Source organism: Halolactibacillus miurensis, from assembly GCF_900116255.1.
Classification (GTDB): domain Bacteria; phylum Bacillota; class Bacilli; order Bacillales; family Amphibacillaceae; genus Halolactibacillus; species Halolactibacillus miurensis.
Window position 1 is genome coordinate 1 of record NZ_FPAI01000025.1, and the last position, 40,766, is coordinate 40,766.

The following is a 40,766-nucleotide window of genomic DNA, read 5'->3' on the forward strand; positions in this document are numbered from 1 at the left end:
TTTATCTTCTTTAGGTGGTGCTTGATCTCGCGCATTAAAGTGCGTAGAATCAATCGCCACAGTGTCATCAACGATAAAACCTTCTTGAATGGCAGCTAGAACAATACGCTCTTGAATCTCTTCAAGACAATGAGAATCACTCAGCTTGGTAATTAAGCGTGAATATGAAGCTTCGGATGGGATATGATCAGACACAAGAAATCCACAGTTAATCTTGAAAGCTATATCTTCATTTAGGCGTTTGACCAAATCTTTAATTGTAGGAATACGCTCAACATATCTTATAAAAACAGAAATAATCATAGCAGCGTAGTTAAGCTCCTCCGGAGCTCCAAGACGTGATTTTTTACTTACCTCACGGTAAATGTGGTCAATATCAATGACCGAAATAATAGCGTCATATCGTTGGGTAGGTTCCATTGCATATAATTCATTAATGCTAAATAAACTCTCTTGTCGTATAATAGGCATAGGGAGTTCTCCTCCAGTCTTTTGGTTTAGTTTGGTTACTTACCATTATACAAGACTTGGGGAGGTACTTCCTTTTTTATGCTTCAAAACCATTGGGCCGCAAGGCCTCAGAATTATGAAATTCATTCACCTCTTGATTTTTTTAATAGACAAGACTATAATACAAATCATAATTAAAAAGTAAAAGTTTTGATGAGGACAATATTTTTGGTCGCTGTGTAACTAGAGAGGAAAACCATGTGCTGAAAGTTTTCTATACACACCCACAAAATTACCACCTCTGAACTCCACTTCTGAACGAGTGACTTAATTAGGAAGCTGGCGGGTACTCACCGTTACATGAGTTTGAATGAGCCAAACAGAGTTGTTTGGGAATGAGGGTGGAACCACGAGCATAACGCTTGTCCCTTTGCGGTAATCGCAAAGGGATAGGCGTTTTTATATTGGCCTTTGTGATTAACTGACTATTTTAAGGAGTGAAATATATGGCAGAACAAATCAAATTAATTTTTCCAGATGGAAACGAAAAACTTTTTGACCAAGGAACAACAGGTGAAGACGTTGCACAGTCCATTTCACCAGGCTTAAGAAAGCAAGCTGTCGCCATCAAGTTAGACGGTGACTTACTTGATTTACGTCGTCCATTGCCGCACGACGGTGAAATGGCGATTATCACGTCACGTGACGCTGAAGGGTTAGAAATCTTACGTCACTCAACAGCTCACCTTATGGCACAAGCAGTGAAACGCTTATTCGGCGATGAGGTTAAACTCGGTGTCGGACCAACGATTGAAGAAGGTTTTTACTATGATATCGATATGGCCCATCAATTAACTCCAGAAGACTTACCGAAAATTGAAAAAGAAATGCAACGCATTGTCGATGAAAATATTGAAATCCACCGCATTGAAGTGTCACGTCAAGAAGCGTATGATCGCTTTAAAGCGATTGGTGATGACTTAAAGCTTGAACTATTAGAAGCGATCCCGGCAGATGAGACAGTGACGATTTATGAACAAGGTGAATTCTTTGACCTTTGTCGCGGTGTCCACGTGCCACAAACAAGCAAATTAAAAGTCTTTAAATTATTAAGTATCTCAGGCGCTTACTGGCGTGGAGACAGCAACAATAAGATGCTCCAACGCATTTACGGGACAGCCTTCTTTAAGAAAGAAGACTTAAAGCATCATTTACATGTCCTTGAAGAGCGTAAAGAGCGTGACCACCGTAAACTTGGTAAAGAACTCGATCTCTTTACTGTGTCGCAAAAAGTGGGTCAAGGCCTGCCGCTATGGTTACCAAAAGGCGCAACCATTCGTCGTATGGTTGAACGTTATATTGTCGACTTAGAAGAACGTCTCGGTTATGATCACGTCTATACCCCTGTCTTAGGAAGTGTGGAGCTTTATAAAACAAGTGGTCACTGGGATCACTACAAAGATGATATGTTCCCGACACTTGAAATGGACAATGAAGATTTAGTCCTTCGTCCAATGAACTGTCCGCATCACATGATGGTATATAAAAACCAATTATACAGCTACCGTCACTTACCAGTACGTATCGCAGAACTTGGTATGATGCACCGTCATGAAATGTCTGGTGCCCTTGCAGGTCTGCAACGTGTGCGTGCGATGACACTGAATGATGCGCATATCTTTGCGTGTCCGGATCAATTGAAAGATGAATTTATTCGCGTGGTAGAACTGATCCAACACGTGTACCGTGACTTTGGCTTTGAAGATTATTCTTTCCGCCTATCTTATCGAGATAAAGATAACACAGAAAAATATGTGGATAACGATGAGATGTGGGAAAAAGCACAAGCGCTATTAAAAGAAACAATGGAAGATATGAACCTTGATTATGTTGAGGCTGAAGGTGAAGCGGCCTTCTACGGTCCTAAGCTTGATGTTCAAGTGAAAACGGCTTTAGGTAAAGAAGAGACGTTATCAACGGTGCAATTAGACTTCCACTTACCAGAACAATTCGATTTAACGTATGTTGGTGAAGACGGTAAAGATCACCGTCCTGTTGTTATTCACCGCGGAGTTGTCTCAACGATGGAACGCTTTGTGGCTTTCTTAATTGAGGAATATAAAGGTGCCTTCCCAACCTGGTTAGCACCTGTTCAAGCGCGCATTATTCCGGTATCAAATGATGTTCACCAGGATTATGTGAAAAAGTTAGAAGATCGTCTCAGATTAGAAGGTTTCCGCGTGGAACTCGATATGCGTGAAGAAAAACTTGGCTATAAAATTCGTGAGGCGCAAACAGAAAAGATTCCATTTGCGCTCGTTGTCGGTGATAAAGAAATGGAAGACAATGCGGTCAATGTCCGTCGTTACGGAGAACAAGATCAAGTGACTGTCTCGCAAGATGATTTTATTGCCTTAATGAAACAAGATATTGAGAAAAAATCACGTAAAGAATCATAATAACGTCTTTTAAATGACGTTCGTCTCTAACACTCTAACAAGTAGCGTTAACTTAAATCAAAGTTGACGCTACTTTTTTAATGCAGGAATCTTTAACCTGTGTGTCGAATTAAAAGAGTAAGGACAATTGAATAAACTACGGTTTGACATAAGGAGGACTATTTATGCAGTATCGCTATCTAGGTAAGAGTGGTTTACAAGTCAGTGAGTTGGCGCTCGGCAGCTGGTTGACGTATGGAAAAGCTGTCGGTAATGAAACGGCCGAGGCCTGTATTGACCGCGCCTATGAACACGGTATTAATTTTTTTGATACCGCCAACGCTTATGAACAAGGAGAGGCCGAACGGGTACTCGGAAAAGCGCTACAGAAGTACCAACGCTCTAGTTACGTCGTCGCAACGAAAGTATTTTTCCCAATGGGAGAAGGTGTTAATTACCGCGGGTTATCGCGTAAGCACATTATTGAACAGTGTGATCAAAGTTTGAAGCGTTTAGATCTTGACTATATTGATTTGTATCAATGTCACCGGCCAGACCCACATGTGCCCCTAGAGGAGACGATGATGGCCTTAGATGACTTAGTACGCGCAGGGAAAATACTCTATAAAGGAGTAAGTGAATTTTCGAGCATTGACTTAGAACGGGCGCAAACGATCAATCGGGATTACCGATTACATCCCCTCATTTCAAATCAACCGATTTATAACATGATTGAGCGCTATATCGAAGAAGATGTCATCGACACCTCTCATCGTAATGGCATCGGACAAATTGTCTTTTCACCACTTGCCCAAGGGGTACTAACGGGTAAATATAAACCGAACGAAGCACCACCAAAAGCTTCAAGAGCAGCCAATGATGAGACAAACTTTGTGATTAACAGTTATTTTGATGACCGTGTGTTACAAGCGGTGGAGTCACTTGGTAAAATTGCTGCGGCGAATGACTTTACGATGGCGCAGCTGGCGTTGCGCTGGATTCTTAGACAAGATAATGTTGCTTCAGCGATTATCGGTGCCAGCCGAACCGAACAAATTGATGAAAATGTCGAAGCGCTTCACAAACCGTTAACAGAGGATCTGCTTGTGGAAATTGATCGCATTCTAGAAACAATTAAAGATTTCCACCCGATGCGTTAGTAGGATAAATGCGTGTGTTTGCGACCTGTAACTGATAGGATGCTAATAAGTAGAGGGCAGTTTTAATACGACGCTTTCCATGACTGCCCCTTGTTGGCCCACATATTTAAATAAAAATACAGCGATTTTCGTTGACAAGGTAGTAAAGAGATGCTATGATAGGAAAAGTGAAATTGAATATGATCTTTAGACAAGTAGAGGCACCCGCTTCTCGCCTGATCGACACAATGATTGTAGTTGCCAGGTTATCACATTCTGAATTTTTGAAGATGACAGGATATGTGTGGGTGCTTACAAGTACCGACACTTTTTTTATTGTCTTTAATGGCTAAGTTTTTATACACTTGTCAATGACTATTGGAAGGTCAGGTTCTAACAAGAACCGGTCATAGTTCATGCCGCTTTTAAAAAATTTCGGAGGTGGATGATTATTAGCAAAGATATGAATGTCAATGAGAATATTCGCGCACGTGAAGTTCGTCTTATTGATTCTAATGGCGATCAACTAGGTGTTAAGTCTCGTAATGAGGCGCTTGATATTGCTGCAACACGTAATTTAGATTTAGTTCTTGTCGCACCAAATGTCAAGCCGCCAGTATGCCGTATCATGGATTACGGTAAATATCGTTTTGAGCAACAAAAGAAAGAGAAAGAAGCACGTAAGAAACAAAAAATCATTAACGTCAAAGAAATCCGTCTTAGCCCGGGTATTGAAGAACATGATTTTAACACAAAACTTCGTAATGCACGTAAGTTCTTGGAAAAGGGAGATAAAGTAAAAGTCTCGATCCGTTTCCGTGGCCGTGCGATTACACACAAAGACTTAGGTCGTAAAGTTCTTGAGCAAATGGCTGAAGAATGTAAAGATTTATCAACAGTTGAGCAAAAAGCTAAAATGGAAGGCCGTAGCATGTTCTTAATGCTTGCGCCAATCAATGAAAAATAAGCTTTAATTTATATGCTTTTAAGGAGGAACTACTCATGCCAAAAATGAAAACACATAAAGGCACTCAAAAACGTTTCAAAAGAACTGCTTCAGGAAAATTAAAGCGCGGAAGTGCATATATCAGTCACTTAGCTGCAAACAAATCAACGAAGCAAAAACGTAAGTTACGTAAAGGTGGCCTTGTGTCTGCAGGCGATCAAAAACGTATTGATCAAATGTTACCAAGATAACAAATTATTAGATTTCGGTAAGATATATAGGAGGGAATTATTATGGCACGTGTTAAAGGTGGAACAGTCACACGCAAGCGTCGTAAACGCATATTAAAATTAGCAAAAGGGTACTATGGTTCAAAACATGCCCTATTTAAAGTAGCAAAGCAACAAGTTTGGAAATCAGGTCAGTATGCATACCGTGACCGTAAGCAAAAGAAACGTGACTTCCGTAAATTATGGATTGCACGTATCAACGCTGCAGCACGTTTGAACGATCTTTCATACAGCCGTCTAATGCACGGTCTTAAATTAGCTGGTATCGAAGTTAACCGTAAAATGTTAGCAGAACTTGCTATTTCTGATGAAAAAGCTTTTGCACAGTTAACTGAGCAAGCTAAAGCAGCATTAAACAAATAATTAACACATGATCAAAGAGTTGTTTTCTTATATAGAAGACAGCTCTTTTCGTTATGCAACAAATGAATGCGGGGATAGTACAATGACACTATTTATCAGTTATCTTATATTAATTAATCTCATTGGCTTTGTTCAAATGGGAATAGATAAACGAAAAGCAATGAAAGATCAGTGGCGTCTACCAGAAAAACAATTGTGGCTTACTGCGATCCTTTTTGGTTCACCGGGTACTTATTTCGGGATGCAACTGTTCAGGCATAAAACAAAACATCGCTTATTCAAGTTTGGGTTACCAATTCTTTCGATGATTGAACTTCTCATCATTGTCTTTATATTTGCGTATTTCGATTGGACCTTTTAAAATGAATAAGACTACATATGAAGAAAGGACGTCAAAATGGAACTGACACAACTTTTTACACGTCAAAAAGAATTAGACGATTATATTGAACAAAAGCATGACTTAACGTCGCGTGATTTATTTGAAGAAAAGATTTTAGCATTATTTGTAGAAATTGGTGAATTAGCCAACGAAACGCGTTGCTTTAAATTTTGGAGTGTGAAAGAACCGAGTCCAAAACAAGTCATACTCGAAGAGTATGTTGATGGGATTCACTTTTTACTCTCACTCGGTTTAGTCAAAGGTTTAACACCTGAAAAAGCCGAACCGTTTGAACAAGAGACCACGACGACCGCACTCTTTAATCAAATGTACCGAGCGATTGATTACTTTAAAGATCAACAAGATGAAGAGACTTATTTGATTGTCTTTGAATTGTATTTAAAGTTAGCGCGTCAGCTTGGCTTTAGTGATGAGGACATCTTAACGGCTTATCATGAGAAAAATGATGTTAACTTTAAGCGTCAAGATAGTGATTATTAATCAGAATAAAAAAGAATGATGGATCTATCCATCAACTTTGGGAGGTCATGTAAATGGATGAAAAACTAATGATGTTGAAAGAACTAACAGAAGCAAAAGGGATTTCAGGTAATGAAAAAGAAGCGCGTGACGTTATGGACCGCTATATTCGTCCCTTTGCGACAGAAGTATCAACAGACCGCATCGGTAGCTTAATTGCGAAGAAAGTCGGGAAAGAAGGCGGACCGAAAGTGATGGTCGCCGGTCACTTAGATGAAATTGGCATGATGGTGACACGTATTGATGAAAAAGGTTTTGTCTACTTCCAAACGATTGGCGGTTGGTGGTCACAAGTGATGCTTGCTCAGCGTGTGACCATTATGACATCAAACGGGGATGTCACAGGCATTATTGGGTCAAAACCGCCGCATATTATGTCGGCTGATGCGCGGAAAAAACCGTATGATATTAAAGATATGTTTATTGATATCGGTGCGTCAAGTAAAGAAGAAGCTAAAGCGTTTGGGGTAAAGCCAGGTGACTCGGTCGTACCTTATTTTGAATTCCAACCGATGAAAAACAAAAAATTATTACTCGCTAAAGCATGGGATAACCGCGTCGGTTGTGCGATTGCGATTGAAGTATTAAAAGCATTAAAAGATACCGATCATCCAAATGTTGTTTACGGTGTTGGTACCGTTCAAGAAGAAGTTGGGTTGCGAGGCGCAAAGACAGCAGCCAATACGATTCAACCAGATATCGCCTTTGCGGTTGATACAGGTATCGCAGGAGATACACCAGGTATCTCAGCGAATGAAGCTGATAGTAAGATTGGTGAGGGTCCACAGATTATTATTTATGATGCCTCGATGATTTCACATAAAGGGGTGCGCGACTTAGTCGTTGAAACAGCAGATCAACACGACATTCCTTATCAATACGCCACGATTGCGATGGGCGGCACTGATAGTGGTTCGATTCATTTAACCGCTAACGGCGTACCAACGTTATCGATTGGTGTGGCGACGCGTTATATTCACTCACATGCGGCGATCATCCATCAAGATGATTTAGATAACGCGGTGAAATTAATTGTGGAAGTGATTAAACAATTAGATGAAGAGACAGTGAAGACAATCACGTTTGGTTAAAGAGTAAGACAACTAACATAGGCGTGTAAATGACGATCATCATATAAAAAGAAAAGGATGGCCAGCTGGCCATCCTTTTCTTTTTATATATATTTTTGTTGTTTATCATAAAGTATTTTAAAAGGGTAGCTACCCAAGTAAACGCGTCACTTTTTCGACATAACGGGTTGTTTCAGTAAATGGTGGCACACCGCCATATCGGTCAACATTACCTGGACCAGCATTGTAAGCGGCAAGGGCGAGGGTTTCATTGCCATCATATCGATGTAACATTTCTTTTAAATATTTTGTCCCACCCATCACGTTTTGATAAGGATCAAATCGGTCGGTCACCCCTAAACCTTCAGCCGTTTTCGGCATGAGTTGCATTAATCCAGCCGCCCCGGCATGACTCACAGCATCCGGATTAAAGTTTGATTCTGTTTGAATCACTGCCCGAATCAATTGTTCACTGACACCATATTTCGCACTGGCCTCACTAATAATGGTGTTCATGGACTCATCAGAGTAGTTAATCTTGATCGGTGATGGCATCATCCATTGTTCCATGGATGACTGATTTTCAACGAGATCACGGATGCGTGTATGATCAGACGTATCTATTTGACTGATGATACTAGAAAAGTCAAGAGTGGGTGGTTGAGTTGTGTCTGTTTGACTAAATTGACTGGTTGATTGTAATTTCATCATCGCTTGCATGAGTTGAATATCTATCTTGCTCACCCCTTAGGTGTATCTTAAATTGGACTGTTAATTTTTACATAGCTCATATACATTTTAGCGTGAGCGTGATAAAAAGTAAAGACTTTAACAAAGATAAAAGCCGGCCGTTTGGCCAGCTTATGCTTGAAGCGATGTTGAAAGTTCTTTGAGTAAAGCGTCCTTATGTTCTTGGGTTGACTGTTGCCAGTGAAGCTCGAATAAATATCCAAGGCCAGGTAAGAGTTGTTCCTCATTTGAGTTAATGGCGTCAGAAATGGTTTGTTCTAACTCTTGTGGGGTGACATTTTGTAATTTTTCTTTAAGTGCGACACGAATATTTAAGTTCATTATTGTACTCCTTTTTTGGTTGATAAATATAGTTTGACCAAAGTTAGCCAAGTTATGTATGATAGAGGAGATATTTTAAAATTGAACGAAGATAAAGGGTGACACGATGATTACATCAACAAAAAATGACACAATTAAACAATGGATGAAATTGCATAAGAAAAAATACCGCGAACAGACGGATCAATTTCTACTTGAAGGCGATCATCTCGTTGAAGAAGCACTCGGAAGTGACTGGGATATAGAACAATTGATTGTGCGTGAGGACAGACAATATGAGGCATGGATCGCAAATTATCCGAAAACAGTGGTCACAGATCAAGTCTTTAAAGCGCTCGCTGACACACCATCCCCACAAGGTATTATAGCGGTGGTGAACATAAGAACTTATCAAACCGATCAATTTAAAAAAATACTCGTGTTAGATAACGTGCAAGACCCTGGAAATGTAGGGACGATGATTCGCACAGCTGACGCTTTTAATTATGACGGCGTTATATTAGGGAAAGGGACAGTTGATCTATTTAACGATAAAGTGATTAGAGCAACCCAAGGATCACTCTTTCATTTACCAGTAGTAAAGGCCGATTTACAAACGCTGCTTCCTGACTTACAAGCTCGTGGCGTTCGTCTCATCGCATCGACCTTAGAAGAAGCCGTGCCACTTGAGGAAGTGACAGTTCCGGACAGTTGTGCAGTGATTGTCGGTAATGAGGGCAGTGGAGTTGCATCAGACATACAAGAACTAAGCGATCTGAAGGTGAAAATTTCAATTAATGGTCGTGCTGAATCCTTAAATGTCGGCGTGGCCGCTGGAATTTTATTGTATTATTTTCAGTGATAATGTTAAATGCCCTCATGATTTCTAGTTATTTTTTAGAAAAGTGTTAAAGAAAGGCTGAATTTTCATTTCAACCATTGCAAGCCCACGGTTTTTTCACTATACTAAAGAGTATATGTATGAAAATTAATCATGACGATATAAAAAGCGAAGAACGAGCCAAGTAAGTTTTACACGGCTTCATGATGAGGGATGTTTTGTCTAGACTGGAAGCAAAACACGTGAAGCGTAGAACTGAATTCACTCGGGAGCTGTTCATGGGACCTTTTTAAGCGATTAAAAAGTAAAATGATACCGGACAACACCGTTCGTTAACAAATAAAAGTGGGTAAAGTGTGAACTTTATCAACAAGGGTGGTACCGCGACTGATAGCCTCGTCCCTTTTTGGGAGGGGCTTTTTATATTGTCAAAAAAGGAAACGATGAAAGGGAGGATATAAAGATGCAAGACAAATTACAAGCATTAAGAGAAGAAGCACTCACAAAAATTAATGAAGCAGACGATTTAAAAGCACTTGAAGCTGTGCGTGTTGGCTATTTAGGGAAAAAAGGGCCCATCACAGAAGTATTACGAGGCATGGGGAAACTTTCCGCTGAGGAGCGTCCTGTTGTTGGTGAATTGGCTAACACAGTGAGAGCCGCCATTACCGAAGCGCTCGAAGCAAAGAAACAGGTATTTGAAGAGGAAGCACTCAATGAACAATTAAAAGCAGAAGCGATTGATGTGACGTTACCAGGTCGTCCTGTTACGCTTGGTGGTCCACATTTATTGACATCGATTGTGACAGAGATTGAAGACTTATTTATCGGGATGGGCTTTGAAGTAAAAGAAGGGCCTGAAGTTGAAACAGATTATTATAACTTTGAGGCACTGAATTTACCAAAAGATCATCCCGCACGTGACATGCAAGATTCTTTTTACGTAACAGAAGAATTATTGATGCGCACGCACACGTCACCTGTACAAGCGCGAACAATGGGGGAATATAAAGGCAATAAACCCGTAAAAATGATTTGTCCTGGGAAAGTGTACCGTCGTGATACCGATGATGCCACACACTCCCACCAGTTCACGCAAGTCGAAGGCCTTTATGTCGATAAGAATGTGCGCATGAGTGATTTAAAAGGTGTCCTCAATCAATTTGCGAAACAATTCTTCGGAGAAGAACGTGAGATTCGTTTGCGTCCAAGTTTCTTCCCGTTCACTGAACCATCGGTTGAGATGGATATTTCATGTAAAGTCTGTCACGGAAAAGGTTGTTCTGTATGTAAACAGACAGGCTGGATTGAAATCTTAGGTGGAGGCATGGTTCACCCAGACGTGCTAAAGATGGCAGGTTATGACCCTGAGATTTATAGTGGCTTTGCGTTTGGTATGGGACCAGAGCGGATTGCGATGTTGAAGTATGGCGTTGATGATATTCGTCACTTCTACACAAACGATCAACGATTCTTAGCGCAATATCATCAAGCATAATGAACGAGGAGGAAAAGCTGTGTTAGTATCATTAAATTGGTTAAAACAATATGTCGATTTAGGTAGGGAAACACCTGAATCACTCGCAGATAAGATTACAAAAACAGGTATTGAGGTAGAAGGTATTGAATATGTTTCAGAACAATTAGACCATGTTGTTGTTGGTTATGTTGAATCATGTCAGAAGCATCCTGATGCGGATAAATTAAATGTCACGAAGGTTAATGTCGGTGATGAGGTTCTCCAAATCGTCTGTGGTGCCCCCAACGTAGCAGAGGGACAACATGTGGTTGTTGCTAAAGTTGGTGCCGTTCTTCCAGGTAACTTTAAAATTAAACAAGCAAAACTACGCGGGGTAGAGTCTAACGGTATGATTTGTTCCTTGCAAGAACTTGGCATCAAGGAACAATATGTGCCAAAAGACTTAGCGGACGGTATTTTTGTCTTTACCGAGTCAGTCCAAGTAGGACGTGACGTGACAGAGTACTTAAATTTGGATGATGCGATTTTAGAATTAGGTTTAACACCTAACCGCTCAGATGCCCTAAGTATGCTTGGGGTTGCTTATGAAGTGGCAGCGATTTTAAATGAAGAAGTGATCCTGCCAGATGAGACGTATACGACGACAGATGAACAAGCGACCGAACGCGTTTCAGTAAAAGTTGAAGCGACAGATGATAACCCTTACTACGGGGCCTTTGTCGCAAAAAATGTGACGATTAAATCAGCGCCACTATGGATGCGTAATTACTTGATGGCAGCAGGCATTCGTCCAATTAATAATGTTGTTGATATCACAAATTATGTGCTACTTGAATATGGTCAACCTTTACATGCATTTGACTTGGATAAATTCGGATCAGATCAGATTGTTGTGAGACGTGCAGCAGACAATAAAACATTTGTCACACTTGATGAAGAAACCCGTACGTTAAGTGATCAGCACTTAGTCATCACGAACGGACAAGCACCGCAGGCTCTTGCGGGTGTGATGGGTGGTTTTGAATCAGAGGTGAGTGCGACGACAACAACGGTCTTACTTGAAGCGGCTTACTTTGATGGTAAACGTGTACGTCAAGCAGTGAAAGATCACGGCTTACGTAGTGAGTCAAGTACCCGGTTCGAAAAAGGCGTGGATCCTAATCGTGTCAAGCGTGCCGGATATCGTGCGCTACATTTACTTGAAAAATATGCCGACGCCAAAATCTGCGTAGGGGTAAGTGAATATGATGCGCTTGATTACAGTGAAAAAGATGTGGTCATCACGACAGAACGTATCAATGACCGTCTAGGTACGACCATCACAGATCAAGACATTGCGATCATTTTAGATAAATTACAATTTACTTATGATCAAGATAAGTCAACCTTCACGGTCCACGTACCGACACGTCGTCAAGACATTACCATCTTTGAAGATATGTTAGAAGAAGTCGCAAGAATTTATGGGTATGATCATTTAGATTATACGTTACCAGAAGGTGGCCAATTTGCTGGTAAATTAACCGAACGTCAAGCCTTAAAACGCTTTATTAAACAGGTGATGGAAGGGGCTGGTCTGTCTGAAGCCATTACTTATTCACTAACGACAACAGAACGGGCCACCACCCTTGTTGCACCTGATATTAAAACGCAAGCTGTTAGCCCGGTACGCTTAGCGATGCCGATGAGTGAAGAACACTCGACATTACGTTTAAGCTTATTACCCGAACTATTAGCTGTCGCGAGTTATAACCAAGCACGTAAAGAAAAAGATCTTGCCCTTTATGAAGTCGGAACCGTATTTGTTTCTGATGAAAAAGAAATCACGAAACAACCAAAAGAATTAAACCGCTTAGCGGGTATTCTAAACGGTCAATGGCTGACACACCCATTCCAACAAGAACATAAAGCGGTTGATTTCTATGTAGCCAAAGGGATTGTAGAAACATTGGTTGATCGCTTAGGCCTTGACGTTACCTTCCGTCAAGCGGAGATTGATGGTATGCATCCAGGTCGAACGGCAGAAGTGTATCACAACGATCAATCGATTGGGTTTATCGGTCAAGTCCACCCAACGCTAGCCAAGTCATATGATTTAAAAGCAGTGTATGTCTTTGATTTAGATTTAGAGTATCTGTATGACCATGTGGACCTTGAACCGAACTTTAATCACATTCCACGTTTTCCGTCAATGTCACGTGACATTGCCTTAGTCATGGATGAGATGGTGCCAAGTGGTGATGTGTTAGCGACGATTAAACAAGCGGCTGGTGAACACCTTTACAGCTTACATGTGTTTGATGTGTATCAAGGTGAGCATTTACCAGTTGGTAAGAAGTCACTCGCGTTTAACTTACGCTACTTAGACCCGTCTCGTACATTAACGGATGACGAAGTAGAAGCAAGTTACGAAAAAGTATTAGCCGCAGTCAAATCAACACACGGTGCTGTTTTACGCGCGTAAAAATAAAAGTTATTAAGAAAAAATAGCGGCTTATTTTCTTAAGTAAGCCGCTATTTTTTCTGTGTTTTTAAAGTGAGTTTTCGCAAAATGATTAAGGCTATCATAGCCTTGTTTTTTAACGAGATAACTGGCGGCTTGGTCAACCTTACTAGAAGCGCCTTTAGGTAACGTGAAGCCGGCTTTTTTACTTAGTTTATCCATCTCTTTCACAAAGCTGTAGCGTGCTAAAATCGACGCGCACGCCACACTGATCGCGTGGGATTCTGCTTTTGTGACAAAGTACGTACCGACAGGTAATGTTTTTCGTTCAGATTGTAAATGCTTGATGTAGACATTCGGTGTTGCAAATTGATCAATAATAATCCCGTCAGGTTTTATAGGCGTTATTTTTTTAAGCAATTTCGTGATGGCGGTATGATGCAACATCGTTTTCATCTTGCCTTGTGACCAGCCTTTTTTCTGCAGGCGATTATATTTTTCATTATGTAAAATCACAAGGGAATAGGGAATCTCTAATTGTAAAATCGTTTTGGCTAATGTCTGAATGGTCTCATCGTTCAAATTTTTAGAGTCTTTCACGCCGAGTTCTTTCAGCAAAGCAATCTGGTCTTTTGTAACATAACAACTACATACAGTCATCGGCCCGAAGTAATCACCTGTACCGGTCTCATCAGATCCAATCGTGTTTTGCCCATACAGTGACTCATCAGGCATGTAGTCGTGTTGATTGACTGTCTTTTTCGTTGAAGCTTGCGTCTTTGTTGACTGCCAGCGATCGGCTTCTAACTCAGGGTTCTGCCCTTGAAACATCACTTTTTTTGAGCGATAGGCGGTAATCGTGACACCGTTTTTCTTTGCTTGAAATACCGCATGCTGCGGTGTCTTCGTTTGATAAGGTTGATAGTCATTGGTCATGTCTTTTAGTGTATCATCAGATACGTGAAGGATAATATGTCCCATAAGCACTCCTCTTTCATTGGTATGGTGTCATTATATCAGAGAAAATAGGGATAGAATAGTTTCCTAAATCACACACTTCATGTTAAGATTAATATTAGGATTTTATTAAAGGGGGTATACAGGTGACCCAGGCGAAAAAAACACGTGCCAACGTCGATATATATGGTAAAAATTATACACTTGTCGGTGATGAAGACATTCATCATATGCGCATGGTCGCAAGTGTGGTTGATGATAAAATGCGTGAAATTTATCAAGCGAATAAAAGCTTAGATACAACACGGTTAGCTGTGTTAACAGCCGTGAATACAATGAATGATTACTTAAAGTTAAAAGAGGCTTATGATGCCCTTGAACAAAAATTGAATAAGAAAGAGGACTAAAACTAAAATGATGGATTTAATCTTAATGTTGTTACTGATTTTTGGTATTTTACGTGGAATGAAACGAGGTCTGATCGTCCAAGTCTTTCATTTCGTTAGCTTCTTTATAGCGTTTATCGTTGCTTCGCGTTTTTATAAATCGTTTGGGGACATGCTAGAGATGTATATTCCTTATCCGCCACTCGAAGGAGATACGTGGGCTTTCTTTGAAGCAACGTTTAACTTGGAGGCAGCTTATTACTATATGATTGCTTTTGTTGTCTTGTTTTTTGTGACGAAAATTATTTTATCAATTATCACGGCGATGCTTGACTTCGTTGCGGAACTCCCACTACTTAATATCGTGAATAAAGGACTTGGGGCCGTATTTGGCTTTTTCGAACAGTACTTAGTGTTGTTTATTATTGTTTTTGTTTTATCGTTGTTACCAGTAGAACAAATACAAGCCATCATTGCCGAATCAAATGTTGCTCGGTTTATGATTGAACAGACACCGATCTTTTCAAACCAGATCATGGATTTATGGTTTTAATGGATGAACATGACAGACCCTTGTATTTTGTGCAAGGGTCTTTCCTTACGAATAGGAGGAGATTGTGATGAAGAATACAGATGCGATTAATAAAAAAGATATTATTCATTTACTTGAGGAGATTGCGATTTACTTAGAGTTAAAGGGAGAAAATCCATTTAAGATTTCTGCTTATCGCAAAGCAGCCCAAGCACTTGAAACGGATACTCGAGCCCTAAGTGAGATTGATGACTGGTCATCGATTAAAGGGATTGGTAAAGGTACGCAAGGCGTGATCACGGAATACTTAACTAATGGTGAATCAGAAACACTTACCCTTTTAAAACAAGAAGTCCCAGAAGGTTTAATTCCGTTACTCGATATTCAAGGTCTTGGTGGTAAAAAGCTTGCCAAATTGTATCAAGAGCTTAAGATTGAGAATATAGCTGATTTACAGGCAGCATGTGAAACCCACAAGGTCGCTGACTTAAAAGGCTTTGGTAAAAAATCAGAAGAAAAAATCTTAGCGGGTTTGTTGAACTTAAACGCCCAACCAGAACGCTTACCCTTTGATGCGGTACGCGGGGTACGTCAAAACATTGAAACAGCCCTTGGGTCAATGGACGGTGTCAAACGGTTTAGTATCGCTGGCAGTATGCGCCGGATGCGTGAGACAGTGAAAGACTTAGATTTTATTATCGCAACGGAACAACCAGAGGTTGTTAAAGAACAGTTGCTAGAGTTAGCGGGTGTGAAAGAAGTGATCGCAAGTGGTGACACGAAGGTGTCCGTTGTGATTGAAGACAAATATGATGTGAGTGTTGATTTTCGTATGGTTGAGAATAAAGCTTTTGCGACGACATTGCATCACTTCACGGGTTCAAAGGATCATAACGTCATGATGCGTCAACTCGCCAAAGCGCGCGGGGAAAAAATCAGTGAATACGGTGTGGAAAATGTTGAAACAGGTGAGGTTGTAACCTTTGATTCAGAAAAAGCTTTCTTCCAACATTTCGACTTACATGAGATTCCGCCTGAGGTTCGAGAAGCGAAAGGCGAGATTGAGACTTATAAAAAAACTCATCCGTTAGTCACACTTGAAGATATAAAAGGCGACTTACACATGCACACGACTTGGAGTGATGGGGCCCAGTCGATTGAAGAAATGGCTAGATTTGCGAGTGACAAAGGTTACGAGTATATAGCGATCACTGATCACTCAAAATTCTTACGGGTAGCGAACGGTTTAAATGAAATCCGGTTAAGAGAGCAACGCGAAGAGATTGAACGCGTGAGAAAACGCTTTCCAGAACTCACGATTTTAGCCGGTGTTGAGATGGATATTTTACCGGACGGCACGCTTGACTTTGATGATGATTTTTTACAAGAACTTGATTATGTGATTGGGGCGATTCACTCATCATTTAGCCAAACAGAAGCAGAGATCATGACGCGTCTGTTTAACGCCATGGAGAATCCTTACGTAAAACATATTGCTCACCCAACGGGACGCCTGATCGGTAAGCGAGACGGGTATAAAGTAAATATGGAACAACTGATTCAAAAAGCGAAAGAGACACATACCATCTTAGAGCTCAATGCTAATCCAAAACGATTTGATTTAAATAGTGAATGGATTAACGTGTGTCAAGAACAAGGTGTGAAGATCACGATCAATACGGATGCTCATAGTAAAGAGACGCTTGAGTTTATGAAAGAAGGCGTCGGTGTCGCTAGACGTGGCTGGTTAACAAAAGAATCGATCGTCAATACGTGGTCATTAGAAGAACTACAAGCATACTGGAAGAAAAAACAAGAATAAGGTGATTCGATGAATGAAAGAATATATCGTGTATTAGAGTTTAATAAAATTATTGATCGATTAATAGACAAAGCAGATACATCACTTGGTAAAACACTTGCCAAGCAAACGAAGCCAAAGACAGACCTGGAGACGGTTTTAAACTTACAAGCAGAAACCGATCAAGCTGTCCAAGTATTGCGGCTGAATCAAACGCTACCCTTTGGCGGGATTAGTGATATTCGTCCGAGTGTAAAGCGGGCAGAAATCGGCGGGATTTTGAGTGCCGCTGAGTGTCTACAAGTGCAGAGTACTTTATATGGAACGAAAAATATTAAACGCTTCATGGATCAGATGGAAGAACCTGAGGCGCCGCTTATTCGTGCGTTAACGGAAGAACTTGAGCCGTTATCTCCGCTTGAGCGAGAAATTAAGTCATGTATTGATGAACATGGTCATGTGATGGATGCGGCATCAGATGCCTTACGTCAGATTCGTTCAAAAATTAGAACGAGTGAATCACGTATCAGAGAACGTTTAGAGGCGTTGACCCGAACAAAGTCGAATATGCTATCTGATGCGATTGTGACGATTCGTAATGACCGTTATGTGCTTCCTGTCAAGCAAGAATATCGTCAAGCCATCGGTGGGATTGTCCATGACCAATCAGCCTCAGGCCAAACATTATTTATGGAGCCACAAGCCGTGGTTGATGTGAATAATCAATTGTCAGAAGCAAAAGCAAAAGAACAAATCGAAATTGAGAAAATCTTAAAAGAATTGTCACTGAAAATCGCAGAAGAACACGTCGCTTTAAGACATAATATTGACGTGTTAAGTGCTTTAGATCTTATCTTTGCGCGTGGTAAATTATCACAAGCAATGCATGCGGCGATGCCAAAAATGAATGATCGTGGCTTTATCGAGATGAAACAAGCCCGTCATCCACTCTTAACGGATGAAGAAGTGGTCGCCAATGATATCACCTTAGGTGAAGATTATCATGCGATTGTCATTACCGGGCCGAACACCGGTGGTAAGACGGTCACATTAAAACTTGTCGGTTTACTCACCTTAATGGCCCAATCAGGCTTGCAAGTACCAGCCCAAGATGGCTGTGAACTCGCGGTGTTTGAAGACGTCTTTGCTGATATTGGTGATGAGCAGTCCATTGAACAAAGTTTAAGTACGTTTTCATCACACATGACGAATATCGTTGATATTCTCGCGCATATTAACGACAAGACGTTAGTGTTATTTGATGAGTTAGGGGCAGGCACAGACCCACAAGAAGGGGCAGCGCTAGCGATGGCGATTTTAGATGAAGTCGTAAAAAAACAAGCACGCGTCATTGCGACAACGCACTACCCTGAATTAAAGGCGTATGGGTATAACCGTGACGGCGTCATTAACGCCTCGGTGGAATTTAACGTTGAAACATTACGACCAACCTACCGGTTATTGATTGGTGTACCAGGTCGTAGTAATGCGTTTGATATTTCTCGTCGTCTTGGACTGGATGAGTCACTTATACTCGCAGCAAAAGAGTTGATTGGCACAGATACGAAGAGTGTGGATCACATGATTGCTTCACTTGATACCGCAAGACGTCAAGCAGAAGATGATTACTTAAAGGCAGAAGCTTATGTCGAGGAAGCGGCTGAGCTAAAACGTGACTTAGAACGCAAGTGGCAGGAATTTGAACAAGAACGTGACCGGTTACTTGAAAAAGCAGAACAAAAAGCAGAAAAGGCGGTTGAAAAAGCACGCGCGGAAGCGGAAGCGGTTGTTCAAACGATCCGTGAGATGAAATCCCAGCACGAATTAAAGGAACACGAATGGATTGAAGCACGTAAATTATTTGATGAAGCTAAACCATCATTAACGAAGAAGCAACAAAAACAAGTGGACAAGAAAGTGAAAGATGAAACGTTAGAAGTTGGGGATGATGTTCACTTAGTCACGCTCAATCAAAACGGGACGATTGTTGAAAAGATTTCGAATAAAGAATTTCAAGTACAAGTCGGTATGATGAAAATGAAAGTAAAGAAAAATCAGCTTGAAAAATTACAACCGAAAAAAGAAACGGTCACGCGTCCGGTCGCAACTGTTAAAAATAAAGGCTCTGATACAAAGCCAGAGCTAGACTTACGCGGAGAGCGTTATGAAGATGCACTGCAACAACTAGAAAAATATATTGATGATGCCTTACTTCAAGGTTATCCACGGGTGACGATTATTCATGGTAAAGGCACCGGTGCTTTAAGAAAAGGTGTGCAAGAATTTGCCAAACGTCATCGTCATATTAAATCAGCGACCGCTGGAAGTGCGCAAGAAGGCGGTAGTGGCGTCACGATTTTTGAGTTCAAGTAAGTGTGAGCAGAACGCTAGCCAAAAAAAACCCCTGGGTGGTATACTTGGCATTGTAGATATCATTGAGAACATTTTTTTAGGAGGAATTATATAATGGCAACTGTAAAAGTAACAGATCAATCGTTTAAAGAACAAACATCTAAAGGTTTAGTATTAGTAGACTTCTGGGCACCATGGTGTGGGCCTTGTAAAATGATCGGACCTGTTTTAGAAGAACTGTCTGATGACATGTCAGATAAAGTAACGATCGCAAAATTAAACGTTGATGAAAATCAACAAACCGCAGGTCAATACGGCGTTATGAGTATCCCAACATTGCTATTCTTTAAAGACGGCGAAGTTGTTGATCAAGTTGTTGGTTTCCAACCAAAAGAAGCATTAGAAGCACGTATCAACCACCACGCATAAGATGAAAAAAGGAGCCGAGCGGCTCCTTTTTTTTTTACGGTTATTTTTGTTTTTAATTCGCGCGTGTGCTATGCTAAATAAGTAACATTTTACATATCATGTTCAAAAAAGGAGTCTCACATTTATGAAAAAATCACGTGCTAAAATAATGCTGTATGCCTTGTTTTTACTTGGTATCGGGATCAGTTATTATCTTGTCCTTCCGCCACTCAATATCCAGTCGCCAGGTTTTAGAAGTTACCTGGCTGTGATAGTCTTAGTTGCTATGTTTATTGAAATTTTAGTTGATTCAGTTTTTTCTCCACAAGCCCTTAGAAAGTTAAGTAAAAAATATTATGCCTTTGGTTTTGTGCTGATTTTTATTGGGATTAGTTTTATATTACAATTATTTAATGGACCAGTCTTTCGTGCGAAAGACTATGCTGCTTTAATTGAAGTAGAGGAAAAAGATTTTGAAACAGAGTTTCCAACATTATCGACGGATCAAATTCCGATGCTTGACCGTGATACAGCTAAACGTTTAGGAGACCGTCGAATTGGCTCTTTAACAGTGCTTGTCTCCCAATTTGTACCCGCAGAAACGTATACGCAAATCAATATTGCGAATGAACCGTACCGGGTAACCCCACTGGAATATGCCGGCTTTATGCAGTGGCTAAACAACCGTGAAGAAGGCTTGCCGAATTACTTAACGGTTGATATGGTTTCAGGTGAAGTCACAGTTGAAGATGTAGAAGATGGCATTAAATATTCCGATGCTGAGTTATTTAATCGTAATGTGAAGCGGTACTTACGCTTTAACTATCCAACCAAGATGTTTCAAACCCCATCATTTGAAGTAGACGATGAGGGACACCCACACTATATTGCAACAACATATGAAAATAAGTTTCTCTTTACCCAACAAGAGCCGAACGGTGTCATTGTGCTTGATGCGGTCACAGGTGAGACGGCTGCCTATTCATTACAAGACATGCCGGATTGGGTGGATCGGATTTATGCCGCCGAGCTTATTATTCAACAACTGAATTACCGAGGGTTGTATGTTAATGGTTTTTGGAACAGTGTCTTTCAAAAACAAGGGGTGACACAAACCACCAACGGCTATAACTACATTCCGATGCAAGACGATGTTTATTTATATACCGGCGTGACGAGTGTCAATCGTGACGCATCAAATATTGGTTTTTACTTGGTTAATTTACGCACGAAAGAAGCATCATATTATCCCGTTACATCGGCAGATGAATTCTCTGCGATGGAATCAGCTGAAGGTAGCTTGCAACAAATGCGCTTTACCTCAACCTTCCCGCTGCTCATTAGTCTTGAAAATAAACCTTATTATATTTCATCTTTAAAAGACGATTCAGGCCTTGTCCGTTCATATGCCTTAGTGGATGCGGTTGATTACCAAAAAGTTAAAACCGCCGAAACTGTGGATGGTTTAATTAGACAAGTGACAGGTGATACTGATACAGACAGTATTGTAGAAGATATTGAAACAGACGAGGAATTAACTGAATTAACGGGACGCGTTGAAGAGATTGCCCAAGTGGTTGTCGAAGGCAATACCGTGTATTACTTTATGATTGATGGTGCGATTTATAAAGCAGATATCTCACTTAGTGATCTGTTACCATTTGTCGGTGTAGGTTCAGAAATCCAAGGGGCCGTCAATGAAGAGTTAGAATTTCGTGTCTTTGAACTCTTGGAACAACCAGCAGCAGAAGAGGAATCGACTGGCTCAGAACCAGATGGAACGAAAGCATCAGACGATACCGAAACGAATGAATCATCATCTGATGAGAATGCAGAAGAATAATACATGATCAAGATTCATCGATAAAAGAGGCACGCTCACAATCGTGGGTGTGCTTCTTGGTTTTTAAAAGAGAACACACGTGCTATAATAAAAGCACTGTAAAAGAGGTGAGATAATGAGTCAGATTGAAGAAAAGTTGAAAGTGTTACCGGCTGAGCCTGGTTGTTATTTGATGAAAGATAAGCATGGCACCGTGATTTATGTCGGTAAATCAAAAATGTTAAAAAATCGTGTTCGGAGCTATTTCACCGGCGCCAATGATCAAAAAACGCAGCGTCTCGTTCAAGAGATTGTTGATTTTGAATATATCGTGACATCGTCAGAAATTGAAGCATTAATTTTAGAGATGAATTTAATAAAGAAATATGATCCGAAATACAATATTTTATTAAAAGATGATAAATCCTATCCGTATTTAAAAATTACGAATGAACGCCATCCTAGGCTCATTATCACAAGAAAAGTATTAAAGGATAAGGCCCGTTACTTTGGCCCCTATCCCAACGTATTAGCCGCAAGAGAAACGAAAAAATTATTAGACCGATTGTACCCTCTTAGAAAGTGCAACAATCCACCAGGAAAGTATTGTTTGTATTATCATTTAGGTCAATGTCTCGCTTGTAGCGACACCCCACCTAGTCGTGACTTTTATAAAGACATTACTCAAGAAATTTCTCGGTTCTTAAAAGGTGGTCATCAAAAAATCAAACAAACCATCCAAGAAAAAATGTATCAAGCGAGCGAAGATTTAAACTTTGAGCGCGCGAAAGAATTGCGTGATCAGCTTACCCACATCGATTCGGTGATGGAACAACAAAAAATGACGTTAGAAGATCGAACAGACCGTGATATTTTTAACTTTAGCTATGACAAAGGCTGGATGTGTGTCCAAGTCTTCTTTATACGTCAAGGGAAACTCATCGAACGGGACGTCTCTATTTTCCCGTTCTTTGATGAACCGACAGATGTCTTCACGACCTTTGTTGGGCGGTTCTACTTACATCAAAATCACTTAAAGCCGAAACAAATTCTTGTGCCGGCACCGATTGAGTATGAGATGTTAAAAGAATTACTAAAGATTGATGTGACGATTCCATATCGCGGGAGAAAGAAAGAATTGATTGATTTGGCAGGTAAAAATGCTGAAATTGCGCTATCAGAAAAATTCCAACTGATTGAACGTAATGAAGAACGGACAATCAAAGCGGTAGAAACGTTAGGGGACATTCTTCAAATTGACACGCCACACCGGATTGAAGCCTTCGATAATTCGAATATCCAAGGGACCGATCCCGTTAGTGCGATGGTCGTTTTTATCGACGGTAAACCGGATAAAAAAGAGTATCGAAAATATAAGATTCGTGACGTTAAAGGACCAGATGACTATGATACAATGCGTGAAGTCATTCGTCGTCGTTATACAAGAGTGCTAAAAGATGGTTTACCACTTCCAGATCTGATCCTTGTTGACGGGAGTAAAGGGCAAATGACGGCGGCACGTGATGTGCTTGAGAATGAACTTGGGTTAGATATACCTCTTGCGGGACTGGCGAAGGATGATAAACATAAAACGAGTGAGTTGTTGTATGGAAGTCCACCGACGGTGGTTAATCTAGGACGCAAATCGCAAAGTTTTTATTTGATTCAACGTATTCAAGATGAAGTTCACCGATTTGCGATTACGTTTCACCGCAGTTTACGCGGAAAAAATGCCATTCGTTCAGAACTCGATCAAATACCTGGTGTCGGGGAAAAACGCCGCCGCTTACTGTTGTCTCACTTCAAGTCTATCACGGAAATAAAACAAGCGGATCTTGATACGATGACCCGGCTTGGGATTCCAAAACCAACAGCTGAGACGATTCTCCATCATTTGAATCAAGAAAAAGATGAGACACATGACGCAGATGACTCGGATGTTATAGATAAAATAGAAAGTATGGAGGAAACAAGTGAATAAGGTTACCTAAAAATATAAAAAAACCGATAGATGAACAAGCTACTTGTTCAACCATCGGTTTTTTAATTCATTTTTCTAACGATAATGTTTGACTGTAAATTCCACGAGTGCTTTCTTAGCTTTAACTGTTTCTTCGGCTTCACATTGGAACCCGTGAACCGTTTCCATCGCACCGCTAATGAGACCTGATTCAAAATGATAGGTCTGATTGATCGCGGCTTTTTTACGCGCTTGAATAAGTGGGGAGGTTAAAGTAAACAAATCTTCACTTCGCTTTTCTTTTACATGGACTAAGTCGCCTAAACCAATGAGCTTAAAAGCATCAATAAGATCTTTAATTGCGGTAATCTCAAGTGCCCGACTCATGTTTTTCCCTAAAATATAAAGGACCGTGTCTTGGTCTTTTCCAAGCAAGTCAGGTAACGCCATGTAGCGTAATAGGTCATAGCCTGGATGAAGTCCGGTCGTTTCATACATCGTTTGTAACTGCTCTATTTTTTTCATCGAACGTGCCCCCTTAGTAGCTATTATCATGTTTTTTTAATTGTTCTGCAATCATTTTCTTTTATTTTTTATAAAAGTAAAAGATAAGTTCTGGACTAATGACTGCCGTCAGTAGAGCACCATTATGACGTTTCGACATATCTTATAACTAAGGTGAAGCGTTATAGCCGAAGTGAAGAGAGGAGCTTTATCATGACAGACCAATATAAACGGGTTTTAACTAAGCGAGAGCGCGATGTGTTTCAATTATTATCAGAAGGCTATGCGACCGCTGATATTGCCCAGAGTTTGACGATAACGGAAAAGACGGTAAGAAATCATATTTCGAATGTGATGTTAAAGATTGGGGCGAAAGACCGGACACAAGCCCTCGTTTATCTGGTGAAAACAAACGAATTAACGATCAATTAACAACAAAAGTGACACCACTCGGTGCCACTTTTGTTTTAAAGAGCGTTATGGCAACATGTTGCCTGCTTTTTGGTAGAGGTGATACCATTCTTCTCGTGTGAGCTCAATCTCACTTGCGGCTGTGATTTGTTTTAATCGATCGGTATTCATTGTCCCAACAATCGGTTGGATATTAGCCGGGTGACGCAAAATCCAGGCTGTTGCGAGGGTGGTGTTAGAGATACCTTTTGCTTTGGCCATGTCATCCAACGCTTGATTAATCTCAGGAAAATCAGGATTATTTAAGAAGGTGCCTTTAATAAGGCCATATTGGAATGGTGACCATGCCTGAAGGGTCATATTATTTAAGCGACTATACTCAATGATTGCTTGGTCTCTGTTTTGACCATTATCATTCGCCATATTAACGTTCAGTCCAAAATCAATCATTGGCGTATGCATAAGAGAAAATTGCACTTGGTTAACAATGAGATCCTCTTGTAAATACTTTTTCAATAACTCGATTTGCATAGGGTGATGGTTACTAACACCGAAATATTTAACTTTACCTTGTTGTTTTAACTGAGTAAAGGCTTCCGCCACTTCTTCAGGTTCAACCAACGCATCTGGACGGTGTAAGAGTAAAATATCTAAATAATCCGTATCAAGTCGTTTTAAAATCCCTTCTGTTGACGTTAAGATATGCTCTTTAGAAAAATCAAAGAATCCTTTTCTAATTCCGCATTTTGATTGTAATAAAATATCTTCCCGATTAGCTGAGACGTGTTTAAAGGCCTCTCTAAAGACTTCTTCAGACTTACCACCACCATAAATATCAGCATGGTCAAAGAAGTTCACACCTAAATCTAGCGCATTTTGAATAATCGCTTCTGCTTCTTCTGGTGATTTTTCACTTAAGCGCATCAGACCTAAGCCGATTTCTTTTGCGTGTAAGTCGCTTGTTCCAAATTGTAATGTTTTCATATGTATTCCTCCTAGATTTCAATATTTCTGTTAGGGCTTACATACTCTATCTTAACAGGTTTACTTATAAAACGATAATTTTATAACTTTTAAAGCTTCAAACCGTGCTGTGTCTCTATATATTAAAATTTGATGATAACTTAACCGTGAATCGTTAAAAAATGTTATGATGGAGTTTAGGATTATTTGAATCTTTTTTAGAAAGAAGGGATCAATCGGTGGAGGCGGAATCAATGGATGCGATTGTGCGAATTGAAAAAAATATGCGCTACATTAACGGGATCATCAAGTATAAAGGTCGTGAAATTTTAAAAAACTATTGTATTACTACCCCGCAGTTTATTGCCTTGCAGTGGCTGTTAGAAGATGGCGATTTAACGATTGGTGAGCTATCAAATAAAATAAATTTGGCTTTTAGTACGACAACAGATTTAGTTGATCGGATGGAAAAGAATACGTTAGTTGAACGTAAGCGTGATACAAAGGACCGTCGTGTCGTGAGAATCCACCTCTTAGATAAAGGAAAAGAAATTATTCAAGAAGTGATTGAAAAGCGTCAACAATATTTAGCAGAAGTCTTACATGATATGTCGACGACAGATGTGAGTGAACTCGATAAAACGATGCGTGTACTCCTTGAAAAAATGGAGTGGCAAAAAGAACAAAACAACTGATGGAAAATGAGGGATGTAGAAGTGAATCGACCAATCGGCGTGATTGATTCGGGTGTTGGTGGTTTAACTGTGGCTCGAGAATTAATGCGTCAATTACCAAAAGAACAATTGATCTATTTAGGCGATACGGTCCGTTGTCCATACGGCCCACGACCGAAAGAAGAAGTCATCACCTTTACCAAACAGATGGTGAACTTTCTATTAAAAAAAGATATCAAACTCTTAGTTATTGCCTGTAATACGGCGACGGCTTTTACATTAGATTTATTAAAAGAAACATTGTCTATTCCCGTCCTTGGTGTTATTCAACCAGGAGCGAGAGCAGCCATTAAGGTGACAGAAACAAAAGACATCGGTGTCATTGGCACCGTTGGGACGATAGAGTCAGATGCTTATCCGGATGCACTTTATAGCATTTCAGAGGATTTAACGGTTCACGGTCTCAGTTGTCCGCAATTTGTCCCGCTTGTTGAGAGTGGGCGTTTTTCTGTGGAGGCGAGTGAGGATATTGTCAGACACGCCCTTGAACCACTGAAGGCTTATGAACAACTAGATACACTCATTTTAGGCTGTACGCATTACCCGATCTTACACGATCCGATTCAAAAAGTGATGGGAGATAAGGTGAATATTATTTCTTCCGGTGAAGAAACAGCGCGTGAGGTGAGTGCGATTTTAAGTTATCAAGGGTTGCATAATGAATCACATGAACCGTTGACGCATGAATTTTATACAACGGGTTCGGAGGAAATCTTTAAGCAGATTGCGAACCGATGGATGGACCAACCAATTGAGCACATTGAACAAGTGGTCATTGATGATAGAACGGAATAACAAGGAATAAAGCTACTCACTCAGGTGAGTAGTTTTTTGTGTTTTAAATGAAGTCTCCGGTCTAAAATAGACTATCCCTCTCATATAGTAGCTATAAAGAGTATGAGACGGGAGGAGATATAGTGATGAAACGATGTATAATTATGTTGATGATGGTAAGCCTAGTGATGTTATCGGGATGTGATAAAGAAGACGAAACGGTGAGCTTACCAGAAGATAGTTATGAGGTAAATGTCGAAGAACAACCGACGGAAAATCGCGCCCTTTATTTTTTATCGAACGATGGGTATGTGGTACCAAAACACATGTTATTGCCCATGCAAGAAGACCGTGCCGTCTTAAAACAAGCCATTGAATACTTAGTGACAAATGGTCCAGTTGAGCCATTTTTACCAACCGGCTTAACAGCGGTTTTACCAGAAAATACAAGGGTAAGAGGGATTAATATTACCGATGATGAAACAGCGATCATCGATTTATCAGCGGAATTTTTAAATTATGATGGTGAGAAGGAAACCGATATGTTAGAAGCGCTGACCTATACAGCGACAAGTTTTAATAATATTGACCGGATTAAGTTATGGGTCGAAGGAGAACCACTTGATGTGTTACCAAAACAACAGACCGTCATCGCAGATGGCTACAGTAGAGGAGATGGTATTAATGTGTTAAAGACTGAAGGGGTTGATTACCTCACAACCACACCTGTGACCCTCTACTATCCATATTATATTGATAACACCTGTTATTTTATCCCAACAACAAACTATCTACCAAACACAACGAATTTGAAAGAACAGGTCGTTGAGTCTTTGTTGGACGGACCTGGTGTGTATGAGAATGTGTCACATGTCGTGAGTAAAAAAGTGGAAGTGGAAAGTGTGACACAAACAGATGACTTAGTCTCTATTATACTCTCTCAAGACGTGCTAACATCTGAAGGCGCGCTTACAAAAAATGTTATAGAAACCATGGTATTAACATTGACAGAGTTTGTTGATATTAATCAAGTTGAATTAAAAGTTGAAGGTGTAGAGCAACTGACGGTTGATCAATCGATGGACGTATTAGATGTGATGTCAAGAGAAGATGTGTTAGCTGTATCTGGTTTTTGATTGTGTCTTGAGTTGTCAATACAATGAAACAGGATTGATGAGAGAGAAGACAGACAAATCAAATCTAAAAGATAACGGAATAAAACGCGCGCTTTAAGTCCAAAATGTGTTACGATAAGGAAGATAATTAAAGGGGGAACTAATTTTGAGACCAAATAACCGATTAAACAACGAACTACGACATATTATGATTGAAACAGACTTTGTTAAACACCCAGAGGGATCTGTCCTTATCACAGTGGGAGATACAAAAGTCATTTGTAATGCGTCGATTGAAGAGCGCGTTCCGCCATTTATGCGTAATCAAGGGAAGGGTTGGATTACGGCAGAATATCAAATGTTGCCACGCGCAACCCAACAAAGAAACATACGTGAGGCTGCTAAAGGGAAATTAAGTGGCCGTACGATGGAAATCCAGCGCTTGATTGGTCGTGCCCTTAGAGCTGTTGTCGACTTAGATAAATTAGGTGAACGCACGATTTGGATCGATTGTGATGTGATTCAAGCAGACGGTGGGACGCGTACAGCATCGATTACGGGTGCATTTGTCGCCATGGTCCTAGCTTTAGGTAAACTTGTTGACAACAACGTCCTTGAAACCATTCCACTAACCGATTATTTAGCGGCGATTTCTGTTGGCGTCATGCCGGACGGTGAAAGTATTTTAGACCTTGAATATGTGGAAGACGCTGAAGCGGCTGTTGATATGAATATTGTCATGACAGGTAAAGGTGAGTTTGTGGAAGTGCAAGGTACTGGAGAAGAATCTACTTTCACTCATCAACAATTACTTGATATGTTAGCTCTAGCAGAAAAGGGAATCAACGATCTGTTTGAGTATCAAAAAGAAGCGATTGGCGATTATGCGCAATTGATTAACAAGGAAGTATAGGAAGACAACACAAATTAAAAACACCGTTAATTCAACTTGATTGTTGATTTAGCGGTGTTTTTAATTGCTTGATTACGTATTTTGGTAAGGGTACGTCAACTATAAATCTTCGGTCGTATATTCTGAATATCCCTCATAATAATAACTGACATCAATGCCTTTCAAGTAAAGCTCTCGGTCATCTACTTTATCTGTCAAAGCATCCAACAGTAAGTATCTAATCTCTAAGTCATTAACAGGACTGCGTTCCATAGCTGATAAATATTTTTCTTTATCCACCAAATTCCAATTGATCACTTTATTTAATTCCTTTTTCAAAATTAAATCTAACCAGATTCTCGTGCTTCTGCCATTTCCTTCTCGAAACGGATGAGCAATGTTCATTTCGACGTATTTTTTGATAATGTCTTCATAAGTGTTTTGTGGCATGCCGTCTATATGGTTAATAGATGCCTCGAGATACATTACTGGCGCAAATCTAAAGTTGCCTTTTGCGATATTCACGTGCCGAATTTTTCCGGCAAAATCATAAATCTCTGAAAATAAATATGTATGAATATCTGATAGACCTTTAAAGGTACCAATCTCCATCTCGTTGATTTTCCCTGTATCATATAAATCTTTTGCTTTTTGTTTACTTATTTTTTCCTCAGCTTTCGCGAGCGCTACTTGATTTGATAGCCCTAATTTATTATCTAATACCATGATTATCCACCTCTATTTAATTTGAATATATATCATGTCAATATAATTATTTTACTGGAGTCTACCTCTGGCGTCAAAAAACAGATGAATATTTCAATCCACGCACCCATATAGGGTGCGACAGCGAATTATGCAACAAAATTTTATGTTTTGTTGCATAAAACGCAAAAATGATTAAGTTTATTCATAAATTTTGATCATACTACTACTTAAATATCAAGTGCAAACACAAAATATAATTGAAAGTGGTGCGAATCATCTGAGTTTTTTATGTGAGCATATCGATCGCACTTAGTCATTAATTAGTATTTAAATATATTTTACCATATTAATTGTATTAAATCTCAAGTTTGACACTTAATTTAAATAAAATCTCTCTAACCCCTGTAAAATGTCCTTGACAATGAGTCTATTCTACTAAAGAGCTTTTTTAAAGAATTGGAGTGTCAAACTCCCAGGTGTGCGGATTTAGATCAAGCTAGCATTATTAAACTAGAAATATGATAGAAGTATTTTAACTCCCTTGTAATTGCTATAAGCTTTTCATCATTGATATCGACAAATAAAAAATGGTATGATATGCGTAAGAAATGTATATAGCTAAATTTAAACCTGTTATTTGAGGAGCTAAACAATGGATAAAATTTTAATTGCGACAAAAAACCAAGGAAAAGTGGATGACTTTAAGGTATTATTTGAACCTAAAGGCATAAAAGTCATCTCGCTGTTAGACTTAGACTCGATTGAGGATGTTGAAGAAACAGGCACGACATTTAGTGAAAACGCCACATTGAAATCAGAAGCGATTGCCACACTATTAAATATGCCGGTGATTAGCGATGACTCAGGTCTTGAAGTTGATGCTTTAAACAAGGAGCCGGGTGTGTATTCTGCGCGGTATGCGGGACTTGAAAAAGATGATGAGAAAAATATCGATAAAGTGCTTGAAAATTTAAAAGGTGTAGAAGAAAAAGACCGTACCGCTCGGTTTGTTTGTGCGATTGCGGTAAGTGAGCCAGGGAAAGAGACAATCGTCAAGCATGGATATTGTGAGGGTAAGATTTTGTATGAGAGACGTGGGGAAAACGGTTTTGGATATGATCCGATTTTTAAACCGGAAGGTGAAACAAAATCCATGGCAGAGCTAACCCCTAAAGAAAAAGCAGCCATCAGTCACCGAGGAAATGCATTAAAAAAACTTGCTGATTGGTTAGAACAGCAGTAACAAGGAGATGATCAAATGCCTACAGTATTAATCACAAGTGATAGTCACGGATTTAAAGATGAAGTTCAACAATTAAAAGATCAATATAAACACAAAGTCGATGCGATGATTCACTGTGGCGACTCAGAACTTGATTATGCTCATCCAGCTATGGTTGATTTTTTAAAGGTAACGGGTAACTGTGATTATGATCCTGAGTACCCTGAGGATTTAACTGTGGAGATTAAAGGGACACGTTTTTTTGTGGCGCACGGTCACCATCATAATGTGAAAATGACACTTGACGCAATCACCTATCAAGCATCAGAACAACAAGCGACGATTGTTTGTCATGGTCACTCGCATTTAGCACATGCGACAAAGGTGGGGGATCAAATCGTCATCAATCCAGGAAGTATTCGTCTCCCGCGCGGGAGACAAGAAGAAACGTATGCGATTTTGTCTTGGGATGATCACACGTATAAGATTAATTTTTATCAATTAAACGGCAAAGAAGTAAAAAATCTAGCGGCCCAATATACTTTATAATGACAAGGGCTAACGTGCCCTTTGTCATAAAATATGAGCTTAAAAGTAATCTTTATCATTTTTTTACCTCGGTTATTTAAATGGTACTTTCAAGTTAAAATACAAAAATCCCAAAAAGATATTGACATTATCCCTCAAAAAAACTATAATATATTTTGTCTGTTAGAGAAATAATTGACATTAATTAATCCACGCGGGTGTAGTTTAGTGGTAAAACCTCAGCCTTCCAAGCTGATGATGAGGGTTCGATTCCCTTCACCCGCTCCAGTATGTCCCAGTAGCTCAGCTGGATAGAGCAACGGCCTTCTAAGCCGTGGGTCGGGAGTTCGAATCTCTCCTGGGATGCTAACGAAAACCTTACAGCCTCAACGGTTGTGAGGTTTTTTGTTTTTACTAGAAGCTATAGTTTCCGAATCTAGGGACTAATGGAGGACCATTATGTGTTGTTAAATAATTGTTTGTATGGATATAATAAAGTGCTTGGTAAAAGGGGAGGGGTCAAAAATGAAAGAGCTGCAATTTGAGCATTTGTCATTTTATTATCATGACGCTATGAATGTGTTAACTAACTCAGAAAATAAAACGGTTATTTTTGTAAATAAAGATTATGATGAAATTCATGGCGTTGTAGAAATAAAAGCAAACGAAACGTTTAAAATTTTTCCGAGATATAACGTTAATTTTCTAATAGATCAATATGAAATTACCGTTAGTGCCAATTATGTAGATTCAGAATAGTCATGTTGTCACCTATTTAAGAGTCTATCAAGGCTCTTTTTTATGTTATTGTATTTTTATAAGAAGGTTTAATAAACTAGAGTATATATCCGTCTAAGCCGTGGGTCGGGAGTTCGAACCTTTCATGGGATATTTTTGTGCCCAAATCGGTTGTGAGGTTTTTCGTTATGAGAACTTATGCAGACTTTCATTTTTACGTTATAATGGGTGAGTAGTCTTTTTAACAATACTTAAATGTAACGAGGTGATAATTATGACTTTAAATAGAGATGAGTATGTAAAAGCGACAGATGCCATCAGAGGTTATTTAGAAACAGAATTTGACTTAGAAATCGGCAGTGTCGCGACGGATCAATTTGTGAAGTTCCTAGAAGAGCATGTGATTCATTTATATGAAGATCAAGCGATTGAAAAGGTAAGAAAGTTAGTGGAGGAAAAAGCTTGGTCAGTTGATGAAGATATACGTGCACAAAAAGGGGTGAAAAAATAAAAAGTTAAACGATGATAAAAGTCTGAAAGTCTTGTTTACTTTTTTCGATTTTAGGGTATCCTTGTAACTAGGACAAAATACATAGTTGAAATTTTTAAAAGTGATAGAAATCGACATATTAGTTAACACGAGGGGGTGAAGAGATGAAAAAAGAAGATCAAGGTTCAAATCGGCTCGTACTCTTTCCAAAAGAACAAGAGCGGCTAGAAAAAGAAGCGTTTGATTACTTTAGAGGACATCAGTATAAAAAGGCGTTACCCGTCTTTGATGAGTTAATAGCCTATGGTGTACATGATGTGGACATCATGGTCGCAAAAGTGACTTGTTTAGCTGAATTAGGTGAATTACGAGAAGCGGAATTATTTTTAGAAACAATGATTGACCAACATACGGATGATTATCTGATTTACATACATATTTATGCGACATTGTTATTTCAATTTCATAAACATAAAAAAGTGAAAGAGTTATTAGAAACAGTCCTTGTTAATGTAAAAGACGTTACGTATCGCCATCAATTTGAAAATTTATTAGAAATTAATGAACCGCTCGTTGATGAGGAGATTAGCTCAGAAATAACGGTAACAAAGCGTGAGCTAAACGATGCGATGAACAATCACAACACCCTGGCGCAGTGGCACTTAATTAATCATTTACAACAATCAGATATTACGCCTTATTTAGATATGTTTAAAACATTACTTACAGGTGATACCCATCCGGTTGTTCAATCCGTGATTATCAGTCTGATGCAGGCAAATCGCATCGATGAGGTCATATCGATACATAAATTCAATCAAGAGATGATGCTTAATCCAAAAACTTATCCGTACTTTACGGACCATCCGGTTTATAAAGACGTCCAAAAAATGTTGCGGGAAATAGAAGAAAGAAATCCATCTTTTTATCGGCTAGCGATGCAAATACTTGAACGCTTTATTTATGTGCGTTATCCTTTTGTTGAAGAGGAAGACGCAGGTGTGTTAAAAGAGGCGATTGTGACGATTGTCAATCAAGCGTTTAATGATCCTAAAAATGCTGTTTCAAAAGAAGTAGAAGATAAATTGATACAGTTAATGGAGGCAGAACAACTCTATTTTTCACTACTAGAAGAATAGAAGGTGTTAATTGTTTAAGAAATTTACAACCACTTGAACACTAAATCTTGAAACAGAAAAGGTTTATGTTATAATATAATGGTTGTAGTTTGCGTTCGGTTGTGAAACAGAGCTAACGTATCATAGATGAACGGCAAATAAAATTAATATATATGTAATAATGGAGGGAATTTTAATGACAGCTAAATGGGAAAAACAAGAAGGCAATGAAGGTCTTCTTACCGTAGAAGTATCAGCAGAACAATTTAACGAAGCGCTTGATCAAGCCTTCAAAAAAGTCGTAAAAGACGTACAATTACCAGGATTCCGTAAAGGACGTATTCCACGTGGCATGTTCGAACAACGTTTTGGTGTAGAATCACTCTACCAAGATGCTGTAGACATCGTACTTCCAGAAGCGTATTCAAACGCAGTTGATGAAGCAGGTATTGAACCAGTGGATCAACCAGAAATCGATATTACACAAATCGAAAAAGGTCAAGCACTACACTTTACAGCAAAAGTGACGGTTAAACCAGAAGTTAAACTTGGTGACTACAAAGGTTTAGAAGTTGAAGCAGTAGACGTTAACGTTACAGACGAAGACGTAGAAAAAGACTTAGATAACCAACGTCAATCACTTGCTGAGTTAGTTGTAAAAGAAGAAGGCGCGATTGAAAATGGCGACACAGTTGTGATCGACTTTGAAGGTTTCGTTAATGGCGAAGCATTTGAAGGTGGCGCGGCTGAAAACCATTCATTAGAAATCGGTTCAGGTTCATTTATTCCTGGATTTGAAGAACAATTAATCGGTAAAACAACTGGCGAAGAAACAGAAGTAGAAGTCACTTTCCCAGAAGAATACCACGCTGAAAACCTTGCAGGTCAACCAGCAACATTCAAAGTTAAAATCCATGAAGTTAAAGCGAAAGAATTACCAGAAATGGACGATGAGTTTGCTAAAGACGTGGATGATGAAGTGGAAACACTTGCTGAACTGAAAGAAAAAACAAAGAAACGTCTTGAAGAACAAAAACAAAATGAAGCTGACGCAGCGGTACGTGAATCACTTATTAACCAAGCGACTGAGAACGCAGAAATCGATATTCCAGAAGCAATGGTTGATACCGAATTAGATCGTATGGTACGTGAATTTGAACAACGCTTGCAACAACAAGGTATGACACTTGACATGTATTCTCAATTCTCAGGTCAAACAGAAGATCAATTAAAAGACCAAATGAAAGAAGATGCACAAAAACGTGTACAAACAAATCTTGCACTTGAAGCAATTGGTCAAGTAGAGAACCTTGAAGCAACAGATGAAGACGTACAAGAAGAACTTCAATCAATGGCAGATATGTACAACCTAGAAATGGATCAATTAACACAAATGCTAGGTGGTAACACAGACGCCATTAAAGAAGATCTTAAATTTAAAAAAGCGATTGATTTCTTAGTAGACAACAGCGTGACTAAGTAAGATTACTTTTATATTAGGGAGTAAAACAAGGCGATCATGTATCGCCTTGTTTTCTACCATTTTTAATGTGATACATACATACCTAAATGATGCCATGTTGACATAGAAAGATCCAACATATTTTTTTTGGTCTTTTTTAATGTCGCGCTAAAAATCAAAAGATTAGGCATTCGGTATCTTTTTAAAAGACATCGGCTATAACTTATGATAAAATACATATGCTTTTGCATCTGAAAAGCAAAATATTTGGCTATTAAAGAAGATTTGAAGCAGAATAAGGGCTATTATTTTAATTCTTTAAGATTCTTTGATATGATAATGAAAGCAAACAAAATCAATCAATATGATGGTGTTTATTATAGAGAGGTGAACTGAATGTATAAATTTAACGAAGAAAAAGGACAATTAAAATGTTCCTTTTGTGGTAAAAGTCAAGACCAAGTAAGGAAATTAGTCGCAGGACCTGGTGTGTATATTTGTGATGAATGTATTGATTTATGTGCCGAGATTGTGGAAGAAGAATTAGGAACAGATGAAGAAATGAGCTTCACTGAGGTACCAAAGCCTCAAGAAATCAATCAAATTTTAGATGATTATGTCATTGGTCAAACAAAAGCAAAACGTAATTTATCGGTTGCAGTGTATAATCACTATAAACGAATTAATGCACCAAAATCAGCGGGGGATGTAGAACTTCAAAAAAGTAATATCGCGATGATTGGACCAACGGGTAGCGGTAAAACATTACTTGCTCAAACACTAGCGCGTATTTTGAATGTGCCATTTGCGATCGCCGATGCGACGTCTTTAACGGAAGCAGGATATGTTGGAGAAGATGTTGAAAATATCTTACTTAAACTGATTCAAGCGGCGGATTATGATGTTGAAAAGGCTGAAAAAGGGATTATCTACATTGATGAGATCGACAAAGTCGCACGTAAATCAGAAAATCCATCGATTACACGTGATGTGAGTGGAGAAGGTGTGCAACAAGCCTTACTTAAAATCTTAGAAGGCACAGTTGCCAGTGTTCCGCCGCAAGGTGGACGTAAGCACCCGCATCAAGAGTTTATTCAAATCGATACGACAAATGTGTTATTCATCGTTGGTGGTGCTTTTGACGGGATTGATCAAATCATTAAAAGTCGTCTAGGTAAGCGTGTGATTGGCTTTGGTGCTGAAACCTCTATTAATGATATGGATAAAGCCCAACTCCTACAAAAAGTCTTACCTGAAGATTTACTTAAATTCGGTTTGATTCCAGAATTTATCGGTCGTTTACCAATTATCGGAGCACTTGAACCACTTGATCAAGATGCGCTCGTACAGATTTTAACGCAACCGAAGAATGCACTCGTGAAACAATATAAACGCTTATTCGAAATGGATAACGTAGAATTAGCATTTGAAGACGATGCACTTGTCGCGATTGCACATAAAGCAATGGAACGCAATACAGGGGCCCGTGGTCTTCGTTCAATCCTTGAAGGGATTATGCTTGATGTGATGTATGAATTACCATCACGTGAAGATATTAAGACCTGTATCATCACAAAAGAAACAGTGGAAGATGAAGCCAATCGTCCGAAATTGTTACTAGAAGATGGTTCAGAGCTTGCGTAAAGAAAAGGATATGAAAAATGAATCCCTTGTGTCTCACAAGGGATTTTCTATTCTTTAATCACTAAATAAAAGAATGATAAAAATTAAGACAATTTAAAGTGTTGAATTTCAAGAGAAGAGGGATGGTATGGCGAAAAAACCACATATACCACTCGTACCACTGAGAGGCACCGTTGTGTTTCCAAATGTTGTCATGCATTTAGATATTGGTCGAAAAGTGTCGATTGATGCGGTTGAACAAGCAATGGCAGGAGACCGACGCGTCATTTTTGTAGCTCAACGTGATACAAGTGTGAAGTTACCAGAAACAGATGAATTATTTACGACAGGTGTCGTTGGTTATATCAAACAAATGTTGAAATTACCAAACGGCACATTTCGCGTCTTAGTCGAAGGGCTCTACCGAGCCGAAACATCTGCCGTCACGAAACATGAGACCTACTATACAACGGCTGTTGACAAGTTAATAGAAGTGAAGCCAGAGAGTGAATTGAAAGAGGATGCACTGATCCGCACTATTGCAGAGGGATTTAAACGTTATGTTGACCTGTCACCGAAGTTATCAAAAGAAACCTATCAGGATATAATGGACATTGATGACCTGTCACATATTAGTGATGTGGTGAGTTCTTATTTAAATATTAAAATTAGTCAAAAGCAATTATTGATTGATCTGATTGATTTAGAAGAGCGTGCCAAAGTACTTATTCAGATGTTATCAAATGAACAAGAATTACTGAAGCTGGAAAAGCAAATCAATCAAAAAGTGAAAAAGACGATTGAACAATCACAAAAGGAATTTTACCTTCGTGAACAGATGAAAGTGATTCAAAAAGAACTTGGCGATAAAGATGGTAAACAAAAAGATGTCAATGATTTACTAAAAAAAATTGAAGATAGTGATATGACGGACCGGATAAAACAACTCGCTAAAAGTGAGTTAGACCGGTTTGAACGGATTCCTCAAACATCAGCGGAATCTGGTATCATTAGAAATTATTTAGACTGGTTAATCCAGTTGCCATGGCAAGAGATGACCCCTGATGTTTTAGATATTCATAAAGCAGAAAAGATTCTTGACCAAGACCACTTCGGTCTAGAAAAGATTAAAGCGCGCATTTTAGAATTCATTGCCGTACAACAATTAACGCATGATTTAAGTGGACCGATTCTTTGTCTCGTTGGCCCACCAGGTGTTGGGAAAACCTCACTTGCTCAGTCTATTGCCCGGGCAATGGGACGAAGGTTTACCCGTGTCTCACTCGGAGGGGTGAAAGATGAATCAGAAATTAGAGGGCACCGCCGGACATATGTCGGGGCTATGCCTGGGCGGATGATTCAAGCGATGAAAAAAGTCGGCACAATTAATCCAGTAATTTTATTAGATGAAATTGATAAGATGGCGAATGATTTTAGAGGCGATCCCGCATCGGCGATGCTAGAAGTGCTTGACCCAGAACAAAATCACCAGTTTAGTGATCACTTTATCGAAGAACCGTATGATTTAAGTCAAGTCCTTTTCCTCGCTACGGCTAACCAACGTGATGGTATTCCGGCTCCACTCTTAGACCGAATGGAAGTGATTCAACTATCAGGTTACACAGAAATAGAAAAGCAATATATCGCTAAAAATTATCTCGTGCCAAAGCAAGTAAAAAAACACGGCTTAGATGGTAATCATCTGCAAATACGAAAAGAGGCTATTTTAGAACTTGTCCGCCGCTATACGAGAGAAGCGGGTGTCAGACAACTTGAACGTCAAATAGCGAGCTTAGTGAGAAAAGCCGCGAGACAGCATTTAGATGCTCCAGATACGCGCATCGTTATCACTAAAAACAAATTAGTCGACTTTCTCGGTCATCCACCTTACCGCTATGGTGAACGTGAAACTGAGGACTTAATTGGTACTGCGACGGGTCTTGCTTATACGGCCTTTGGCGGCGATATTTTAAGTATTGAAGTCAGTGTTGTGCCTGGAAAAGGCAAGTTACAGTTAACCGGTAAATTAGGTGACGTAATGCAGGAATCCGCTCAAGCTGCCATGAGTTACGTGCGCTCAAGACAAGAGCTATTAGGTCTTTCTCCTGACTTTTACGAGAAAAATGATTTGCACATTCATGTGCCTGAAGGTGCGACACCAAAAGACGGACCATCTGCTGGTATAACGATGGCGACTGCGCTAATATCAGCCCTTACGAAGCGCCCAATCAAAAAAGAGGTTGGGATGACCGGTGAGATTACTTTGCGAGGTCGAGTGTTACCGATTGGTGGATTAAAAGAAAAATCATTGAGTGCCCATAGAAGTGGTATTACGACGATTCTATTCCCAAAGGACAATGAAAAAGATCTTGAAGACATTCCTCAAAGTGTCAAGGATTATGTCAACTTTATTCCTGTTGAGCACATGGATGATGTTCTTAAATATGCATTAGTGGAGGTGGAGTAAATGAAAGTAACAAAGTCCGATATTACAATTAGTGCCGTTGCACCGAAGCAATACCCTGATGAAGGCTACCCTGAGATTGCCTTAGCTGGACGTTCGAATGTAGGGAAGTCATCATTTATCAATAAGATGATTAACCGTAAAGCACTCGCGAGAACGTCATCAAAGCCTGGGAAAACACAAACATTAAATTTTTATTTAATCAATGAAGTGTTTCACTTCGTAGATGTTCCTGGTTATGGGTATGCAAAAGTATCAAAGAAAGAACGTGAAGCTTGGGGTCGTATGCTGGAAACGTATTTCTCCGAGCGTGAAAATTTAAAAGCGACGATTTTAGTCGTTGACTTACGTCATGAACCGACAAAAGATGATATCTCTATGTATGAATTTCTCAAACATTATGAGTTACCTGTTATTGTTGTCGCAACTAAATTAGATAAATTAAAGAAATCACAAATTCATAAACATATTAAACGCGTCAAAGACACCCTTCAATTAGATGCTGGTGACGTTGTTGTGCCGTTTTCTAGTGAAACCGGGCAAGGAAAAGACGAAGCTTGGCGAGAGATTGAACGTTTTCTTTAATTAATAAACCACCTTTTTCGTCACAGACGAAAAAGGTGGTTCTTTCTATCACATGTAATTATTATGAGCGTATCTATTTTTTATAGACGATTACTTTCGTTTGACGAGTAAATAGATGCCGAAAATAATCAGTCCAACGGGCCAGTATACTTCTAACAGTTGCATAAATGATTCAATATAATATTGAAATGCCGTATCACTTTTAGATAATAACGTAAATAAACCAATCCCAATTAAAATAAAGCTAACTAAAAGGCCTTGTTTAGTTTGTTGGTAACGCAGTAAAAAGGCAAGACCGACAATAATAAAGTAGATACTGCGTTCATCTATCCAGTAAGGATAGAATGGTTCAAGATAAAAATGAAGGCCAAGTAGAAATAAAATACCACCAGGTAGTAATTTATCGTAATCACGATGGTTATAACCGGTAAAAAGAAAAATCCCTCCGACAATCATCAGTAACATCGGCCAAGTAGCTAAATCACTTATTATCGGTATGTAGATTTGTTGACTTAAAAAATATAGCCCTAAGCCAATCAGTAAATAGGCAGCTAAGTGGTGTTGCTTTTTCATTTATTCATTCACTCCTTTCTTTACCGCAACATGAGTTGATTTTTTGACATAAACTATGATACCGTGTAAAAGGTTAAACACTCATGAGACGTAACATTATTTTATCATTATACTACTTGAATCAATTTCATAATTGCTCTTTTTAAAAAATCAAACACGACCAGAATTTCAATATTTGTCTTAAAAATTTTTTATGCTATTTGATATTGCTT

At 39.3% G+C, this 40,766-nt stretch carries 40 protein-coding genes, 2 tRNA genes and 3 other annotated features; of the genes, 34 read left to right on the forward strand and 8 right to left on the reverse strand.

Going from position 1 to position 40,766, the window contains the following annotated elements; all coding sequences use genetic code 11:
* The coding region (locus BM390_RS12400; protein WP_143103128.1) for a transposase at window positions 1–471 on the reverse strand (471 nt) is incomplete at its 3' end.
* Window positions 472–651: 180 nt separating this feature from the next.
* Window positions 652–883 (forward strand) — a binding site (T-box leader).
* A gap of 73 nt (window positions 884–956) precedes the next feature.
* Between BM390_RS12400 and thrS the strand changes: the two genes are divergently transcribed.
* From thrS to BM390_RS12440, 8 genes are all read left to right on the forward strand, one after another.
* Window positions 957–2,909, forward strand: a complete 1,953-nt coding sequence (thrS, locus tag BM390_RS12405) for a threonine--tRNA ligase (RefSeq protein ID WP_062320935.1) — start codon at window positions 957–959, stop codon at window positions 2,907–2,909.
* A 164-nt stretch (window positions 2,910–3,073) separates the two neighbouring features.
* Window positions 3,074–4,048, forward strand: coding sequence for an aldo/keto reductase family protein (locus tag BM390_RS12410; RefSeq protein WP_062320933.1), 975 nt, complete (start codon window positions 3,074–3,076; stop codon window positions 4,046–4,048).
* A 186-nt stretch (window positions 4,049–4,234) separates the two neighbouring features.
* Window positions 4,235–4,367: a sequence feature (ribosomal protein L20 leader region), on the forward strand.
* Window positions 4,368–4,490: 123 nt separating this feature from the next.
* The gene (infC, locus tag BM390_RS12415) at window positions 4,491–4,994 is read left to right on the forward strand and encodes a translation initiation factor IF-3 (RefSeq protein ID WP_143103185.1); all 504 of its coding nucleotides are present in this window, start codon (window positions 4,491–4,493) and stop codon (window positions 4,992–4,994) included.
* A gap of 35 nt (window positions 4,995–5,029) precedes the next feature.
* A complete protein-coding gene (gene rpmI / locus BM390_RS12420; protein ID WP_062320931.1) occupies window positions 5,030–5,224 on the forward strand; it encodes a 50S ribosomal protein L35 in 195 nt (64 codons plus the stop codon).
* 42 nt (window positions 5,225–5,266) lie between these two features.
* Window positions 5,267–5,626, forward strand: a complete 360-nt coding sequence (gene rplT, locus BM390_RS12425) for a 50S ribosomal protein L20 (RefSeq protein WP_062320929.1) — start codon at window positions 5,267–5,269, stop codon at window positions 5,624–5,626.
* An 82-nt stretch (window positions 5,627–5,708) separates the two neighbouring features.
* Window positions 5,709–5,987 (forward strand): DUF1294 domain-containing protein, encoded by a 279-nt coding sequence (locus BM390_RS12430; RefSeq protein WP_062320928.1) that lies wholly within the window; start codon window positions 5,709–5,711, stop codon window positions 5,985–5,987.
* Between the two features lie 36 nt (window positions 5,988–6,023).
* Window positions 6,024–6,509 (forward strand): dUTP diphosphatase, encoded by a 486-nt coding sequence (locus tag BM390_RS12435; protein WP_062320926.1) that lies wholly within the window; start codon window positions 6,024–6,026, stop codon window positions 6,507–6,509.
* Window positions 6,510–6,562: 53 nt separating this feature from the next.
* Complete coding sequence (locus tag BM390_RS12440) at window positions 6,563–7,639, forward strand: M42 family metallopeptidase (RefSeq protein WP_062320924.1); 1,077 nt, start codon at window positions 6,563–6,565, stop codon at window positions 7,637–7,639.
* A gap of 129 nt (window positions 7,640–7,768) precedes the next feature.
* Here the strand turns inward: BM390_RS12440 and BM390_RS15815 are convergent, their stop codons facing one another.
* A complete protein-coding gene (locus BM390_RS15815) occupies window positions 7,769–8,353 on the reverse strand; it encodes a lytic transglycosylase domain-containing protein (protein WP_062321019.1) in 585 nt (194 codons plus the stop codon).
* A gap of 126 nt (window positions 8,354–8,479) precedes the next feature.
* A complete protein-coding gene (sspI, locus tag BM390_RS12450) occupies window positions 8,480–8,689 on the reverse strand; it encodes a small acid-soluble spore protein SspI (RefSeq protein ID WP_062320922.1) in 210 nt (69 codons plus the stop codon).
* Between the two features lie 106 nt (window positions 8,690–8,795).
* Between sspI and BM390_RS12455 the strand changes: the two genes are divergently transcribed.
* From BM390_RS12455 to pheT, 3 genes are all read left to right on the forward strand, one after another.
* The gene (locus BM390_RS12455; RefSeq protein WP_089855182.1) at window positions 8,796–9,530 is read left to right on the forward strand and encodes a TrmH family RNA methyltransferase; all 735 of its coding nucleotides are present in this window, start codon (window positions 8,796–8,798) and stop codon (window positions 9,528–9,530) included.
* 141 nt (window positions 9,531–9,671) lie between these two features.
* Window positions 9,672–9,916, forward strand: a binding site (T-box leader).
* Between the two features lie 56 nt (window positions 9,917–9,972).
* A complete protein-coding gene (gene pheS / locus BM390_RS12460; protein WP_062320920.1) occupies window positions 9,973–11,007 on the forward strand; it encodes a phenylalanine--tRNA ligase subunit alpha in 1,035 nt (344 codons plus the stop codon).
* A 19-nt stretch (window positions 11,008–11,026) separates the two neighbouring features.
* Window positions 11,027–13,453, forward strand: coding sequence for a phenylalanine--tRNA ligase subunit beta (gene pheT, locus BM390_RS12465; RefSeq protein ID WP_062320918.1), 2,427 nt, complete (start codon window positions 11,027–11,029; stop codon window positions 13,451–13,453).
* A 30-nt stretch (window positions 13,454–13,483) separates the two neighbouring features.
* Here the strand turns inward: pheT and rnhC are convergent, their stop codons facing one another.
* On the reverse strand, window positions 13,484–14,413 hold the full coding sequence (gene rnhC / locus BM390_RS12470; protein ID WP_062320915.1) for a ribonuclease HIII: 930 nt from the start codon (window positions 14,411–14,413) through the stop codon (window positions 13,484–13,486).
* Window positions 14,414–14,535: 122 nt separating this feature from the next.
* Between rnhC and zapA the strand changes: the two genes are divergently transcribed.
* The 7 genes from zapA to uvrC all read left to right on the forward strand — a co-directional run bounded on the left by zapA (window position 14,536) and on the right by uvrC (window position 23,671).
* On the forward strand, window positions 14,536–14,796 hold the full coding sequence (gene zapA / locus BM390_RS12475) for a cell division protein ZapA (RefSeq protein WP_062320913.1): 261 nt from the start codon (window positions 14,536–14,538) through the stop codon (window positions 14,794–14,796).
* Window positions 14,797–14,803: 7 nt separating this feature from the next.
* Window positions 14,804–15,328: a CvpA family protein gene (locus BM390_RS12480; protein WP_062320911.1), complete on the forward strand. Its 525-nt coding sequence runs from the start codon at window positions 14,804–14,806 to the stop codon at window positions 15,326–15,328.
* A gap of 67 nt (window positions 15,329–15,395) precedes the next feature.
* Window positions 15,396–17,129: a DNA polymerase/3'-5' exonuclease PolX gene (polX, locus tag BM390_RS12485; RefSeq protein WP_089855185.1), complete on the forward strand. Its 1,734-nt coding sequence runs from the start codon at window positions 15,396–15,398 to the stop codon at window positions 17,127–17,129.
* 9 nt (window positions 17,130–17,138) lie between these two features.
* On the forward strand, window positions 17,139–19,481 hold the full coding sequence (locus BM390_RS12490) for an endonuclease MutS2 (protein WP_062320910.1): 2,343 nt from the start codon (window positions 17,139–17,141) through the stop codon (window positions 19,479–19,481).
* A 93-nt stretch (window positions 19,482–19,574) separates the two neighbouring features.
* On the forward strand, window positions 19,575–19,889 hold the full coding sequence (gene trxA / locus BM390_RS12495; protein ID WP_062320908.1) for a thioredoxin: 315 nt from the start codon (window positions 19,575–19,577) through the stop codon (window positions 19,887–19,889).
* A 124-nt stretch (window positions 19,890–20,013) separates the two neighbouring features.
* The gene (locus BM390_RS12500) at window positions 20,014–21,711 is read left to right on the forward strand and encodes a hypothetical protein (RefSeq protein WP_089855188.1); all 1,698 of its coding nucleotides are present in this window, start codon (window positions 20,014–20,016) and stop codon (window positions 21,709–21,711) included.
* Window positions 21,712–21,826: 115 nt separating this feature from the next.
* The gene (gene uvrC, locus BM390_RS12505) at window positions 21,827–23,671 is read left to right on the forward strand and encodes an excinuclease ABC subunit UvrC (protein WP_371859891.1); all 1,845 of its coding nucleotides are present in this window, start codon (window positions 21,827–21,829) and stop codon (window positions 23,669–23,671) included.
* A gap of 75 nt (window positions 23,672–23,746) precedes the next feature.
* On the opposite strand, the gene BM390_RS12510 is transcribed toward uvrC, so the two are convergent.
* The gene (locus tag BM390_RS12510; protein ID WP_062320906.1) at window positions 23,747–24,175 is read right to left on the reverse strand and encodes a DUF2507 domain-containing protein; all 429 of its coding nucleotides are present in this window, start codon (window positions 24,173–24,175) and stop codon (window positions 23,747–23,749) included.
* 192 nt (window positions 24,176–24,367) lie between these two features.
* Between BM390_RS12510 and BM390_RS12515 the strand changes: the two genes are divergently transcribed.
* On the forward strand, window positions 24,368–24,586 hold the full coding sequence (locus tag BM390_RS12515; RefSeq protein ID WP_062320903.1) for a helix-turn-helix domain-containing protein: 219 nt from the start codon (window positions 24,368–24,370) through the stop codon (window positions 24,584–24,586).
* Between the two features lie 45 nt (window positions 24,587–24,631).
* On the opposite strand, the gene BM390_RS12520 is transcribed toward BM390_RS12515, so the two are convergent.
* Complete coding sequence (locus tag BM390_RS12520; protein WP_062320901.1) at window positions 24,632–25,549, reverse strand: aldo/keto reductase; 918 nt, start codon at window positions 25,547–25,549, stop codon at window positions 24,632–24,634.
* Window positions 25,550–25,782: 233 nt separating this feature from the next.
* Here BM390_RS12520 and BM390_RS12525 point away from each other — a divergent pair, with 233 nt between their 5' ends.
* The 4 genes from BM390_RS12525 (at window position 25,783) to rph (ending at window position 29,064) form a co-directional block, all read left to right on the forward strand.
* Window positions 25,783–26,223: a MarR family winged helix-turn-helix transcriptional regulator gene (locus BM390_RS12525; RefSeq protein ID WP_089855197.1), complete on the forward strand. Its 441-nt coding sequence runs from the start codon at window positions 25,783–25,785 to the stop codon at window positions 26,221–26,223.
* Window positions 26,224–26,244: 21 nt separating this feature from the next.
* Entirely contained in the window at window positions 26,245–27,057 is an 813-nt protein-coding gene (gene racE / locus BM390_RS12530) for a glutamate racemase (RefSeq protein WP_062320897.1), read from the forward strand.
* 125 nt (window positions 27,058–27,182) lie between these two features.
* Window positions 27,183–28,172, forward strand: a complete 990-nt coding sequence (locus BM390_RS12535; RefSeq protein ID WP_062320895.1) for a GerMN domain-containing protein — start codon at window positions 27,183–27,185, stop codon at window positions 28,170–28,172.
* Window positions 28,173–28,317: 145 nt separating this feature from the next.
* Window positions 28,318–29,064 carry a ribonuclease PH gene (rph, locus tag BM390_RS12540; RefSeq protein WP_062320894.1) on the forward strand — a complete coding sequence of 249 codons (747 nt, stop codon included), beginning with the start codon at window positions 28,318–28,320 and terminating at the stop codon, window positions 29,062–29,064.
* A gap of 99 nt (window positions 29,065–29,163) precedes the next feature.
* Here the strand turns inward: rph and fic are convergent, their stop codons facing one another.
* On the reverse strand, window positions 29,164–29,769 hold the full coding sequence (fic, locus tag BM390_RS12545; RefSeq protein ID WP_062320892.1) for a protein adenylyltransferase Fic: 606 nt from the start codon (window positions 29,767–29,769) through the stop codon (window positions 29,164–29,166).
* Window positions 29,770–30,403: 634 nt separating this feature from the next.
* Here fic and BM390_RS12550 point away from each other — a divergent pair.
* The 11 genes from BM390_RS12550 (at window position 30,404) to yihA (ending at window position 39,981) form a co-directional block, all read left to right on the forward strand.
* Entirely contained in the window at window positions 30,404–30,994 is a 591-nt protein-coding gene (locus BM390_RS12550; protein ID WP_062320890.1) for an XTP/dITP diphosphatase, read from the forward strand.
* Window positions 30,995–31,009: 15 nt separating this feature from the next.
* On the forward strand, window positions 31,010–31,522 hold the full coding sequence (locus BM390_RS12555) for a metallophosphoesterase (RefSeq protein ID WP_062320888.1): 513 nt from the start codon (window positions 31,010–31,012) through the stop codon (window positions 31,520–31,522).
* Window positions 31,523–31,715: 193 nt separating this feature from the next.
* Window positions 31,716–31,789 (forward strand) — tRNA-Gly (locus BM390_RS12560).
* A gap of 4 nt (window positions 31,790–31,793) precedes the next feature.
* Window positions 31,794–31,867, forward strand: a tRNA-Arg gene (locus BM390_RS12565).
* Window positions 31,868–32,026: 159 nt separating this feature from the next.
* Window positions 32,027–32,260, forward strand: coding sequence for a hypothetical protein (locus BM390_RS12570; RefSeq protein WP_062318911.1), 234 nt, complete (start codon window positions 32,027–32,029; stop codon window positions 32,258–32,260).
* A 253-nt stretch (window positions 32,261–32,513) separates the two neighbouring features.
* Entirely contained in the window at window positions 32,514–32,750 is a 237-nt protein-coding gene (locus tag BM390_RS12575) for a DUF2164 family protein (protein ID WP_062318913.1), read from the forward strand.
* Window positions 32,751–32,893: 143 nt separating this feature from the next.
* Window positions 32,894–33,868 carry a tetratricopeptide repeat protein gene (locus BM390_RS12580; RefSeq protein WP_062318916.1) on the forward strand — a complete coding sequence of 325 codons (975 nt, stop codon included), beginning with the start codon at window positions 32,894–32,896 and terminating at the stop codon, window positions 33,866–33,868.
* A 175-nt stretch (window positions 33,869–34,043) separates the two neighbouring features.
* Window positions 34,044–35,330, forward strand: a complete 1,287-nt coding sequence (gene tig / locus BM390_RS12585) for a trigger factor (RefSeq protein ID WP_062318918.1) — start codon at window positions 34,044–34,046, stop codon at window positions 35,328–35,330.
* A 375-nt stretch (window positions 35,331–35,705) separates the two neighbouring features.
* Window positions 35,706–36,953 (forward strand): ATP-dependent protease ATP-binding subunit ClpX, encoded by a 1,248-nt coding sequence (gene clpX / locus BM390_RS12590; RefSeq protein ID WP_089855200.1) that lies wholly within the window; start codon window positions 35,706–35,708, stop codon window positions 36,951–36,953.
* A 127-nt stretch (window positions 36,954–37,080) separates the two neighbouring features.
* Window positions 37,081–39,399, forward strand: coding sequence for an endopeptidase La (gene lon, locus BM390_RS12595; protein ID WP_062318920.1), 2,319 nt, complete (start codon window positions 37,081–37,083; stop codon window positions 39,397–39,399).
* A complete protein-coding gene (gene yihA, locus BM390_RS12600) occupies window positions 39,400–39,981 on the forward strand; it encodes a ribosome biogenesis GTP-binding protein YihA/YsxC (protein ID WP_062318922.1) in 582 nt (193 codons plus the stop codon). It abuts the gene before it with no gap.
* Between the two features lie 90 nt (window positions 39,982–40,071).
* Here yihA and BM390_RS12605 read toward each other — a convergent pair whose 3' ends face one another.
* Window positions 40,072–40,554, reverse strand: coding sequence for a DUF5668 domain-containing protein (locus BM390_RS12605; RefSeq protein WP_062318924.1), 483 nt, complete (start codon window positions 40,552–40,554; stop codon window positions 40,072–40,074).
* Window positions 40,555–40,766: the final 212 nt, after the last annotated feature.

Excerpts from the sequence above, each read along its gene's own strand:
- BM390_RS12605 (WP_062318924.1), bottom strand. The coding sequence starts at position 40,554 with ATGAAAAAGCAACACCACTTAGCTGCCTATTTACTGATTGGCTTAGGG.
- rnhC (WP_062320915.1), bottom strand. The coding sequence starts at position 14,413 with ATGGGACATATTATCCTTCACGTATCTGATGATACACTAAAAGACATG.
- BM390_RS12480 (WP_062320911.1), top strand. The coding sequence starts at position 14,804 with ATGATGGATTTAATCTTAATGTTGTTACTGATTTTTGGTATTTTACGT.
- lon (WP_062318920.1), top strand. The coding sequence starts at position 37,081 with ATGGCGAAAAAACCACATATACCACTCGTACCACTGAGAGGCACCGTT.
- BM390_RS12410 (WP_062320933.1), top strand. The coding sequence starts at position 3,074 with ATGCAGTATCGCTATCTAGGTAAGAGTGGTTTACAAGTCAGTGAGTTG.
- sspI (WP_062320922.1), bottom strand. The coding sequence starts at position 8,689 with ATGAACTTAAATATTCGTGTCGCACTTAAAGAAAAATTACAAAATGTC.
- BM390_RS12570 (WP_062318911.1), top strand. The coding sequence starts at position 32,027 with ATGAAAGAGCTGCAATTTGAGCATTTGTCATTTTATTATCATGACGCT.
- clpX (WP_089855200.1), top strand. The coding sequence starts at position 35,706 with ATGTATAAATTTAACGAAGAAAAAGGACAATTAAAATGTTCCTTTTGT.
- polX (WP_089855185.1), top strand. The coding sequence starts at position 15,396 with ATGAAGAATACAGATGCGATTAATAAAAAAGATATTATTCATTTACTT.
- BM390_RS12500 (WP_089855188.1), top strand. The coding sequence starts at position 20,014 with ATGAAAAAATCACGTGCTAAAATAATGCTGTATGCCTTGTTTTTACTT.
- fic (WP_062320892.1), bottom strand. The coding sequence starts at position 29,769 with ATGGTATTAGATAATAAATTAGGGCTATCAAATCAAGTAGCGCTCGCG.
- BM390_RS12580 (WP_062318916.1), top strand. The coding sequence starts at position 32,894 with ATGAAAAAAGAAGATCAAGGTTCAAATCGGCTCGTACTCTTTCCAAAA.
- BM390_RS12510 (WP_062320906.1), bottom strand. The coding sequence starts at position 24,175 with ATGAAAAAAATAGAGCAGTTACAAACGATGTATGAAACGACCGGACTT.
- rpmI (WP_062320931.1), top strand. The coding sequence starts at position 5,030 with ATGCCAAAAATGAAAACACATAAAGGCACTCAAAAACGTTTCAAAAGA.
- BM390_RS12525 (WP_089855197.1), top strand. The coding sequence starts at position 25,783 with ATGGATGCGATTGTGCGAATTGAAAAAAATATGCGCTACATTAACGGG.
- rplT (WP_062320929.1), top strand. The coding sequence starts at position 5,267 with ATGGCACGTGTTAAAGGTGGAACAGTCACACGCAAGCGTCGTAAACGC.
- trxA (WP_062320908.1), top strand. The coding sequence starts at position 19,575 with ATGGCAACTGTAAAAGTAACAGATCAATCGTTTAAAGAACAAACATCT.
- pheS (WP_062320920.1), top strand. The coding sequence starts at position 9,973 with ATGCAAGACAAATTACAAGCATTAAGAGAAGAAGCACTCACAAAAATT.
- BM390_RS12520 (WP_062320901.1), bottom strand. The coding sequence starts at position 25,549 with ATGAAAACATTACAATTTGGAACAAGCGACTTACACGCAAAAGAAATC.
- BM390_RS12535 (WP_062320895.1), top strand. The coding sequence starts at position 27,183 with ATGAAACGATGTATAATTATGTTGATGATGGTAAGCCTAGTGATGTTA.
- yihA (WP_062318922.1), top strand. The coding sequence starts at position 39,400 with ATGAAAGTAACAAAGTCCGATATTACAATTAGTGCCGTTGCACCGAAG.
- BM390_RS12430 (WP_062320928.1), top strand. The coding sequence starts at position 5,709 with ATGACACTATTTATCAGTTATCTTATATTAATTAATCTCATTGGCTTT.
- BM390_RS12440 (WP_062320924.1), top strand. The coding sequence starts at position 6,563 with ATGGATGAAAAACTAATGATGTTGAAAGAACTAACAGAAGCAAAAGGG.
- uvrC (WP_371859891.1), top strand. The coding sequence starts at position 21,827 with ATGAGTCAGATTGAAGAAAAGTTGAAAGTGTTACCGGCTGAGCCTGGT.
- BM390_RS12515 (WP_062320903.1), top strand. The coding sequence starts at position 24,368 with ATGACAGACCAATATAAACGGGTTTTAACTAAGCGAGAGCGCGATGTG.
- BM390_RS12575 (WP_062318913.1), top strand. The coding sequence starts at position 32,514 with ATGACTTTAAATAGAGATGAGTATGTAAAAGCGACAGATGCCATCAGA.
- thrS (WP_062320935.1), top strand. The coding sequence starts at position 957 with ATGGCAGAACAAATCAAATTAATTTTTCCAGATGGAAACGAAAAACTT.
- BM390_RS12555 (WP_062320888.1), top strand. The coding sequence starts at position 31,010 with ATGCCTACAGTATTAATCACAAGTGATAGTCACGGATTTAAAGATGAA.
- tig (WP_062318918.1), top strand. The coding sequence starts at position 34,044 with ATGACAGCTAAATGGGAAAAACAAGAAGGCAATGAAGGTCTTCTTACC.
- BM390_RS12455 (WP_089855182.1), top strand. The coding sequence starts at position 8,796 with ATGATTACATCAACAAAAAATGACACAATTAAACAATGGATGAAATTG.
- BM390_RS12490 (WP_062320910.1), top strand. The coding sequence starts at position 17,139 with ATGAATGAAAGAATATATCGTGTATTAGAGTTTAATAAAATTATTGAT.
- BM390_RS12550 (WP_062320890.1), top strand. The coding sequence starts at position 30,404 with ATGGATAAAATTTTAATTGCGACAAAAAACCAAGGAAAAGTGGATGAC.
- BM390_RS12435 (WP_062320926.1), top strand. The coding sequence starts at position 6,024 with ATGGAACTGACACAACTTTTTACACGTCAAAAAGAATTAGACGATTAT.
- infC (WP_143103185.1), top strand. The coding sequence starts at position 4,491 with ATGAATGTCAATGAGAATATTCGCGCACGTGAAGTTCGTCTTATTGAT.